The following is a 55,537-nucleotide window of genomic DNA, read 5'->3' as shown; positions in this document are numbered from 1 at the left end:
CCGTGGTCGAGCCGGACGAGCGGCTGGGCATCACCAGCGTCCTGGTGCGGGCGCTGTGGCGGGTCAACCCGGCCGCCGCCGTCGTGCACATGGAACCCCTGCACGAGGCGATGTGGGCCGGCCGGCTGCGCGGGCGCGACGCCATGACCGTCGTGCACCACGCGCTGTGGATCGGGGACGAGGCAACGGCCGTGCGCGCGCTCGCCGTGCTGAACCAGAACCCCGGCATGCTGGACGCGCAGAGCGCGGCCGAGCTGCGGATCGTCTGCCAGTGGTTCCACGGCCTCGACCCGGCGAGCGCCGTGGCCAGCGACGTGGTGGCCGACGCGGACCCGTGGGTGGCCGCGGCGCAGGCCATCGGCACCTTCTGGACCGCCGAGTTCCACCCCGACGCCATCGCCAGCGCCGAGCACATCCTGCGCAGCTGCCGGCTCGGCGACATGTCGCTGGAGGTCGTGCTCACCGCCCTGCTGATCCTGGTGCACAGCGGCCACCCCGACCGGGCAGAGCGGTGGTGCGACCGGCTCACCGCCGAGGCCGTCCGCGGCGGCGCGGTGACCTGGCAGGCGGTCCTGGAGGTCGTCCGGGCCGACATCGCCCTGCGGCGCGGGGAGGTGGCGGTGGCCGCCGCACGCGCCGAGACCGCACTCGCCCTGCTGCCGCACCAGGGCTGGGGCCTGTCCATCGGCTACCCGCTGGCCGTGCTGTTGGAGGCCAACACCGCGCTGGGCCGGCACCACGTGATCGCCGAGGTGATGCGGCAGCGCGTGCCCGACGCCATGTTCGCCACCGCCGCCGGCCTGCGCTACCTGCACGCCCGCGGCAACGGCAACCTCGCCGTCGGGCGGGTGCTCGCCGCCATCAGCGACTTCCAGAACTGCGGCACCCGGATGCTCGCGTGGGGCCTCGACCTGCCGGTGCTCGCGCCGTGGCGCTGTGGCCTCGCCCAGGCCAACCTCACCCTCGGCCGGCCGGAGGCGGCTCGCAAGCTGATCAGCGAGCAGATGCTGCTGCCGGCCGGCGACCGCCGCACCCGCGGTGCGGCGCTGCGGGTCCTCGCGGCCGCGGGCGAGCCCGCCGAGCGACCCGCGCTCCTGCGCGAGGCCGTGCGGCACCTGCGGCGGGCGGGTGACCGGGTCGAGCTGGCCCGTGCCCTGTCCGACCTGGGTGACGCGCTCGACGCCCTGGGCCAGCACGCCGAGGCGCGCGAGCTGTCCCAGATCGCGGTGGCCGAGACCGGGGCGTCGTGCCCCGGCGCCCTGCCCCTCCCGGCCGACTGGGAGGACGGCGACACCGGTGACGGGCGATCGGTCCTGAGCGACTCCGAGCTGCGGGTGGCCGAGCTCGCCGCGAAGGGCCACACGAACCGCGAGATCAGCGGAATCCTCTACATCACCGTCAGCACCGTCGAGCAACACCTCACCAGGGTCTACCGCAAGCTGGGCATGCGCAGCCGGGCGGACCTGCCGCGCCGCCTGTCCCAGCGGACCGGCGCCGGACCACGGGCCTTCGAAGCACGGGGGTGACCCGTGCCCCTCCCGAGTAGAAAGAACCCGCCAATGCCCAACCAGTCCACCTGCCGCGTCTGCGCAGGGACGGTCACCGAGTTCCTCGACCTCGGTCAGCAGCCGCTGTCCGACGCGTTCCGGCTGCCTGAGGACACCTCCGTCGAGTTCACCTACCGCCTCGCCGTGGGCGCGTGCGCGGACTGCGCGATGGTGCAGCTGATGGAGGAGGTGCCCAGGGAGAAGATGTTCCACCAGGACTACCCCTACCTGTCGCAGGGGTCCGCGGTGATGCGCGAGCACTTCCGCGCGCTGGCCGAGCGGTTCCTGAGCACCGAGCTGGCGGGCGAGGACCCGCTCGTGGTCGAGCTGGGCTGCAACGACGGCACCATGCTGCGCACCGTCGCGGCGGCGGGCGTGCGGCACCTGGGCGTGGAACCGTCCGGCGCGGTCGCCGACCTGGCCGCCGAGGCGGGTGTGCGGGTCCGCAAGGACTTCTTCGAGGAGTCCACCGCGCTGTCCATCCGCGACCAGGACGGTCCGGCCGACCTCGTGTACGCGGCGAACACGTTCTGCCACATCCCTTACGCGGACTCGATCCTGCGCGGTGTCGTGGCACTGCTCAAGCCCGGCGGGGCGTTCGTGTTCGAGGACCCCTACCTCGGCGACATCGTCGAGCAGACCTCGTTCGACCAGATCTACGACGAGCACTTCTTCCTGTTCAGCGCCACCTCCGTGGACGCCATGGCTCGCCGGCACGGCCTGGAGCTGGTCGACGTCGAACGCCTGCCGGTGCACGGCGGCGAGGTCCGCTACACCCTGGCCCTGCCCGGTGCGCGCACCCCGTCCGCGGCCGTCGCCGCCCTGCTCGCCGAGGAGCAAGCGCGCGGCCTGCACGACCGCGCCGTCCTCGACGGGTTCGGCGACCGGGTCCGGACGATCCGCACCGACCTCCTGGCGTTGCTGAACGAGCTGAAGGCGAAGGGCGAGCGGGTCGTCGGCTACGGCGCGACCGCCAAGAGCGCCACCGTCACGAACCTCTGCGGCATCGGACCGGACCTGGTCGAGTTCATCAGCGACACCACGCCCGCCAAGCAGCACCGGCTGGCACCCGGCTCGGGCATCCCGGTGCGCCCGCCGGCCGCCTTCGCCGACCCCTACCCCGGCTACGCGCTGCTGTTCGCCTGGAACCACGCCGAGGAGATCATGGCCAAGGAGGAGGCGTTCCGCGCGGCGGGCGGCAAGTGGATCCTGTACGTGCCCGACGTCCACGTGGTGTGAGCGTGCCGGGAGAACTGGGCGGCGCTCTCGTCGCGGTGCTCGGCGGGTCGGGGTTCGTGGGTTCCGCGGTGTCCGCACGGCTGGCGGCGCGGGGCGCGCGGGTGCGGGTGGTGGCACGTGCTCCCGGCGTGCCGCCGTTCCCGGCCGAGGTCGTCGCGGCCGACCTGACCGAGCCCGGCGCGGTCGCCGCCGCGGTCGCGGGCGCGGACGTGGTGCTGCCGCTGGTGCTGTTCACCGGCGGCGGCACCTGGCGGGTCGCCGCCGGTGGCGCGGCCGACGCCGCCAGGGTCAACGTCGGCATCGTCGCCGAGGCCGTGGGCGCGGCTCGCGGGACGGTCGTGTTCGCCGGCTCCACCTCGCAGGTCGGGCCGGGCGCGCCGGAGCGGATCGACGGCACCGAGACCGACCACCCCGAGTCGGAGTACGACCGGCAGAAGTGCGCCGCCGAACGGCTCGTGCTCGACGCGGGCGGCTGCTCCCTGCGGCTGCCCACCGTGTTCGGCCCCTCCCCCGGCTCTCCTGACCGGGGTGTGGTGACCGCGATGGCGCGGCGTGCGCTCGCGGGCGAGCCGCTAACCGTGTGGGGAGCCGGGGACGTGCGGCGCGACCTGGTGTTCGTGGAGGACGTCGCCGAGGCGTTCGCGGCGGCCGTGGCGCACGCCGACCGGCTGGCCGGACGGGCGTGGCTCGTCGGCTCGGGCACGGGCGTCCCGGTGCGGGCGCTGTTCGAGCTCGTCGCCGCCACCGTCGCGGAACACACCGGTCGCCCGGCCGTGCCGGTGCTGTCGGTGCCACCACCGCCGTACGCCACCGCGTCGGACTTCCACAGCCTCGTGGCCGACCCGGCCGGCCTCACCCTCGCCACCGGGTGGCGGGCCCGGGTTCCCCTCGCCGACGCGGTGTCGAGGACCGTCGCCCACCTGATTCAGTCCTCAGTGGACGGTCTGCGGCCGGACACCCCTAACCGCGGATAGGGGTTCCCCTAAGCTGGTTGACCACGCGGTTCGGGCCGCTGCACGCTGATCACCGTCCTGAGACGGAGGTCGTCGATGAAAGCCCGCGCACTCTCTGTCGGCGGGGCCTGGGAGTTCGAGCCCGAGGTGTTCCCGGACGACCGCGGCCTGTTCGTCTCCCCGTTCCAGCACGACGTGTTCGCCGAGGCGGTCGGCGCGCCGCTGTTCGCCGTGGCCCAGGCCAGCGCCAGCGTGTCACGCCGCGGGGTCGCCCGCGGCGTGCACTACGCCCGCACGGCACCGGGGTGCGCGAAGTACGTGACCTGTTCCCGCGGGCGGGTGCTGGACATCGTGGTGGACCTGCGGGTCGGCTCGCCGACGTTCGGCGAGTGGGACTCCGTCGAGCTGGCGGGCGACAGCTTCCGCGCCGTCTACCTCCCGCCAGGGCTCGGCCACGCGTTCATCGCCCTCGACGACCACTCCACCGTGCACTACCTGCTGTCCCGCGGCTACGAACCCGCGGACGAGCTGGCGGTGTCCATCGTGGACCCGGACCTGGCACTGCCCGTTCCGGCCGACGTCGTGCTGTCCGAACGCGACCGCGCCGCACCGGGCCTGGCCCTCGCGCGGGACACCGGACTGCTGCCGGTCCACGCCACCTGAGCAGAGGAGAGCACCCCAGGTGACCGCACCCACCCGCCGTCCTGCCCGGACGCGCCTGGCCGAGTCGATGCTCGCCGCGCGTGACGCCGACGCCGTGCACGCCTGGCTCGCCCGCACCGCGGAGCACAGCTGGATGAACGTCGAGCGCGTACCGCTGGACGACCTCGCCGGCTGGCTCACCGAACCGGGCACCGGCAACCTGCGCCACCACACCGGCCGGTTCTTCAGCGTCGAGTCGCTCGCCGTCGACCTGCCCGGCGCGCTCGTGCCGCACTGGTCGCAGCCGATCATCAACCAGCCGGAGATCGGCATCCTCGGCATCCTCGTGCGGGAGGTCGACGGCGTGCTGCACTGCCTGATGCAGGCCAAGCACGAACCGGGCAACGCCAACGGCCTGCAGCTGTCGCCGACCGTGCAGGCCACCCGCAGCAACTACACCCGCGTGCACCAGGGCAAGCCCATCCCCTACCTGGAGCACTTCCGCGACACCTCCGGCCACCACGTCCTGGTGGACATCCGGCAGTCCGAGCAGGGCGCGTGGTTCTACCGCAAGCGCAACCGCAACATGGTCGTCGAGGTCGACGGCGACGTCGAGGTGCGTGAGGGGTTCCGCTGGTTCACCCTCGGCGAGATCGCCGGCCTGATGACCGTGCCGGACCTGGTGAACATGGACGCCCGCACGGTGCTGGCCTGCCTGCCCGGCGGCGGCGCGGCACTGGCCGCGGCGGCCACCGACCCGTTCAGCGAAGCCCTGGTCCGGTCGGGAGACCCGGCCACGCCCGGCGTGCACACCACCGGAGAGGTGCTGAGCTGGATCACCGAGGTCCGCACCCGCACCGACCTGCGGGTCGCCCTCGGCCCGCTGGCCGGGTTGCCGGACTGGAGGCGTGAGAACGGCGTCATCGCGCACCGCAGCGGCGGGTTCTTCACCGTCGTGGGCGTGGACGTGCGGGCCGGCGGGCGTGAGGTCGGAGCGTGGTCCCAGCCGATGATCGAACCGGTCGGCACGGGGGTGATCGCGTTCCTGGTCAAGGAGATCGGCGGTGTGCTGCACGTGCTCACCCACGCGCGCACCGAACCCGGCTACGCCGACGTGACCGAGCTGGCGCCCACCGTGCAATGCGTGCCCGAGGCGCACGACCACCTGCCGGCGCGGCCCCGGTTCCTCGACGAGGTGCTCGGCTCGACCAAGATCCGCTTCGACGCCGTGCTGTCCGAGGAGGGCGGCCGGTTCCTCGGCGCCCGCAACCGGTACCTGGTCGTGGAGACCGACGCCGAGGTCGCGCGGGACGACCCCGAGTACCGGTGGCTGACCCTGCACCAGTACGAGGAGCTGCTGCGGCACAGCTTCTACGTCAACATCCAGGCCCGCAGCCTGCTGCTGTGCCTGCGCAGCCTCCTCCCGCGCGGGTGAGGCGGGCGGTGCCGCCCGCCACCGGCCCGGTCAGAGCGTCGCCAGCACCTGCTTGAGCGCGTCCACCACGTGCTCCTGCGTGTCCTGGGGCAGCGACGGGTACATCGGCAGCGAGAAGATCTCGCCGGCCACCCGCTCGGTCACCGGCAGGCTGCCCTCGGCGTAGCCCAGGTGTGCGAACCCGGTCATGGTGTGCACCGGCCACGGGTAGCTGATGTTCAGGTGGACGTCGTGCGCCTTCAGGCGTTCCAGGATGTCGTCGCGCCGCGGGTGGCGCACCACGTGGACGTAGTACGAGTGCGTGTTGCCCGGCGCGGTCGACGGCAGCACCAGGTCGGTGTCCGCCAACGCTTCCGCGTACCGCGCGGCCACCGCCTGCCGCGCCGCCACGTAGTCGTCCAGGCGGACGAGCTTGCGGCGCAGGATCTCCGCCTGCACCTCGTCGAGCCGGCAGTTGTGGCCGGGCGTCTCCACGACGTAGTAGGTCTTCTCCATGCCGTAGTACCGGTGGCGGCGCAGGTTCGCGTCCACCTCCGGGTTGTTCGTGATCGTCGCGCCGCCGTCGCCGTAGGCGCCGAGCACCTTGGTGGGGTAGAAGGAGAACGCGGCGGCGTCGCCCATCGACCCGGCCACCCGGCCGTGGTGGCGCGCGCCGTGCGCCTGGGCGCAGTCCTCCAGCACCAGCAGGCCGTGCTGCCGTGCGAGCTCCTGCAACGGTTCCATGTCCACGCACTGGCCGTACAGGTGCACCGGCAGCAGGACCTTGGTGCGCGGCGTGATCACCGAAGCCACCTGGGCGACGTCCATCAGGTAGGTGTCCGGGTCCACGTCGACGAACACCGGTGTGGCGCCGACGGCGTCGATCGCCAGCACGGTCGGCGCGGCGGTGTTGGACACCGTGACGACCTCGTCGCCGCGGCCGACGCCGAGCGCCTGGAGCGCCAGGCGGAGGGCGTTCGTGCCGTTGTCCACGCCGACGCAGTGGGCGACGCCGTGGTAGGCCGCGAACTCCGCCTCGAAGGACGACACGCTCGGCCCGAGGACGAGCCTGCCGGAGGAGAACACGGTCTCGACCGCGTCGAGTATGTCCTTGCGCTCCATTTCGTATTCGCGCGAGTAGTCCCAGACGAGCGTGGCCATCGGCAGCCCTTTCGCTGTGGTCGGCTTCCCGGCCAGCCTAGGTCTGGCCCCCGGCTAGGGGGTAACCCCTAATCTGCAGGTCAGGGTGGCTGGAACCGACCCCCTGGAGGCAACCGGCGACCCGTTCGTCCGTGGCAGGGGAACAGGAGTGATAGGGGTGTCCAGGCCGCTTCCGGTCGCTTTACGGTGACCACGCTCCCGGCAGGGTCGCCGGATTCCAGCACAACAATCGGGGCGAGGACGACAAATGTCGCGGCATTTCCTGTTCATGTGCCACCCGGACCACGGGCACGTCATCCCGAACCTCGCGGTCGTCACCGAACTGGCCGCGCGCGGGCACCGGGTCACCTACCTGACTGCACCGAGCATGGCGGAGATCGCCGCCGAGGCGGGCGCCACCGTCGTGACCTACCCGTCCCGGTACCGCGACGCCGACTTCGCCCTCGTGGCGAACGATCCCGGCTACCTGATGGGCGTGCTGCTCGACGAGAGCGAGGCCATGCTCGCCACCGCGACGGCCGAGCTCGACGGCGACCGGCCGGACTGCCTGGTCTACGACACCTCGGTGCTCCACGGGGCCCGTGTGCTGGCCCGGCACTGGGACGTCCCCGCCGTGCAGGTGATCCCGGTGTTCGCCTCCAACGAGCACTTCTCCTTCCTCAACGCCATGTACAACCCCGAGTCCGACGCCGCGGAGCAGCCGGCCCGGGAACGGCCGAGGGAGATGCCCGAGTGGGTCGCCACCACGATGGGGCGCATCGGCGCGCTGTGCGCCCGCTACGGGGTGGCCGCCGCGCCGCACGAGGTGTGGTTCGAGGTGCCGCCGCTGAGCCTGGTCACCGTGCCGCGGGAGTTCCAGTACGCGGGTGAGACCTTCGACGAGCGGTTCGCGTTCGTCGGGCCGTGCGTCGGCGACCGCGGCTTCCTCGGGACGTGGACGCCGCCCGCCGGCGACCTGCCCGTGGTGCTGGTGTCGCTCGGCGCGGTGTTCAACGAGGACGAGGGTTTCTTCCGCACGTGCGTCGAAGCGTTCCGCGGCCGGCCGTGGCACGCGGTGATGACCACCGGCGGCGGTGTGGACCGCGCCTCGCTCGGCGACCTGCCGCCCAACGTCGAGGTGCACGACTTCGTGCCGCACGTGGCGGTGCTGGAGCACGCGGCCCTGTGCGTCACCCACGCCGGCATGGGCACAGTGATGGAGGCACTGCGGTCCGGCACGCCGATGGTGTGCGTGCCCGGTTCCGCGCTCGACCGGCCCACCGGGTGGCGGGTCCGCGAACTGGGCCTCGGCACCGTGCTCGACCCCGCCGGCCTCACGCCCGAGGTGCTGGTCGACGCGGTCACGTCGGTGCTCGGTGACCAGGAGATCGCGGCCAGGTCGGACCTCATGCGCAAAGCCGTCGCGGAGGCGGGCGGTGCGGCGCGCGCCGCCGACGAGGTCGAGACGCACCTGGCGCGGTCGCGTTGACCCCCGCCCCTGTCGAGTTCGGCGTGCTGGGCCCGATCCGGTTCCTGCGCGCCGGCGTCGAAGTGCGGGTGGGCGGTCCCCGCGAGCGCGCGGTGCTGGCACGGCTGCTGTTCGACGCCAACCGCGTGGTCAGCGTGGACCGGCTCATCGAGGCGGTGTGGCACGGCGACCCGCCGGCCAGCGCACGCGGGCAGATCGCGATCTGCGTGTCCCGGCTGCGGCGGGCGCTCGGCGAGTCGGGCAGGGCCGTCGACACCGCGAGCCCCGGCTACGTGGCGCGGCTGGACGAGGACTCCGTGGACTGGTTGCGGTTCAACGGACTCGTCGGCAGGGCCCGGCCGCGCGCGGCGAGCGGTGACGTGGCGGGCGCCGCGGCGCTGTACCGCGAGGCGCTGGGGTTGTGGCGCGGTGTGCCGTTCGAGGACCTGCCCGGTCTGCGCGCGGAGGCGGTGTCGCTGCAGTCGGCGCGACTGGACGCGGTGGAGGCGTGCGCCGAGCTGGAGCTGCGGCTCGGGCTGCACCACCGGGTCGGCAAGGACCTGGCCGCGGTGGTGGCGGAACACCCGCTGCGCGAACGGGCGCGGGCGCAGCTGATGCTGGCCCAGTACCGGTCGGGCCGGCGGGCCGACGCGCTGCGCACCTACCAGGACGCCCGGCGGGTGCTGATCGAGCAGATCGGCCTGGAGCCCGGTCCGGAGCTGCGGGAGCTGCACGAGCAGGTGCTGCGCGACGCGCCGGCGCTGCTCGCGCCGGTCCGCGTCGAGGTGCCGGCGGTGGCACCGTCCCAGCTGCCGCGCCAGGTCCTGCCGTTCGCCGGCCGGTCGGCCGAGCTGGCCGGGCTGGACGCCGCCCTCGCGCCGGGCACCGACGTGCCGGGCGTGGTCGTGCTGTCGGGCCCCGGTGAGGTGGGCAAGACGGCGCTGGCGCTGCGCTGGGCGCACCACCGCCTCGACCGGTTCCCGGACGGGCAGCTGCACTCCGAGCTGGTGGACGACTTCGGCCGCCCGGTGCCGCCGGCCGTGGTGCTCGACCGGTTCCTGCGGGCGCTCGGCGTGCCCGCGGCGTCCATTCCGGACGATCCGGGTGAGAAGGTCGCGCTGTACCGCAGCACGGTGTCGCACAAGCGGGTGCTGGTGGTGCTGGACGGTGCGGTGGACCACGCCCAGGTGCGGCCGTTGCTGCCCAGCGGCGCGCACACCAGGGCCATCGTCACCAGCAGGCACCCGATGGACGAACTGGTCGCCCGTCAGGGCGCGCACCGGGCGTTCCTGGAGCCGCTGACGGCGGACGAGTCGTGGCAGCTGCTGACCATGCTGCTCGGGAACGACTGGGTGGCGGAGGAACGCGGTGAGGCGAGCAGGATCGTCGGCTCGGCGGACGGCTTCCCGCTGCCGCTGCGCCGCGCGGCGGCGGGCGTCCGGCCGGCACCGCACCGCCAGGACCGCCGCTGGCTGACCGGCGTGCCCGCGTGACCGGTGCGGCCCGTCGAATCGCGCGACGTGCCCGCTTGACTGGTGCCACCCGCCAACCTCGCGACGTGCCCGCCTGACCGGTACCGCCCGCCAACCGCGCGGCATGCTCGCTTGAACGGCGCGGCGCGCCAAACCGCGCGACGTGCCCGCCTGACCGGTGCTGCCCGCCACACCGCGCGGCGGGCAGCACCACTCCGGCCAGTGGGCCGGTCAACCACGTGCGAGAACGGCGTCCACCGCCACTGACAGCGCGTCCGTCGACGCGGTGTCCGTGCTGCGCCAGGCCACGTGCCCGTCCGGCCGCACCAGCACCGCACCTGCCGCCCCCACGCCGTAGACCGTGGCCCAGTCCGGTGACACCACCGCGGTCGAACCGTCGGCCGACACCTCGACCGCGCTGATCGCCACGCCGGTCCGGGAGCCGGCCTCCTTCGCCGCCTGCGCCCAGCCGCTGCCCGCCGGGGTGAGCAGGACGAACCCCGCGCCGAACAGGTCCAATGTGGACAACACCTCCGCACCCCTGGTCAGCGGCACGTGCGGCGCGCGGTGGCCCGGTCGCGCGGTCGGGACGTAGGTCCGGTAGGGGTCCTCGACCACCGGTGCGCCGGTGCCGTCCGGTACGACGGCGGCGGAGTCGTAGTGGAAGCCGAGTACCAGGCCCTCGCAGCTGCGCCGGCCCGCCTGCTGCGCGATGGCCTCCTTCATGGACAGCTTGCCCTCCATCATCTGGAACGTGATGAAGGCGTTCGCCAGGCTCTCGCCGACGGTGCGCTCGCCGATCGGGTGGCGCTCGGCGTCGTAGGTGTCGAGCAGGGCCTCGCCGGCCGTGCCCGCCACCACCGCCGCCAGCTTCCACACCAGGTTGTGCGCGTCCTGGATGCCGCAGTTCATCCCGAACCCGCCCTGCGGCGTCGACACGTGCGCCGAGTCGCCCGCCAGGAACACCCGGCCCGAGCGGAAGCGCGTCGCGGTCACCGCCTGTTGCAGCCACGGCATCACGCCGACCAGCTCGACGTCCAGGTCCGGCACGCCGACGGCCTCGCGCACCACCTGCACGCAGAACTCGGGCGTGAAGTCGGCCTCGCTGCCACCCTCCGCCGGGTCGTAACCGGTCTGGATGATCCAGCGCCGCTGGTTGTCCACCGCCTCCACCGCGCACGGGATCGCGCTGCGGATGAAGTACAGCGCGCACATCCTGCCGGTCAGCAACGGCACCAGGTCGGCGTCGAACATGATGCTGATCATGTGTCCGAGCGGTGGCGGGCCTTCGACGCCGATGCCGAGCCGTTCGCGCACGGTGCTGCGCCCGCCGTCCGCGGCGATGGCGTAGCGGGCGCGCACGGTGGCGCGGCCGGAGGCGGACTCGACCACGGCGTCCACACCGGACTCGTCCTGCTCCAGTGACGTGAGGGTGGTGGCGAACCGGACGTCCGCACCGGGCGAGCGCTCGGCCAGGCCGCGCAGCACCACCTCGAACCTGTCCTGCGCGCAGATGTAGGTGTACGTGGGGCTGTGCGGCGCGTCCTCGGCGAGCGGGGCGACCTCGCGGTGGAAGTCGTCCGCGGTCAGCGAGGAGCCGACGCCGACGGCCAGGCTGTCCTCGCGCGGCAGTCCGGCGCGCTCGACCTCCTCCCCCACTCCCCACGCCCGCACCAGCTCCATCGTGCGGGTGGACACCAGGCGCGCCTTGGGGAAGATCGACGTCCCCTGGTGCCGCTCCACCAGCAGTGACGTCAACCCGTTGCGGGAGCACTCGATCGACGCGGCGAGGCCGACCGGGCCACCACCCACGATCAGGACGTCGACCTCGAAGTCAGCCATGAGCAGGAGCCTGCGACACCGCCGCGGGGACGTCAAGGAGGCGGATATCGAAGTGATAGAGCACTGAAGTCGCAGGTCAGTAGCGTTGCGCCGAACGACGGCGTGCACAGCGGGCAAGCCTTGGACAACGTGAGGGGGCACCATGTTCGCCGAAGGATCGGTCGCCGTGGTCACCGGCGGCTCGCGCGGGATCGGGCGGGCCGTCGTGGTCGACCTGGCGGCCCACGGCGTGCACGTCGTGGTCAACTACTCCCGCTCGGAGGAGCAGGCCGAGGAACTTGTCGCGCAGGTCGAGCAGAACGGCGGCAGCGCGAGCGCGGTGCGGGCCGACGTGACCGACGAGGACGCGGTGCGCGAGCTGTTCCGCTCCGTGCGCTCCGAGCACGGCCGGCTCGACGTGCTGGTCACCAGCGCGGGCGTGACGCGGGACCGGCATCTGGTCGCGATGAGCAGCGCCACGTTCCGCGAGACGATGGACATCAACGTGCACGGCACGTTCCTGGCCTGCCGCGAGGCGATGCGCATCATGCAGCACCAGCGGCGCGGGGCGATCGTGACGCTGAGCTCCGCGAGCGGCCTGGACGGCGGCTTCCCCGGCCAGACGAACTACGTCGCGTCCAAGGGCGCGATCATCGCGTTCACCAAGGCGCTGTCCTACGAGGCCGCTCCGCACGGCGTGCGCGTCAACGTGGTGGCGCCGGGGTTCGTCGAGACCGACATGACCAAGGTCATCCCCGCGAAGCTGCGCGACGACTACTCCTCGCGCATCCGGCTCGGCCGCATGGGCCGCCCGGAGGAGATCGCGAACCTGGTCACGTTCCTGGCTTCCGACAAGGCGTCCTACATCACCAGCGAGACGTTCGTCGCCAACGGCGGCGGGCTCGGCTGATCCCCCGGGCCGGAACACCCCCGAGCCGGACAACCCAGCGGACGGAAGGACAAGCGTGACCCTCGACGAACTGCGCGCCACGGCGGCCGCCCGGCACGACACGTGCGCCCAGATCAAGAAGATGATCGTCTCTCGGCTCGACCTGCCGATCGAGCCCGCGTGGATCACCGACGACCAGCCGCTGTTCGGCCGCGGACTGGAGCTCGACAGCCTCGACGTGCTGGAGCTGTACGTGGCGATCGAGGCCGAGTTCGGCGTCGCCCTCTACGACAGCGACATGTCGGTGTTCGGTTCGGTGTCGCGCCTGGCCGACCACGTGAACCCGGCACTGGCCGAGCAGGCCTCGACCGGTTCGGCATGACCACGACCCGGGAGCCCGTGCGTGCGGGGACGTCGCTGACCAACGACCAGCTCCGGGAGGTCCTGCCGCACCGGTGGCCCTTCCTGCTGATCGACCGGGTCGAGAAGGTCGAGCCCGGCGTCGGCGCGGTCGGGATCAAGAACGTCGCGGCCACGGAGATGTGGTTCCAGGGGCACTTCCCGAGCGCGGCCGTGCTTCCGGGCGTGATCGTCGTCGAGGCGATGGCCCAGCTCGCCGGCGTGGTGTTCGCCCTCGCCGGCGCGGGGCCGATCGGCTACCTCGCGGGCGTGCGGTCGATGCGGTTCCGCCGCCCCGTCGTGCCGGGTGACCAGCTCGTCATCACCGCCGACCGCACGGCGGGAGCCCGCGGCTTCAGCGAGTTCAAGGTGAGCGCCAGGGTCGACGGCCAGATCGCCGCCGAGGGCACCATCACCATCGCCGACCCGGCAGCCACCAGCCCTACCGGAAAGGTTTGACACGCCAATGGAATCCCTGACGTCGCCGGTGAAGGCCGCGCACCCCGAGGGCACCGCGCACGGCACCGTCCTGGACGCCGAGGTCGCGCTCCGGTTCAGCACGCTCGACGCCGAGTACGAGGCGATCCGGGAGCGGGCCGCCCTGCTGGACCTGTCCGGCGAGCGGATCATCGAGCTCTCCGGCGGCGCCGCCGTCGACTTCGCGCAGAAGGTGCTGGCGCGCGACGTGGAGTACCTGACCGCCGAGCGCTGCATGACGAGCCTGGTGCTCGCCGAGGACGGCACCGTCGTGGACCAGGTCGTGGTGTGGGGCCGGGAGGACGGCCTGCTGCTGGAGTCCTCCACCGGCGCGGGCACGCGGCTGCTGGAGCACCTGCGCGCACACGCCGAGCCCGGCGTGGAGATCACCGACCGCACGGACGAGTACGCGCTCTTCGGCCTGGAGGGCCCGTACGCGTGGGGCGTGGTCGGCCGGCTGATCGACGGCGAGCTGGCCGCGCTGCCGTTCGAGTCCGTTGTGGACAGCCAGTGGGACGGCGTGGACATCCTCTTCGCCCGCACCGGTGTGACGGGCGAGTACGGGTACAAGGTGCTGGTGCCGCGCGAGTCGGCAGAGCGGCTGTGGACCAAGGCGCTGGAGCACGCCGTGCCCGCCGGTCAGGACGCCGTGGAGCTGGCGATGCTGGAGGTGCGGCAGCCGGTCGTGCGCCACGAGGCGGGCGACGGCGTCGACGTGCTGGAGATGGGCGCGGGCTGGCTGGTGGACATCACCAAGGACGAGTTCGTCGGACGTGCCGCCGTCGTGGCCGCCTTCGAGGGCACGGCCGAGCGCCGCACCGTCGGCTTCTCCGGCGGCACCGAGGTGCCCGCGCCGGGCACGCCGGTCACCGTGGGCGGGGAGAAGATCGGCGAGGTCGTCCACGCCGTGCACAGCATCGGGCTGAAGTCCTCCCTCGGCCTGCTGCGGCTGCCGCCGGACCTGGCCGCAGCCGGGCTCACGGTCACCGTCGGCGACACCGAGGTCGTCACGCTGACCAGCCCGTACGTCACGCCCAAGAGCTGGAGCACCCCGATCATCTGATCTGGTCCCCCGAGCGGTCGCCCGGGGTTTGCGAGGAGGAGCGAGCATGGCGCTGCGGCCAGTGGTCATCACCGGAGTCGGGGTGATCTGCGCGGCGGGCAGGGACCCGGAGGAGTTCTGGGCCCGGCTCACCGCCGGCGCGGGCGGCATCACCGCCGTGGACGACGAACGGTTCGCCGCGTTCGAGGCCAGGTTCGCGGGCCAGGTGCCCGACGAGTGGATCGACGCGCAGCTGCCGGCCGAGGACACCGGGCTGGACCGCACGGCCCGGCTCGCCCTCGTCGCCGCCCGGCAGGCGGTCAGCAGGGCGGGGCTGGGCGCGGCCACGCCCGCGGAGCTGCCCGGCGAGCGGTTCGGGTTGGTCCTCGGCAAGTGCCAGGCCACCCCGACCGCGGCGGGCGGCTACCAGCCCATGCACGCCACCGGTGACGTCATCGCGGGCAAGCTGGGCATGACCGGCCCGCGCGTCCTGGTCTCGACCGCGTGCGCGGCGGGCGGCAACGCGGTCGGCCTGGCCAAGGACAAGATCCTCACCGGTGAGGCGGACGTGGTGCTCGCCGGTGGCGTCGACCCGCTGCTGTTCGGCACCTACGCGGGGTTCGCGGGCCTGCAGGCCCTCAGCGCCCGCCCGTGCGGCCCCTACAGCCGCTCGGACGGCCTGAACCTGGGTGAGGGCGCGGCTTTCCTGGTCGTGGAGGCGCTGGACCACGCGCTGGCCAGGGGTGCGGAGCCGCTGGCGGAGGTCGCGGGCTACGGCCTGTCCGCCGACGCCTACCACGCCACCGCACCGGACCCGACCGGCCGCGGCGGCATCACGGCCATGCGCAGGGCTCTCGCCGACGCCGGTCTCGACACCGACGCGGTGGACTACGTCAACGGGCACGGCACCGGCACGCCCGCCAACGACGCCATGGAGAAGAAGGTCATGCGCGCCGTGTTCGGCGAGCGGGCGCCTCAGGTGCCGACCAGCAGCATCAAGAGCTTCATCGGGCACACGCTGGGCGCGGCGGGTGCGGTCGAGGCGGTGGCCAGCGTGCTGGCCCTGCGCACCGCGACCGCGCCGCCCACCATCGGGTTCACCGACGAGGCGATTGCTGAGTCCACTTTGGACTTCGTGCCGAACACCGCGCGTCCGCTGCACATGGACGTCGTGGTGTCCAACAACTACGCGTTCGGCGGCAACAACGCCTCGCTCGTGCTGCGCCGCCCCGGCGGCCCGCGCGAGTACGACGAGCTGCCGGCCACCGAGGTCGTCCTCACCGGCCTCGGACCGGTCACCGGTCTGGGCACCGGCATCGCCGAGGTCGCCGAGGCGGTCGCCAACGGCCGCACCGCGGTCGGCGCGGAGCCGTCGCTGGAGGGCCGCACGTTCGCGCCGCGCTCGCTGTGGCGGCACATGAACCACCTGTCCCGCATGGCGATCGCCGCCTCCCGGCTGGCCTGGGAGGACGCCGGGCTGAAGCTGCCCCGCGCCGCCCTGGACAACGTGGGCGTCGTCTTCGCCACCGCGGCGGGCTCGGTGGAGAGCACCGGCGGGTTCGACGAGAGCGTGCTGGCCAACCCGAACAAGCCCGCCGTGCTCAGCTTCTCCAACGTGGTGCTCAACGCCACCGGCGGCGCGGTGTGCCAGACCCTGGGCCTGCGCGGCCCGACCACGACGATCTGCAACGGCGGCGCGTCGGCGTCCATCGCGCTGGACTGCGCGGTGGAGATCATCCGGTCCGGCAAGGCGGACGTGGTGGTCGTGGTCGCCGCCGACGAGTCACCGCAGCCCGGCGACGGCGCGCAGGTCGATCCCTACGACCGCAACTCGGGCGAGGCGTCCGCGTCGGCGTCGGTGGCCCTGGTCGTCGAGTCGGCCGCGCACGCCGCCGCCAGGGGCGCGACCCCGTACGCGCGGGTGCTGAGCAGCGCCCACGCGAGCGCCGGAGCGGACGACGAGCAGGCCCTGGTGGAACGCGCCATCGCCGCGCTGCCCACCGACGGCGTGGACCTGGTGGTCGGTGCGGCCACCGGCAGCGCGACCGACGAGGCGGAGGCGGGCGCGGTGCTCGGCGCCGTCCCGTCCGCCCGGCTCACCGCCACCGCGGGACTGACCGGTGACGCGGGAGCGGCCACCGGCGCGCTGAACCTGGCGCTGGCCGCGCTCGCGCTGCGCGACGGCGTCGCACCGGCCATCGCGGGGCTGACCAGCCCCCGCGCCGGCACGGTCGAGTCCTACGTCACCAAGCCCGAGCTGCCGGCCAGGCCGGCCAAGGCACTCGTGCTCAGCGCCGCGCCCGGTTCGGTGCGCGGAGGAACCCTGCTGGGTGCGGTGTGACCGGCCTGCCCTTCGACGTGCTGGAGACCGACCGGCTGCTCACCACCACCCGGTCGGTGCGCCGCCGGCTCGACCTCGACCGGCCGGTGCCGCGCGCGGTGATCGAGGAGGCGCTGGAGATCGCCGTCCAGGCCCCGACCGCGAACGACCAGCAGAACTGGCGCTGGGTGGTGATCACCGAGCAGGCGGTGAAGGACCAGCTGGCGGAGCTGTTCGACATCTCCTGGCAGTTCCACCAGAAAGAGGTGTGGACGCGCTCCGGGCGCCGCCGCAACAACCCGCAGATGAGGAAGAACAACGCCTCGGCGGCCGCACTGGCCGAGACCATCGCCAGGGTGCCGGCGCTGGTGATCCCGTGCGTGCTCGGCCGTCCGCCGGACATCGGCGCGATCGACGCCGAGTGGCTCGGCTCCACCGGTACCCGCAACCTCGGCACCTGGCAGGAGGGTGTGCGGATCGGGGCCATGCGGGCCAGCAACTTCTACGGCTCGATCTTCCCCGCGGTCTGGTCGTTCCAGCTGGCCCTGCGCAGCCGCGGGCTCGGCAGCACGATCACGTGCATGCACCTGCCGTTCGAGCGGCAGGTGGGCGAGCTGCTCGGGATTCCCGCCGGTGTCACCCAGGTCTGCCTGGTACCGGTCGCCTACACGATCGGCACGGACTTCCGCCCCGCCAAGCGGGTTCCGGCCAAGGAACGCACGTCCTGGGAGAGGTGGCAGGCATGACCGTCGAGCACACCGGAGTCGACGTCGTCGTGGTGGGCGGCGGTATCGCGGGCGCGTCCGCCGCGGCCAACCTCGTGCAGAACGGCCTGTCCGTGGTGCTGCTGGAGAAGCAGGAGACCTACCGGGACATCGTGCGCGGTGAGTGGATCGCGCCGTGGGGCCTGCGTGAGGCGCAGACGCTGGGCGTCGAGGAGGCGTTCGGCCTCGGCGGCGCGTGGGAGATCCGCGAGTGGACGCAGTGGGACGAGACGGTCGACCCGGCCGAGGCGGAGACCGTGGACATGACGCGGTTCGTGCCCGGTGTCGGCGGCCCCATGTCGTTCCCGCACCACGAGGTCTGCGCGCTGATGGCCGAGCAGGCGGAGGACGGCGGCGCGGAGGTGGTCATGGGCGCGCAGCGGGTCCAGGTCACCGCCGGAACCAGCCCGGAGGTCCGCTGGACCCACGCGGGGCAGGAACACCTGGCCAAGCCGCGCATCGTCATCGGCGCCACCGGCCGCGGCTGCACGGTCGGCCGCCAGGTCGGCGTGTCCATGGCGACCTCGGTGCACCACTGGGGCGGCGGGCTGCGGGTCACCGGCCTGGACGACTGGCCGATGGACGTGCAGGCGATGGGCACCGAGGACGAGAAGATGTTCATGGTGTTCCCGCAGGGCGACGGCAACGCGCGGCTCTACATCAACTTCCCCACCGCCAACCGGAAGCTCTACCAGGGCCCGGAGGGTGAGAAGCGGTTCATCGCGGACTTCGAGCTGGCGTCGCTGCCCGACCGCGGCAAGGCCGTCTACACCGCCGCGACACCGATCGGGCCGCTCAAGCTGTGGCCGTCGGTCGCGATGTTCCCCGAGCAGCCGATCGTCATGGACGGCGTGGTGCTCGTCGGGGATGAGGCGGGCAACGCCGACACCGTGCTCGGCACCGGCCTGTCGTGCAGCCTGCGCGACACCCGTGCCGTGTGCGAGGTGCTGACCGGTGGCGACGACTGGTCCCCCGCGGCCTTCGAGGGGTACCTGGCCGAGCGGAAGTTCCGGATGGACCGGCTGCACTTCGGCGCGGACATCATCGCCAAGCTGCACTGCGAGTTCGGTCCCGTCGCGGCCGAGCGCCGGCGCCGGGCGCGCGAGCTGATGGCGGACAACTTCGCCGCGTCGGTGACCGGCCTGCTCAACATGGTCCCGCCAGAGGACGTGCCGGAGTTCGGGTTCAGCGAGTTCTTCGCCGAGAGGCTGTTCAGGGAGAGGGCATGAGCGTCAAGGACACCCTGCTGACCGGGTCGGCACACGTCAACGGCATCGACATCGCCTACGTGGACAAGGGAGAGGGCGACCCGGTCGTGCTGCTGCACGGCTTCCCCGACTCGCACTACCTGTGGCGGCACCAGATCGACCCGCTGGTCGAGGCGGGCTTCCGGGTCATCGCACCCGACCTGCGCGGCTTCGGCGAGTCGGGCAAGCCGCAGGAGGTCGAGGCGTACGACATGCGCACGATCGTCAACGACGTCGTGGCGCTGACGCAGCACCTCGGCATCCCCAAGGCGCACATCGTCGGACACGACTGGGGCGCCGCCATCGCGTGGATGTACGCGTTCCTGATGCCGCGCCGCGTCGACCACCTCGCCGTGCTGTCGGTCGGGCACCCCGGTGTGTTCAGCACGCCGTCGATCGAGCAGCGCAAGGCCAGCTGGTACATGCTCTTCTACCAGTTCCCCGGCGTGAGCGAGCAGTTGTTGCGGCGCAACGGGTGGCGGCTGTTCAAGGAGATCATGGGCGGCGAGGGCGACCACCAGCGCTACCCGCGCGAGCTGGCCAAGCCGGGTGCGCTCACCGCGGCGCTGAACTGGTACCGCGCCAACCGCTCCCCCGAGTCCGAACTGCGCGTGGAGGGCAACTTCCCGCCCGTGCTCGCGCCCACCCTCGGCATCTGGTCCACGGGGGACAAGGCGCTGCTCGAAGAGGGCATGACGGGCTCGGTGAAGTTCGTCAAGGGCTCGTGGCGCTATGAGCGCGTCGAGGACGCCAGCCACTGGATCCCGCTGGACCAGCCGGAGATCGTCACCAAGCTGCTGCTGGGTTTCCTGGGCACCGAGAAGGCCGCGGCGGTGCCGTCCCGGCGGCGCCGGCTCTGACCGGCACCCGGCTCGTCGGCAAGGGCAGCGCAGAGGACTGGAGGTGCGCAGGTGATCGGCTTCGTGTTCCCCGGCCAGGGAACGGTCCGGATCGGCATGGGCGGCTGGCTGCGCCGCGACCCGGTGGGCGCGGCGGTGGTCGCGCGCGCCGACGAGCTGCTGCCCGAACCGGTGTCGGAGCTGTGCGCCCGCGGGCCGCTGGACAGGCTCGTCGACACCCTGCACGCGCAGCCCGCCGTGACCGCGTGCAACCTCGCCGCGCTCGCGGTCCTGCGGGACCGCGGCGTGGAGCCGGACGTCGTCGCCGGGCACAGCGTCGGTGAGATCAGCGCGCTGTGCGCGGCGGGCGTGCTCGACGCCGACACCGCGCTGCGCCTGGTCGCCGTCCGCGCCCGGCTCATGGCCGACCTGCCGGACACCGGTGGCATGACGGCCGTGCTGGGGCTGACACCGCACCGGGTGGAGGAGCTGGCCGCCGAGGCCGCAGGGCCGGACGAGCCGCTGGTCGTCGGTCTGGAGAACGCGCCGGACCACACCGTCGTCTCCGGCGCGACCGCCGCCGTCGAGCGGCTCGTCGCGCTGGCCACGGCGGCCGGCGCCCGCAAGGTGGTGGCGCTCAAGGTGAGCAACGCGTTCCACTCGCCGCTGATGGCGGGCGCGCTGGACGGCTGGGCCGAGGCGGTGCGCGCGACACCGATGCGCTCGCCGCGCGTCCCGGTGGTCCCGAACACGACCGCCGAACCCACCACGGACCTGCCGACCATTGTGGACGCCCTGATCGCTCAGTTCACGGAACGGGTGCGGTGGACGGAGACCATGCGCGTGCTCGCCGACGCTGAGACGCTGGTCGAGGTCGGCGACAGCAAGGTGCTCACCGGACTGCTCCGCGGCGTCGGCACCGGCTGCGTCAGCATGGCCGACCCGGCCGCCGTGCGCAGGCTGCGCCGCCCGGAGCCCGCGGCATGACCGGGTGGGGCAGCGCCGCGGTCGCCTTCGGCGAGCTGACCGCGCCGTGGCAGCTGGTCGAGCCGATGCCGCTGGAGGTCGTGTTCACCCGCCCGGAACGGCTGCGGTCCGGCGCCGGCCGCACCCTGCAGCACTGGGCGGGCCGGCTCGCGGCCAAGTACGCCGTGCTGCGCCTGCTGGACGAGCCCGTGACCGCGGAGAACCTGGGTGCGGTGGAGGTGCTGCCGCTGCCCGCTCCCCTCTGCAGCCGCACGGCGGCCTGCCTGCACGGTCACCCGCCGGGTGTGCGCCTGATCGGCCCGCTGGACGGCAGGGAGGCGCCGGGCACCCGCGTCCGGGTCTCCGTGAGCCACACCGCCGACCTGGCGTTCGCGGTGGCGCTGACCTCCGCCCGGCTGGCCGAGGACCACGACCTGGAAGCGGTGACCGCATGGACCTGATCGAGACCGCCGTGCGGTGGGCAGCGGCCTGGCGCGAGCGCGACGCCGCCGCCATCGCCGGCGCGGTGGCGGAGTTTGCCGACCCGGACACCCCGGAGCCGGTGGCGGGCGCGGACCTCGTCGCGCACGTCGAGGCCGTGCTGACCCGGTTCCCGGACCTGGTGCTCGACTTCGCACCGGCCGCCGACGCGGGCGGCACCGCCGTGCTCACCTGGACCCTGACCGGCACGCACCGCGCCCCCTACCTCGGGATACCGGGCACGGGCGGTGCGGCGCGGGTGGACGGCGTGGACGTGCTGACCGTCGTGGACGGCGCGGTGCGCGTGCGGCGTCACTTCGACCGGGTCGCCCTGGCCTCGTCGCTCGGCCACACGGCGCGCTTCCTGCTCAGCCACGACGAGGTGCAGGAGTACGGCATCAGCGCACGCACCACAGTGGACAGAACCGACTACCCGCGGGTGCTGACGTTCACCTACCTGGACGTCCGCGACGACGTCGAGGGCGCGGAGGTCGACCTGCTCAGCACCGAGGTGGTCAAGTCGATGCGCGCCTCCAAGGGCTTCCTCGGCATGAGCACGTTCGAGATCGGCGCCCGCAAGTACACGATCAGCGCCTTCGACCGCCCGGAGTCGGTCCGCGCCGTGCACGCCCGGCCGCACCAGCGGTCCCTGCGGAAGTTCTTCCGCGGCGGCCTGTGCACCGGCGCGTACACCAGCGTGTGGGTGCTGGAGCGGGAGAGCTTCCACCTGCGCTGCCCCGACTGCGAGGAGATGGTCGACGCGGGCGCGGGCAGGACCTGCGCGTGCGGCACCACCCCGACCCCCGACCCCCTGTTCTGACTTCTCCGTTCCGACGCTCTGTTCTGACGATGCCAGGAGCTGCCCGATGACGGTCTTCACCGCCGACCACCGGCCCGCGGCGGGCGGGCGACCGCTGGTGGCCTTCATGTCCGCCCTGTTCGCGGGTGGCTGGATCTGGGACCACCCGTTCACCGCCCTCGCCGACGCCGGGTGGCCGGTGCTGCGCACCGAAGAGCCCATCTGCGGCGTGGACGCGAAGATCGCGGGTTCCATCGAACGCCTCGGGGACGCCCTGATGGAGTCCGTGGACGCGGCCGGCGCGGAGGAGGTCGTGGTCTGCGCGAACTCCCTGGGAGGTCTGGTCGCCATCGACCTCGCCGGCCGTTTTCCTGACCGGGTGAAGGCCATCGCGGTCAGCGGTGCGCCCGGCCTGAGCGCCGACCCCGACGTGGGCCTGAACATGGACCGGCGCGGCGACGTGCGGTTGCAGGGCGAGCAGTTCCGCGACCGCATGCTGGCCGCCCTCTTCCACGGTGAGCCGCTGTTCACCGACGAGCAGGTGGAGTCGACCGCGCAGCTGCTGCGCCAGGGTTCCGCGATGGTCGCGATGGCCCGCAGCATCCGCGCCACCAGGACCTACCGGGTCGACCCGGCGATGGACAAGGTCACCTGCCCGTCGCTGTACGTCTGGGGCCGCCACGACCGCATGACGCCGATCGAGCCGTGGCTCGAACTGGTGCCACGGCACGCGAACACCGAGTTCGTCACCGTCGAGGACTGCGGGCACATCCCGATGATCGAGCGCGGCGACGTCTACACCGCCGAGCTGCTGCGGTTCCTCGGCGAGGTCACCGGGTGACCGCGCCGCCGATGCTGTTCGGGGTGGACGTGGTCGACGTCGCCAGGGTCACCCGCGCCATGTCCTACAGCGGGCCCGCCTACACCCGGCACGTCGCCTCCCCCGGTGAGCGGGACCTGCACGCCGACCCCGGCCTCGCCACCGCGGCCGCGGTGGCGGTGAAGGAGTGCCTCGTGAAGGCGGTCGGCGGCCGGCCGCGCGGGTTCTCGTGGCACGACTTCGAGGCGTGCGGCGAGGCGCCGCCGCCCGGTGCGGAGTGGGCGGACGCGCTGCTGGCCGCCGCCGTGCCCGAGGTCGAGGCGGCCACCAGGGTCTCGATGACCGAGCGGTGCGCCTACACCGTGTTCGGCGCCAGCGGTTCGGCCGCACTGGCGCGGCTCACCGAGCGGTCCGCGGAGCCCGGCGACGGCGCGGCCGTCGCGGGCATGGCCCGGTGGGGTTTCCGCGGTGACCTGATCGTCGCCCTTGCCATACTGATCGCCACGCCGAGAGGAGCGCTGCGATGTCCGTGACCGAGGTCACGACCGAAGTCCGCATTCACCCGGGGGACTCCGTCCAGGAAGCGCTCGACGGCTGCGCACCGGGCGCGGTGCTGCGCCTGGCGGAGGGGACCTACGAGGGCAGCCTGGTGATCAGCCGCCCGGACGTGGCGCTCATCGGCGCGGGCGCCGGCCGCACGGTGATCGTGCCCGGCGCCGTCGCGCCCAGTGCCGTGCCGGCACTGCACGACGCGCCCGCCGACGTGGTCAGCGGCATCACCGTGCACGACGTGTCCGGTGTGACCGTCGAGGGCCTGACCGTGCGGGGCTTCTCCGGGGCGGGCGTCTACGCGCACACCGCCACCGGCTTGCGGCTCGTCGACGTCGAGTCGGCCGGCAACGCGGTGTGGGGCCTGTACGTGCGCGAGTCGGCCGCGGTGGAGGTGTTGCGCTGCCGTGCGGAGGGCAGCCAGTACGGCGGTATCGCGCTGGCGTTCTGCCCGGCCGCCGACGCGGTGATCGCCGACAGCGAGAGCACCGCCAACGCGTTCGGCGTGTTCGTCGACAACTCCAGTCGCGCGCGGGTGCTGCGCAACCGCTGCCACGGCAACGCGGCGGGCGTCCTGCTGCTGCACCAGACCTACGAGGGTGAGCTGCCCGGCGGCGTCGCCGACGTGCTCGTCGCGGACAACGACATCACCGGCAACACCCTGGCCTCCGGTGGCGACGAGCCCGGCGTGCTCGGTTTCGCCGGACCGCCGATCTCCGGCGTCGGCATCGCCGCCATCGGCGTCCAGCGCGTCGCGGTCGTCGGCAACCGGTTGCACGGCAACGAACCCACCGGTCCGTCGGTCATGGGCGCCGCGCTGGTGCTGGCCTCGTCCGCGGACTGGGGCGGCTCCGACTCGACCGACAACTCCTTCGAGTGGAACACCATCACCGGCAACAGCCCGTTCGACCTGCAGATCGGCACCGACCCCGGCAACCAGCGCTTCCGCAACAACGTGGTGGGCGCCTCCCAGCCGGAGCGGATCGACGGGTGCGGATCTTGATCGAGAGGACGACATGACGCCTGCGCTGGTGTGCGAGCGCCTGGTCAAGCGCTACGGCGACAAGACGGTGGTCGACCGGGTCGGCTTCCACATCGACGAGGGGGAGGCGTACGGGTTGCTCGGTCCCAACGGGGCCGGCAAGACCACGACCATCTCCATGCTCGTCGGGTTGCTGCGCCCGGACGAGGGTTCGGTGCGGGTCGGCGGCATCGACGTCGACGAGGACCCGATAGCCGCCAAGCGGCTCATCGGGTACGTGCCGCAGGAGATCGCGCTGTACCCGGAGCTGACCGCCAAGGAGAACCTGCGCTACTTCGGCAGGCTCCACGGCCTGCCGCGGCGTGAGCTGACCTCGCGCATCGGCGAGGTGCTCGACCTGGTCGGCCTGACCGGTCGTGGTGACGACAAGGTGGACACCTACTCCGGCGGCATGAAGCGGCGCACCAACATCGCCGTCGCCCTGCTGCACCGGCCGCGCCTGCTCATCCTCGACGAGCCGACGGTCGGCGTGGACCCGCAGAGCCGTGTCGCGATCCTGGACCGCGTCGAGGCGCTGGTCGGCGAGGGCATGAGCCTGCTCTACACCTCCCACTACATGGAGGAGGTGGAGCGGGTGTGCACGCGGGTCGGGATCATCGACCAGGGCCGCGTGGTCGCCGACGGGACCAAGCGCGAGCTCGTCGCCGAACTGGGCGGCACGGACCGGGTGGAGCTGACGCTGGACGGTGACGTCACCGCGGCGTCTGAGAAGCTGCGTGCCGTGGAAGGCGTGTCCGAGGCGGTGGTCACCGGGTCGTCGTCGATCCGGTTGCTCGTCGCCGACGGGCGGCACCTGCTGCCCGCGCTGCTGGCCGCCGTCGGTGACGCGGGAGCGGTGACCGGTGTCGAGGTCGTCGAACCCGACCTCGAAGCGGCGTTCTTGCACCTCACCGGCAGCACCCTGCGGGACTGACGCGGACCGGGCTAGGGATGGGCGAAAACCTTGGGTAAGAGCACTTTGCGTGCCCTGCTGGTCGTGGGCGGCCATGAGCTGCGGTCGCGGCTGCGGGACGGCACGGCGCCGTTGATCGCGCTCGTCGCGCCGATCCTGCTCGCGACGATGTTCGGGTTGGCGCTGGGCGGTGACGACGACCCGCCGCTCAAGGCGACCATCGGCGTGGTCGACCTCGACGGCGGTGAGTTCCCGGCGAGCGTGCAGCGCGAGGCGCTGAACACCGACGAGCTCAAGGGCGTGCTGACCTTCCGCCAGTACCCGGACGAGGCCGCGGCGCGCCGTGCGGTCGACGGCGGCGAGTCGGGTGCGGCCCTCGTGTTCCCCGCCGGGTTCAGCGAGGGCGTCGGCGCGGGCCGCGGCGGGCAGGTGGCCGTGCTGGAGTCACCCGAGTCGCCGCTGGCGGGTGTGGTGGCGCGCAGCATGGTCGACCGGATCTCGGCCCTGGTCGAGGCCAGGACGCTGGCCGTGCGCGCCTCGCTGGAGGCGGGCGTGCCCGCTGACCGGGTGCAGCTGTTCGTCGAGGAGAACGGCAAGGCCGGGCCGGCGCTGTCATTGGTCGGCGACCCGGTCGCGGGCGGGCGGGTCGACCTGGCTGTGCACTACGGCGCGGGCATGGCGGTGATGTTCGCGTTCTTCGTCGTCGGCACCACCGCCCGCAGCCTGCTCAGCGAGCGGCAGAACGGCACGCTCGACCGGATGCGCGCCGCCCCGGTGCCCCTGTGGACGGCGCTGGTGGGCAAGAGCGCGGTCGGGTTCGGGCTGGCGCTGGTCAGCATGTGCGCGACCTGGCTGTCGTCCGTGCTGATCTTCGGCGCGAGCTGGGGCAACCCACTCGGGGTGTTCGGGTTGCTGCTGGCGCACGTGTTCGCGGCGACAGCGATCGTGATGCTGGTGGCCAGCCGCGCGAAGACCGATGCGCAGGCCGACGGCTACACGCTCGGCGTGGCGTTCGTGTTCGCGTTCCTGGGCGGCAGCATCGTGCCCGTCTACAACCTGCCCGAGTGGCTGCGCGGCATCTCGCTGATCACGCCCAACGGGTGGGTGTCGGCGGGCCTGTCGGAACTGGCGGGCACCGGCGCGGGACCGTCCGCCGTGCTCGTGCCGATCGCCGTGGTCACCGGCATCGGCGTCGTCGCGGGCACGGTGGCGTTGCTCGGCTTCCGCAAGGGCAGGTTCGCATGAGTCCCCGTCCCGTCACCGCGCTGGTGCTGGCCAACCTGAAGCGCCAGCTGCGCGACAAGGTCGGCATGTTCTTCATCGTCGTCATGCCGTTCGTGACGATCGTGTTCGTCGGTCTGGCCCTGGGTGGCGACGCGGCGGACGCGAAGCTGCCGGTGGCCGTGGTCGCCGACACCTCCGACCCGGTGTCGGCGGCCGTGGTCGCCGAGCTGGAGTCCGACCAGGCGCTGGAGGTGCGGCGAGCGGAGTCCGCGCAGGAGGTCCGCGACGACGTCCGCCGCGGCGAGCTGGCCGCGGGGCTGGTCGTGACACCGGGCGACACCGAGCTCGAACTGGTCATGACCCAGACCAGCGGCAGCGGCATGGCCGCGCGCAGCGAGATCGACGTGGCGGTCGGCAAGGTGGCGGCGGTGCTGGAGGCGACCCGTGCGGCACGGGCGGCGGGCGCGTCATCGGAGCAGGCCGAGCAGTACGTGCGCAAGGCGAAGGAGGAGTCGGTGGCCGTCACCGTCGCCTCGACAGGAGGCGACGAGCCCGCCAAACCGACCGGCTTCGCCTACACCGCACCCGCGAACCTGCTGCTGTTCACGTTCGTCAACTCGATGGCCGTCGCCGCCGCACTGGTCGAGAGCCGCCGCATCGGCATGGTCCGCCGCTCCCTGGCCGCACCGGTGCGGCGGAGCCAGGTGCTGCTGGGCGAGGCGCTGAGCCGGTTCGCGGTGGCGCTCGCGCAGTCCCTGCTGATCATCGTGGTGAGCCGGTTCCTGTTCGACGTGCGGTGGGGCGACCCGCTGGGCGTGGGCGTGGTCGTCGCACTGTTCTGCCTCATCGCCACGGGCGCCGCGATGCTGGTCGGCGCCTTGGTGCGCTCACCGCAGCAGGCACCGGCCATCGGTCCCCCGGTCGGCATCGTGCTGGGCATGCTGGGCGGCTGCCTGTGGCCGCGCGAGGTGGCCGGCGAGGTGCTGGGCACGATCGGCTACCTGTTCCCGCACTCGTGGGCGATGGACGCGCTGCTCACCCTGTCCCGTCCGTCGGCGGGGCTGGGGTCGGTCCTGGTCGAGGCCGGGGTCCTGGCGGGCATGGCGGTGGTGGTGCTCGGCGTCGCGCTGGTGGTGTTCCAGCGACGGGCGCTGGCGTCGGTGTAGGCGGGTGGGGTGTCGCCCCGGGCACCGGGACGCTCCCGGCGAACGGGTGGCCCGGATCTTGGCCGGCCTGCGCCGGTTCGGCCCTGTCGACCAGGTGCCGCGGGCACGGCGTGAGGCCGGCCCCCGCGAGGGGTGCCGGCCTCACGCCGTCAGTTCGCCGCCAGGTCCCAGCCGGTCCAGCCGTGCCCGATCTGCGTGCCGACGCCGAACCCGCCGGTCCCGGTGCCGATCCACTGCCAGAGCGTGTTGTCCGACGTGCGGATGGCCACGAGGTCGGCTTTGCCGTCGCCGTTGACGTCCATCGACGTCATCTGCCGGAACGCGTTCCAGCCCTGCCCGACCTGCACCGCGGTGGCGAAGTCGGCGCCGCTGCGCTTCCAGAAGAACAGCTCACCGGCGGTGTCGGTCGCCCAGATGTCGCCGTCACCGTCCCCGTCGGCGTCCGCGGCGGTGTGCCGGAACAGCGAAGCCCAGCCCGCACCCACGAGGTCGCGCTCGGCGAACCTGCCGTTGCCGCGGCCGACGTAGAGGTACATCTTGCCGCCGTCGCGGGCCAGGATGTCGGTTCGGTTGTCGCCGTTCACGTCGCCGAACGCGACGTTCTCCATGGACGCCCAGCCGGTGCCGACGGTCGCCGCCGCGGCGAAGGTGCCGTCGCCGCGGTTGTTCCAGTAGTAGAGCGTGCCGTTGCTGATGGCCCACAGGTCCGCCCAGCCGTCGGCGTTCGAGTCGCCGATGCCGATCCGGGTGAACTTCCCCCAGCCCACGCCGAGTTGCACGCCGGCCGCGAACCCGCCGCCGGCACGGCCCTTGTAGATCCACGCGTTGCCGTTCGGGTCCACCCCCAGCGCGTCGTCGTACTTGTCGCCGTTCACGCTCTTGGACGCAAGCACTGGCGCCGGTGGAGAGCCGATGGCCGCGCGGGCGTCGTCCACGAACTCCTTGTAGCGGCCGGACTTGTAGGTCGACCACGGCGTCCAGTCCGTGCCCTGGTCGGAGATCCGGTACGCCTCCCGCGCGTTGCACGCGGCGTTGTAGGCGCAGGAGTCGCTGACCTCGGGGTGCCAGTAGTCGTTGATCTGCCAGAGGCCGCGGTCGACCGAGCTGTGGCTGTCGCTGTTCACGTACCGGGCGAGCGGGTCGCACCGGGACTCCGCCATGCCGACCGCCACCGCGACGACCAGCTTCTCACCGGTGAACCCGGCGGTGCGGCCGTTGGACACGCACAGGTCGATGTCACCGGCGGCCTGAGCGGGCAGGGCGAAACAGGTCAGAGCGGCGGCCGTGGCCAGGAGTCCGGGCAGGATGCGCACGTCAGTTCACCGCCAGGTCGAAGCCGGACCAGCCGTGGCCGATCTGCGTCGCCCTGCCGAACCTGCCCGCGCCGCCGCCCAGCCACTGCCAGAGCGTGTTGTCCGACGTGCGGATGGCCACGAGGTCGGCCTTCGCGTCGCCGTTGACGTCCATCGACACGACCTGGCGGAAGCCGTTCCAGCCGCTGCCGACCTGCTCGCCCGTCGCGTAGCCGCCGGAGTCCTTGCGCCAGAAGAAGAGCTCGCCCGAACCGTTGGTCGCCCAGATGTCGCCGTCGCCGTCCGCGTCGGCGTCACCGCCCGTGTGCCGGGCGTAGCCCGACCAGCCCTCGCCGAGCAGCGACCGCGCGGAGAACGCGCCACTGCCCTGTCCGGTGTAGACGTACATCTTGCCGCCGTCGCGGGCGAGGACGTCGGTCTTGTTGTCCCCGTTGATGTCCACGAAGGACACGTACTCGTAGGCGTTCCAGCCGGGGCCGATCACGCGGGCCACGGCGAACGTGCCGTCGCCCCGGTTGTTCCAGTAGTGCAGCGAGCCGTCGCGGATTGCGAACAGGTCGGCCCAGCCGTCGGCGTTGGAGTCGTTCACGGCGATGCGCGAGAAGTCGTTCCAGCCGGTACCGATCTGGACAGCGGCGTCGAAGCCCCCGCCCGCCCTGCCCTTGTAGAGCCACGCGTTGCCGGAGGGGTCGATGCCGACCGCGTCGTCGTACCTGTCGCCGTTGACGCTCTTGGCCGCGCGGTTGACCGTGCCGCAGTTCTGGCTGACGTACGTCTCGGTGCCGCCGGCGTAGTCGAACGGGTCGCCGTGGAACGAGGCCGGCCGGATGTAGTCGGGATAGCTCTGGCCGCTTCCCCGGTTGCGGAACTCGAAGTGCAGGTGGGCGGACAGGCCCGAGGTGTTGCCGTCGGTGTTGCCGACCGTGCCGATCACCTGGCCCTGCCGCACGGTGTCGCCGTCGTGCACCGACTTCTTGTCGAGGTGCGCGTACAGCGTCGAATAGCCGCCGCCGTGGTCGATCTCCAGGTAGTTGCCGTAGGCGGAGGTCTCGCCACCCTCCGCGCTCACGGTGCCCGCCGCCGCGGCGAGCACGGGCTCACCGAGGTCCTCGTTGCCCGAGGTGCCGGACATGTTCCAGTCGATCTCGTTGTTGCGGTGCGCGCTGCTGGCACCGGAGTTGCCCACCCACGAGGTGCCGCAGATGAACGGCAGCTCGAGTGCGGGAGCGGCGGCCTGGGCGGTGGTGGGCACGAGCACCAGCGCGGCGACGGTGGCGGTGACGCCGGCGACCGCGCTGCTGATTCTGAGTAACATCGCGCAATTTCCGTTTCTTCCGGGAGATGAATCCCTGGATTACACGGAAATGACCTACACGGACCCTACACGCGGCAGATGGCGGACTTCAGCCGGTCCACGGGCGACCACGCGTGTCGATCACGGTGACGTCCCGCAGAACGCCGAAGGCGACGAGCAAGGCCTTCGACCTCGAGACCTGCAAACAGCGTCAGGCTCTGACCTACCTCTACGCAGGCCCTAGTCCCCCTGGTCGCCCCGCCGCTGACCACGGCGGTGGGCTGCGCGGGCGATCGCGTGGCTGGACACGGGCGAGGTCAGCGCGATGAACACGATCGCGAGCACGGCGAAGGTGATCGTCGCGGCGTCCTCGGTCGCGACCGAGGACGCGAGGATCGCGATCACACCGGGACCGGTGGCCAACCCCTGGGCGTGCAGCTGGCCGTAGGTGCCGGGCAGCCGCAGGACGCCGACGAGGCTGATCGTGAGCAGCACCAGACCGAGCAGCAACAGCACACCGCCGACCACGTCGAGCACGACCGAGATCATCCGAACGGCCCTCCCCTGTCGAGGTACCGAGCCGTGGCCACGGTGGCGACGAAGGACATCAGGGCGAGCGCCACCGCGGCGTCGAGGTAGTACGGCTGGTCCCTCACGAAGCTCAGCAGGGCCAGCAACGCGATGACGACCACCGCCAGGAGGTCGAGTGCGACGATCCGCTGGAGCACGTCACGGGCGCGGGCCAGCACCAGGCCGCCGGCGACCAGCAGCAGTGTCACCCAGATGAGGGCGGGGACGATGACGAAGGCAGGCATGGGCGGTCAGGGGAACACGCGGCGCTGGCGCCGCTCGTAGGAGTCGGTCTGCGCGGCGATCACGGCATCGGGATCACGCGCGTCGAGCACGTGCAACAACATCGTCCCCTTCCGCTCGTCGATCTCGACGACGACGGTGTCCGGCACGAACCCGACCCTGATCCCCCAGGCCGCCGCGGCGGCCGGCCCGCTGGGCGGTATCGGCACCTCGACGAGGCCACCGTGCGGCAGACCTCGCCCGACGAGGCACCGCACGGTGTCCCACGTGCCCTTCGCCAGGTCCACGACCGTCCCTCCGATCAGCGCCGGCACACCGGCCAGCCTGCGCGGCAACGACGAGCTCGGCGCCGACTGCGACGAGCTCACCCTGGCGGCTGCCACCACCACCAGGGTCGAGAGCACCAGGCCGGTGGCGACGTCCCCCGGATGCAGGCTCGTCAGCACCAGCAGGTAGATCGTGGTGAGCACGACGACACGGACCAGCAGTGCGAGCATCCCTACCTCCCTCGTCATCCCGGGGCACCGGCCAGCAGAGCGTCGACCGCCTGACCGCTGAGCGCGAGCAGCGGTTCCGGCCACAGGCCGGTGGCCAGCACGAGCAGGGCCAGCACGGCGGTGATCAGCCGCTGCGGCAACGGGCTGCGCGCACCGGCCGGCGGCGGACCTTCGCGCCAGAAGCGGCGTTGGTAGACCTGGAACAGGTACACCAGCGAGAGCACGCTGCCGGCCACGAGGAGCACGACGAGCGCGACGCTGCCGGCCACGACCCCGGTGCGGAACAGTTCGAGCTTGCCGACGAACCCCGCTGTGGGCGGCACCCCCGCCACGCTGAGGGCCCCGATCGCGAACGCGGCGGCGACCAGCGGCCCGCGCGTCCCGGAGGCCAAGAACAGCAACGCCTTGTTCAGCGAGTTGACCACGCTGTAGAGCACCGCGGCGGTCAGCCCGACCGGTCCGCCCACCCCCAGGGCGACGAGCACGTACCCCACCTGTCCGATCGCGGAGTAGGCCAGCATCTCGGCGGTGTCGCCGCGACCGATGGCCAGCACCCCGCCGTAGACGATCGACACGGCACCCAGGACGGCGAGCGCCACTCCCGTCAGCCGCAGCTGTTCCGGGAAGATCCCGGCGCCGAAGCGCAGGAGGCCGTAGGCGCCGATGTTCGCCACCGCACCGCTGAGGATGGCCGCGACGGCCGGCCGGGAGCCGGCGTAGACGGTCGGCAGCCAGAAGTGGAACGGGAACAGGCCCAGCTTCACGCTGAACGCGATGAAGAACCCGGCCGCGATGAGGATCGCGGCGTTGGGGTTCACAGTCAGCATGCGCTGGGCGACCTGGTCCATCGCGAGGGTTCCGGTCACCCGGTACGCACCGGCCACGGACAGCAGGAAGATGAACGAGCCCAGGAGGTTCACCGCGGTGAACACCAGCGCGGCCCGCAGCTGGCGCCGTTTGCCCCCGTAGGCGCTGAGCGCGTACGACGCGGTCATGGCCAGTTCGAAGAAGACGTAGAAGGTGAACACGTCGGCCGTGACGAACAGACCGGTCAGCCCGGCGGCGAGCAGCACGACCAGACCGGGGAAGGTCCGTGACCGCACCCGGCCGATCGCCTCGTGCGCGGCGCCGGCCAGCAGCACGAGCACCGAGAGCCACGCGAAGGCAACGCCCAGTGCGTCCGCGCGCAGCACGATGCCGACGCCGGGCGCCCAGCCACCGGTGACGACCTCGCTGCCGCCCCCGGTGAACACCTCGACGGCGAGGACGCCCAGCACGGCGAGCGTCACCAGGAGCGACACGACGGCAAGCCAGGTCACCACGCGCCGGCGCCCGTCGAACGCGACGAGCAGGACACCCGACACCCACGGCACGAGGAGCGCGACCGACATCAGCATCAGCGGACCCGCCCGTCCTCTGTGTGCGGCTCCCACTCCTCGTCGGGTCCGTTCTCGACCTCCTCGCGTTCGGCCCGCCGTTCCGCTTCCAGCCCGGCGTCGTGCTCGGACTCGGTCGCGGCCAGTTCGTCCTGCTCGGTGGTCCGGAAGACCACGATGGCCCGGTGCACCAGGGCGAGCAGCATCGCCACCGTTGCCAGGCCGATGACCAGGGCGGTCAGCGCGAGCGCCTGGGGCAGCGGATCGCTCACCAGGTCACCGGGCCGCACCGCGATCGCCGCCTGACCTCGGCTCAGGCTCGACGCGAGCAGCGTGACGACGGCGCACTGCGAGATCAGCATGATGCCCGCCACCATGCGGATGAGGTCCCGTTTGAGCAGCAGGTAGGCGCCGGAACCGAACAGGACGGCGGCGGTGAGGGCGAAGGCGAGGATCACCGCGTGCGCTCCCCTCTCGGCCGGGCCAGGTGGTGCACCAGGATCGTCAGCACACCGACGACCAGCAGGAACACCCCGATGTCGAACAGCAGCGGGGTGAACAGCTCCAGTGCGCCGATCTTGACGACGTGTTCTCCTGGGCCGGGGCGGTGCGACACCGGCGGCCGGCCGAGCGCGAGGGGGAAGAACCCGCTGGCGAGAGCGAGGAGCAGACCACCCACGGCGAGCTTCGGCGCGTGGCGCAGCAACGGCAGCGCGGACTCCGCCGCCTCGGCCCCGAGGGCCACGTAGACCAGGGAGATCGCGAGCGCCACGATCACCCCGGCGGCGAAGCCGTCACCCACCTCGGCGTAGCCCTTGACGATCAGCGCGGCCGCGACCACGACGCTGGGACCGGGCAGCCGCCGGGCGACCACCCGGACCACGGAGTCCGGGGTGTCGTCGTCGTCACCGGGGCTCACCACAGCCGCCCGCGCCGGATCAGGGTGGCCACGCCGACCACCGCCGCGAGCAGGACCGTGATCTCCACCAGGGTGTCCAAGCCGCGGAAGTCGGCCACGATCACCGTGACGACGTCGCCGCCGTGCGCGTCCGGTGTGAGCCGGATGTGCTCCGCGGACACGCTGTCCGGTGCCGGCTGGGACAGGAAGCCCCACACCGACACGAAGACGGCGAGCCCTGCGACGGCACCCGCGAGTGCGTCGCGCCGGCGTCGCCTGCGCAGCGGGACGGCCGGGTCCCGCACCGGGTGGGCGTCGGGCATCCTGGCCAGTGCCGCGACGAAGACCAGGGTCAGCATGGTCTCGACCACGACGGCGACCAGTGCGACGTCCGGGGCGCCGAGCAACGCGTACTGCGCCGCCAGTGCGAAGCCGACCACGGACAGGGCCAGCGCCACGGCGATCCGGGAACGGGACCTGGCGATGACCGCGGTCGTGACGACGACCAGCCCGAGCAGCGGCAAGATCACCCAGTCGACCCCCGCGACCGGGCCGACGACGTACGCGCCCGCGGTGGGGGTGGCCGCGAACGCCAGTCCGATCAGCACACCGGCCGGAACGAGCACCGCGGCGATGCTGGTGCGCAGGTCCCGCACCTCGCGGTCGTGCAGCACGGACGACAGCCGGTCCAGCCCGTGCAGCGCCGCCTCGTAGGCCCGTCTCGGTCCCCACCGCTCCCCCGCCGCGGCCACGGCCAGCGACACCCGGCCCGTGACCCGGGGCAGGGCCAGCAGCAGCCCGCCCAACCCCCACGCGGCGAGCGCCATCAGGTTCTCCGGGCGCGCGTCGAGGTGGTAGGCCGGGAACAGGGCGACCTGTTCTCCGGCAGAGACCCCTGCCGCGTCCTCCGCCAGCCGCGCGAAAGGTTCCACCACCACACCACCGATCACCGCGACCACGGCCAAGATCGCGACGGGGGTGACGAGCAGCCCGGAGGAGGTGACCACCTCGCCGCGCCGGGGCCCGAGGAACAGCGCCGTCCAGAACCGGCCGATGTAGGCGAACGTCAGCACCGCGGCGAGAACGGCCAGTGCAGCGGTCATCGGTCCGTGCTCCAACGCCGCGGTGAAGAACAGCTCGTCCTTGAAGAACCCGACTGTCAGCGGCAACGCGGCCAGCGTTGCCGACGCGGCTCCGGCCGCGACGGCGAGCACGGGCATGCGGCGGCCGAGGCCGCCCAGCCTGGACAGCCGGTCCTCGCCGGTGGCCGTGGTGACCGCGCCCGCGGTCATGAACAGAGCGCTCTTGGCCACGCCGTGCGCCAGCACGTAGAACGCCGCGGCGCCGTTGCCCGCGGCTCCCCCGATGCCGTACATCATGACCACGTAGCCGTACTGCGAGATCGTGGAGTACGCGAGCACCTGCTTGAGCCGGTCACGCCGCAGTGCCAGCACCCCTCCCACGACCACCGACGTCGCCCCGACGACCAGCAGGCCGGTCAGCACGGCCTCGGTGCGGGCCAGCAGCGGGTGCACCCGGCCGATCACCAGCACACCGGCCGCGACCATCGCCGCCGAGTGCAGGTAGGCCGACACCGGGGTGGGCGCCGCCATCGCCCTGGGCAGCCAGAAGTGCAGCGGGACCTGGGCGCTCTTGGCCAGCGCTGCCACCGCCAGCAACGCGCCCGCGACGGCGGTGGTCGTCGAGGAGTCGTTGTGCGCCAGCAACTCCGGGATGGAGAACGTGCCGTGCCGCGCGTAGAGCAGCACCGCGGCCACGAGCATCGCCACGGCCGCGATCACGGTGACGAGCAACGCCATCAACGCCGAGGTCCGCGCTTCGCGATCAGCCCGGTCGAACCCGATGAGGAAGTACGAGCACACCGCCGTCAGGTCGAAGAACACGAACACCAGCACGAGGTCCTGAGCGGTCGCCAGGCCCACCATGGACACGGCGAACAGCAGCATCCACGGCCAGAACCGCCACCGCTCCACCACCGATCGGCGCTGGTGCTCCAGGTGCAAGGTCAGGTAGCGCGTGCCGTAAGCGAAGACGAGGGCGCCGACACCGGTGGCCAGCAACCCGTACAGGGCGCTGAGACCGTCGAAGGTGAAGCTCAGCCGCAGATTCAGGCTCGGGGCCCAGGGGGCGGAGAACCCGCCGCCTCCGGCCAGCCAGCCGAGCAGGCACAGCACGAACCCCGCGGCCGCGGCGGCGCAGGCCGTCCACCCCTGCCAGTCGGCAGCCGGCTCGGCACGGGTCTCGCCGTCGTCAGGTGGTGCCGCGCCTCCGCTTCGCACGGTCACGGCAACTCCTTCCGCAGGCGGCGGACGCTCCCGACCGTACTGGGTCTCAGACGGGTGCGCATCCGCTGTGAGCGCGTGTTGCCCGGTACCAGAGCCTGTGCCAATGTCGAGTCATGGACGTCCCGGTGCGCAGGCGTGACTTGCCAGGGCTGGGCAAGCTGTTCGAGATCGGCTGCACGAGCGGTGGCCGAGTCGCTGTCGTCGTGCAGAACAACGGCACGCGTCACCTCTACACGTTCGAAGAGGACGCGGAGGCGGCCAGCAGTGCCGTGCAGCTCGACGAGCTCCAGGCGCGGACGCTCGGTGCCGTGCTCGCCGGTGTCTACTTCGAACCGGCCGGTGGCAACCACGACGCACCCGCCGTGTTCGGCGCGGTGGCGATCGACTGGCTGACCGTGGAGCCGGAGGCCCGGTCCCTGTCGGTCAGCGAGCTGGGGCTGGACGGCCACGCCTCGGCGACGCTGGTCGCCATCGTGCGGGGCGAGCAGACCGTCATGAAACCGGAGGGCCACGAGCTGACGCGCTCCGGCGACCAGCTCCTGATCGTCGGGCACCGCGCCGACATCGCGGAGGTCCGCGCCAGGCTGCTCGGCGCCGCACAGGGCTGAGTCCGCGGCCCTACCAGTTCGCCGGTGGGTCGCTGGCCGGGAACGAGTCGCGGCCCCACACCTCGACGAGGTCGACCACCGGCGGGTCGGCGCCGATCACCGCGACCGGGCAGCGAGCGCCGTCGACGACCTGCTGGCTGACCGAACCGAGCAGCATCCCGCGCCACGCGCCGCGACCACGGGTACCGATGACGACCAGCCGTGCCGCCGCAGAAGCGGTCACCAGCACGCGCTCGGCGGGACCGTCTTCGACGGCGGTGACGACGTCGAGGTGCGGATGTGCCCGGCCGACCGCTTCGCGCCCCTCCTCCGCGATGTTCCGCGCGGCGAGGAGCCGCCGGTCGGAACCGTCGCCCGCGGACACGTCCCCGCCCGTGGCGGTGACGATCAGCAGCCCGCTCGACGTCGCGGCGGCGTGGTCCGCGGCGAAGCGCAGTGCCACGGCGGCTTCCGGCGAACCGTCGAACCCGGCCACCACCTCGGGTGTCGCACCGGCGGGCCGGGGGCGGCCGTCGGACCTGACCACGACGACGGGGCAGCGGGCGCGGGCCGCGACCGAGAAGGCCACCGACCCGAGGAGCACCGACAGGGCCCGGCCGAACCCGCGGCTGCCGACGACCAGCAGCCCGGCGCTCGCGGCGGCGTCGGCCAACGCGTCGGCCGGCGCGGTCGCCAGGGTCACGCCCGACACGTGCAGGCGGGGCTGGAGGGCCCGCGCCTCGGCCACACCCGCGGCGGTCACCTCCTCGTCGGCTTCCAGCCCGCGGGGTGACGGGTCGAGAAGACCGGGAGCAGGCCCGAGCGTCATCCCCGGGTAGTTCGCGGCGTTCATCACCACCAGCGGCACCCGCCGCCGGGCGGCTTCCTCGGCCGCCCACGCCAGCGCCACGCGGGCGTGCCGTTTGCCGTTGTAGCCGACCACGACGGGCCGCTGCCGGAGGTGACCGAGGTGCTGTCCCAAGTGGTCGGAGTTCATCGCTCACTCCCTTCTGGTGCAACAGGAGCCGGTTCGGCGGAGGTCATCCGGTCACCTGGTTCCGCTGGACGTCAGGCAGACCGATGAGTTCGGCCGGGTGGTGCCACGAGCCCAGGAGGAACGTGCTCGGTGCCGCCTGACCGGCCGACCACGACGGGACTGCTCGCCCGTGTCGTCGTGCCGGCAGGCCGGGCAGAGCCGCAGCTGCGGAATCGCCTCCAGCAGACGGAACGGGATGTCCGCGTGGCAGGTCTGGCAGCGGCCGTAGGAACCGATGTCGATGCGCAGGAGGGCGATCTCGATGTCGGTGAGCGCGATCCTGGCAGCGGCGGTGATCTGTTCGGTCACCTCGCGCAGGGCGTGGTCGCCGGGCAGGGGGGCCGGTGCGTCGAGCTCCGCGAGCTGCTCGCGCCGGAACGCCCTTTCCCGCTCCAGCCGGTCCTTCAACGCGGGCAGGTGGCCGGTGAGCCGGTTGTGTTGCGCGGTCTGCACGATCGACACGCTGTGCATGGCACGACGCACGTCAACCTCCTTCGTCGAGGACTTCGGCCGGTTGACATCAACTCTGCCCCGCGCACCCCGGGTTCGGCAGCGCGTCCGGCCGGTCAACTCGTCCGTGATCAGGTTGCCGACCGTCGGCAACCTGATCAGGCCCCGTCGATGGTGTCGTCGCCCGGCCAGCCGAGCAGCCTCGCGCCCAGCACGCTGGTGTGCAGGGTGAACCGGTGGCCGGGGTCGGTGGGGTCGTAGCCGGTCAGCGCCTTGATCCGGCCGAGCCGGTAGGTGACCGCGCGCACGGACAGGTGCAGCTGCCGAGCGGTCTCGGTCGCCACGTCCCCGGTGGCGAAGTAGGTCTCCAGGGTGGCCAGCAAGGGCTCCGCACCGCCACGGGCCTTCCGGAGCGGACCCAGGACGGCGTTCACCAGGTCGACGATCGCCGGCTGGTCACGCACCAGCACGCGGTAGACGAGCAGCTGCTCGGCCCGGATCACCGGGGTGTCCAGGTGCAGCCGCGCCGCCATCGTCAGCGCTTCGCGCGCCTCCTCGTAGGAACGCGCGATGCCGTAGGACCCCGGATACGCCCGGCCCACGGCCACCCGCCACGGCCTGCCCCGCGGCAACCGGTCGAGTTCGGCGAGCATCAGCGAGCCCAGGTCCAGCGCTTCGGACTCCCCCGGTGCGAGCACGACCACCAGTCCGTCCTTCGCCGCGACGAGGACGTCGCGGTCGCCGAGGAGGTCCAGCACGAGGCGTTCCAGCGAGCTCGTCGCCGCGTCGGCGTCCGGCAGCCGCCGCCGCGGTGCGGCCAGCGCGACCTGGTGCGGCCGGGTCAGGTCCAGGCCGAAGGGTTCCGCGCGCTCCACGACGCCACCGACGTCGGCATCACCGCGCAGCAGGTCGTCGACCAGCTCCCGCCGCAACGCCTCCTCGCGCCTGACCATCTGGCGCCGCGCGGAGTTGTACCCGTCCGCGAGGATCGCCACCGCGTCGGCGACCGCGTGCATCACCGCCTCGGCGGCGGCACGCACGACCTCGCTGTCGGTGGAACGGGCCACCACCGGGAGTTCCCGCCACAGCCGCCAGGACGCCGACAGGTACAGCTGCACCGCGGTACCGGCCGACACCCCCAGCTCCGCGGCACGGCGCCCGAGCGCCTCGACCGCCTCCAGCTCCGAACGCCGGGGCCGGCGCCCGTTCGCGGCGGCGTCGGCGAGCAACGGCAGGAAGTCGCCCAGCAGCTCGACCGGCACATCACCCGCCGCGGCACTCACGTCCCTGGCGACCGCGGCCAGCCAGGCGTCACCGAGCTCGTCCGGGTCCGCCTTCCGGCTCCTGCGCCGGCCCTTGGGGGTCATCGAGGCACCTCGCCACACTCCCGGCGGATGCTGATCGCTTGCCGCGTCATCGGAACCCCCGACCCGTCTCGAACCCGGCCCCGCCCGTCACGCGGCCCGCGCGACGAGGTCCTGACCTCGCGCCGTGCCGACCGGCTCGACAACGCTGTTGTGGCGCAGCTGAAGCCGATCGGCGAGCTCGCGCACATCAGGACCCCGATGTTCGTCGGCCTCCAGCGCGACCATATGGGCGTTGCCGGGCGTCGGCAAACTGATCTCGCCCCACTCGACCGGCGGGCGCTCCTGCTTTTCCCCGCCCCCGCACGCATGGTGGAAGCAGATGAGCACGCACATCTCGATCACACCATCGGAGGAAGAACTCACCACAATGGACACGAAGACGTCGTCGCCCGACTGCAGGGCACCGCTCGATCACGGCAACCCGTGGAACTCGGAACGGATCATCGCGCTCAGCCTGACGCCCGGAGCACCGATCAAGCACCTGGCCGTGTTCCTGGCGTCGGGCCTCGCATTCCTCGTCGTCGGACTGCTCTCGGGCACGGTGTACTGGGTCCTCGGTGTCGTCATGTTCGCCATCGGGATCATCGCGCACCACATGTCACCTGTGCCGGCAGGACGCTCGCGCAAGGGCGCGGCTCCGGCACCCAGGAGGTCATCAGCGGGCAGAGCACCGGGGTCCCGACCGGCTTCCCCGCGCCGCACGGCGTCTCCGCCGTCGTGCTCGCCGGGATCAGGGCACCAGGCTCGCCGCGGCGTCGGCGAAGGTGTCGACGAGGGGTGACCGGCGGGTCGCGAGCCACGCCAGGCACACCTGGTTCGGCGCGATGTCCTCGACCGGGATGCCGATGACGTCCTGGCGGGTGTAGAACACCGCCGTCGACCGGGGGATGACGCAGATCCCCGCTCCGGCGGCGACCAGTTCCAGCTTCTCCTCGACGCTGTCCACGCGCGGCACCTCCGGACGGTCCCGCTTGCGCAGTTCCAGGGCGATGTCCCGCCACTCCGGGACGGCGGCGGGGTCCTGCAGCAGGTGCTCGTCGGCGAGTTCGGTGACCGACACGGACTCCTTCCCTGCCAGCCGGTGACCGGCGGGCACCATCACGACGCGGGGTTCGGTGAACAGCGGCCGCACGGTGAGCCCGCGCTGGTCGACCGGCAACCGGACGATGCTGACGTCCACGCGGCCGTCGTGGACGACCTCCACCTGGTCGTGCCAGCTCGTGCGCAGCAGCCGGACGCTGACCTCCGGCCGGTGGCGGGCCAGCGCCCGCACCGCCGGGGTGACCACGATGCCCGGCATGAAACCGACGGTGAGCACCGGCTTCGCTCCGGCCGCTGCCGTGACGCGGCGGTGCGCGGCTTCGGCCGCTGCCAGCAGGTCGCGGGCGTCGGCGAGGAGCTGTTCGCCCGCCGCGGTGAGGACCGTGCTCCGGCGGTCGCGGACGAACAGCGCCGTCCTCAGCTCGTCCTCGAGGGCGCGGATCTGACGCGACAGCGCGGGCTGGGCGATGTGCAGCCGCGCGGCGGCCCGCCCGAAGTGCAGCTCTTCTGCCACGGCGACGAAATACCGCAACCTGCGCAGGTCGAAGTCCACGTCGCTCACCACCTCCGGTCCGATCGCCCCATCATCGCAGGCCGGTGATGCCGACGCGGCATCACAGCGCGCGGAACGGGTCTTGGACGCATCCCGGGTGCCGGGGCCACCGTGGAGGAGCAGCAGAACGCGGAGGAAGGAACAGTCATGAGGGTCTTCGTCACCGGTGGGTCGGGTTACATCGGCCGCGCGACGATCGGCGAGCTGGTGCGCGCCGGGCACGTCGTCGAGGCGCTCGCCCGCAGCGACCGCGCCGAGGCGACCGTGGCCGCGGCCGGTGCGAGCGCGGTCCGAGGAGCCCTGACCGACCTCGGCGTGCTCACCCGCGCCGCGGCGCGGGCGGAAGCCGTGGTCCACCTCGCCCAGGCCACCAGCGGAGAGGAGGACCTGGCGGCCGCCACCGCGATGCAGGACGGCGTCGGCGGCGGCACCTACGTGCACACCGGCGGCAGCTGGGTCCACGGCGACACCCACGGCGTGCAGGACGAGAGCGCGCCGTGGAACCCCCCGTCGATCGTGGCCTGGCGCAAGGCCGTCGAAGACGCGGTGCTGGCCAGGGCCGCCGACGGCGGACGGCCGGTCGTCGTGCGCCCCGGCCTGCTCCACGGCGGCGACAACCGCCTGATCGACATCTTCTTCGTCCAGCCGGGCAAGGAGAACGGCGCGATCCCGTACATCGGCGACGGCGGCAACCACTGGGCCCTCATCCACGTCGAGGACCTCGCCCGGCTCTACGTGGCGGCGCTGTCGGCTCCGGCGGGCTCGGCGTACCTCGGCGTGAGCGGAACCAACCCGACCGCCAAGGAGGTCGCCGAGGCCTGCGCCCGCGGCGCCGGGATCGAGGGGAAGACCGCCTCCCTCGGCATCGAGCAGGCCCGCGAGCAGATGGGCCCGATCGCCGACGCGTTCGCGCTCGACCAGGAGCTCACCCCGGCCAAGGCGCGGCGCGAGCTGGGGTGGACGCCGGTGCACACCGACCCGCTGACCGAGCTCGCCGCCGGATGAACCGGGCGGCGGTCACACGAGGTCGGCGTAGGCGATGACGTTGTCCCCGTAGTCGCCGGTGGCCGAGTCGAAGGCGCCACCGCAGGTGATCAGGCGCAGCTGCGGGGTGGTGGTCTCGCCGTAGACGGTGTCGGTGGGGAAGCGGTCCTTGGGGACGCGGTCGACCCGGCTGATGGCGAAGGTCGCGGTGCTGGTGTCGTGGCGGACGACCTCGACGCGATCACCGGACTTCAGCTTGGCGAGGTCGTGGAAGATGCCGGGCTGACCGCGGCCGTCGACGTGGCCGAGCAGAACGGCGGGGCCGGTGTCGCCGGGTGCGGGGCCGTGTTTGTACCAACCTGCCTGGAGGGGTTGGTCCAGCGGTGGGACCTCGGCGGTGCCGTCGGGGTTGAGCCCCAGCGGGATCAGGGTGGAGCGGGCGCCGAGGGCGGGGATGCGCACCTCGACCGGTGCCGCGGCGGACGTCGTCGGTGGTTGCGCCGCAGCCGGTTGCGCGGCTGGTTGCGCGGCCGGACCGTCGTCGCCGGAGGGCAGGAGCAGACCGGCGGCGAGCAGGCCGGCGATCAGGAGTGCGGCCGCAGTGGCGGCGATGAGCGCGCGCTTGCGGGCGGTCACGGTGCCGCCGTGCCGTCGCCCGTGTCCACGCCCCCGCGCGGGATGACGCTGACCTGCCGGTTGCCGGGCAGTGCCGCCGTCGGCGGCGGGCTGCCGGGACTGGTCGGGGTGGCGCTGGTGGTCGGGACCGCCGTGGTGGTGCCGGGCGCGGGTTCGCGGATGATCACGTTGGTGCAGTCGGTGACCTTCCCCCGTCCCGCGTGGTCGGTGCCGTGGGCGGTGACGCACAACGGGTGGTTGCCCACGTCCAGCGGCGGGGTCTCGACGGTGTAGCGGACCTGGCGCGGACCGGGTTGGGGCAGCGCCGGGGTGATGTCGGTGATCGGCAGCTCCGGCCCGCCGTCCACGGTCAGCGTCAGGCGCTGCAGCTCGGAGGGGAACAACGTCCCCAGCACGGCCGGCAGGTCCCCCACCTCGGAAGCTTTGACGCACGTGCCACCGGTGGCGTCCGCCATCCGTTTGAGGCTGCGCGGGCCGTTGCCGCACTCGGCGTCCGGACCGAACGCCACGGTGTGGATGTCCACCCGCTCCGGCACCTGGGACAGCGCGCCCTCGAAGTTCTCCAGGGCGTGGTTGTCGCGGCCGTCGGACAGGAAGATCATGAGAGATCGGGGCTCCGTCGTCGCCTTCGCGGCCTCGGTGCCCGCCCTCAGACCGGCGGTGAAGTTGGTGCTGCCGTCCTGCCACTGCAGGGCCGCCAGCGCGTTCTGGAACTGCGGACCGGCGGCCTGCCCGGTCCAGAAGACCCGGCCGGTGGTGGAGAACGCGGCGAGGCCGACGGTGCCGACGCCCAGGTACGGCTGCTGCGCCACCTCCCGGTGGAACTGCGCGACGGCCTGCTTCTCCGCGTCCCACCCGGCCTGGCTGAGGCTGCCGGAGCTGTCCAGCACGTAGACCAGTGACGTCCTCGGCGTCGCGGTCCTGGTGCCGATCGACGCCGTGCCGACCACCGTGGTGGTGCCCTTGGGGATCACCGTGTCGGGCAGCGGCGTCTCGATGTCCACCGCGATGCCGATCCCACCGGGCAGCGTGCCGTCCACCGCACTCGCCGGCACACCGCCGGCCACCACCAGCACAGCGGCGGCCACCCCGGCTCCAAGCCTTCTCATCCGTCATGTCCTCACGTCGCGGAATTCGCCCTCCTTCAACGAGCCCGCGACGTATGCGGATATCCGCCGAACGGGTGTATTTCACGCAACACGCAAAAGGGCACCACCGCTCACGCCTGCAGCGAGGAGAGCCAGCGGTTTTTCGCTCATTTGGCGCCCTATTGCGGGATTACAGTGTGATCGGGCCAGGTCCCGGACGTGAGGAGGACTCCGATGGAAACAGCAGGTCTGTTGTCAATGGTGCGGCGGTCACTGACGGGCGCCGTGGTCGCGGTCGTGATGGCAGCCGGACTCGTCGCCACAGCGTCCACGGCCCAGGCAGCGACCGAGCTGCTGTCCTGCACGGGCAGCGGCGCCAACACGTACCAGCCGGGGGTCACCGCGCAACCCGGGGTCGTCGCCATCAACTCCAGCGCCGACTACGGTTCCTGCGTCTCCACCGGGTCCCCCACCATCACCTCCGGCGGGTACGCGATCGTGGCCAACGGCCTGGTGTCCTGCTTCGGCGGCGGTGTTTCCATCACCGTGACCATCACCTGGAACACCGGCGAGACCACCACCGTGGCCGCAGTCGGGCTCGTGGTGCTGCGTCCCGCGAACGAGGTCGTCGTGGTCTACCAGGGCACGGTGACCGCGGGCAGGTTCACCGGGGCCACCGTCGTGATGACCGCGGCGCTGCTCAACACCACACCGGCCCAGTGCTTCACCCCCGAAGGCGTCACCGGCACCAGCGGCCCCGCGAACATCACCATCACCCAGCTCGCCTGACCTGTCCGCGGACAGCGTTCCAGCACAAGCCGTTCAGCCGATTGAGAGCGGATGAGCGAATCGCAAAACTGGATTCGCTCATCACCATTTTCGGAGAACGGGAATCCTCATGCGTCTGCGTTCATCGATCGTCGCCGTGGTCGGCGGGCTGCTCGGCGCCGCAGGGCTGTTCCACGTACCCGCTTCGGCGTCCGCGGTGGACGTCAACTGCGCACTGGGCACCCAGGTCGGCACCTACTCCCCCGGCATGACGCTGCTGCCCAGGCACATCGACTTCACCGCCACCGGCACGCTGGGCGGCTGCGTGTCCCCCAGCCATCCCGAGATCACCGGAGCGACCTTCACCTCACTGGTCAGCGGCACGTTCAGCTGCCTGGCCGGCTCCACCACCCACACCTCGGCCTACCACTGGAACACCGGGCAGAGCAGCACCGTCCGAGGTGGCTTCGAGGTCAACCTCAAGCCCGGCGGCACCACGGTGCTCGTCCTGACCGGCACCGTGGTCGACGGACTGTTCGCAGGCGCGACCGTCGTCCAGACCAAGGTCCTGCCCGCCACCGACCTCACCGCCTGCCTCACCCCTGAGGGCTTGACCAGCGTCAGCGGCACGGTCACCTTCACCGCAGTCCTCTGAGCTGCCGAACGCCTGGTACCTCCTCTGCCACACGCATGGCCCGTACTCCGGCGAAGTGGCGCTCGCCGGAGCACGGGCCAGGTGGTGCAACGGATCACGCCCGGCGCATCACCGCGTGCAGAGCCCGTTGCAGACGTACAGCCAGAACGCGCAGCAGTCCGTGATGAATGCGCAGTTGTGCAGCTGGTACTCGCAGTGGTCACTACCGGGGCACTCGTCGTGGCACTGGTCCGAGCAGGAGCAGGTGACGTCCAGGTCGTCGTCCTCCTCCACCGGGGAGGAGACCGGGTCTTGCACGGGACCGAGCGTGATGAGCATGGCGTTCGCCTCGTCGCGGCCGAACTGCCGGATGGCCTTCTGCCGCAGTTCCCGCAGGGTTCGGTCGAACTTCGAGCCCGGTTCGGGAACGGAGGTGAAGGTGCACTCGTCGCGCACGATGGCCGTCGCCCGGTCCAGCACTGCGGTTCCGGCCGGGGTCAGTCCTGCGGCGTTCGCACGGTACTGGCTGAGGTGGTCCAGCCAGAGCTGCCGCTTCGTCTCGGGCGGGAGGTGCGGGTAGATCTGCCTGCGGTAGGTCATCGGGTAGGTGGAGAAGTCCGCGTACTGGCGCGGCAGCCGGTGCATGTTCGCCTCGACCCACGCCCGCGACTTGGACCGGCCGCTGCGGGCGAACGCGGGTACCTGCCCGGTGACGGCCAGGCCGGCCACCACGGCGGCACCGACGCCGAGTTGCAGGAACTGCTTGCGCCCCATCACGTCGCCGGCGCCTTCGGCCGGAGGTGCTGCGGAGACGCGGAGCTGTCCGAAGGCCCGGACCACCCGGACCGTCGAACGCAACCCCAGCCGTCGCACCAACGGCACGGCCATGGCCCGGCCCACCCATGCGCGGACCTCGTTCCCTTCGACCCGGAGGAGCGTCGGTGCCCACGGTGCCTCCGCACCCAGGGCCTGTTCCCGCCAGCGCAGAACGTCCGGGTTGCCCAGGGGGCGGACTTCGAGCTTTCCCTCGCAGGCCCGCTCGACCAACCGGGAGATCTGCCGGCACTGCCCGCAGGACCCGTCGAAGGCCAAGATCAAACGTGTTCGTGGTTCGTTCATCGTGCTAACCCCATCGTCGGCATGTCGCCTCGGCGCAGGGAACGTTCAGCGCCCCCTTTCACAGGCAGGGGTGGGCACAACCGCTGATTCCCCGGAGCAGCAACCGTTTGCCGGACTGACGTCGGTAGGTTGATGATCACCGCAACGGACCGACGTTCCACCGAGACCGGGTTCATGGTTACTTCGCCGATCTTGGTTTGTCCACGAACAGTCTTTGTTCACGACGCGGCGGCGTTCTTCACGTTCGACGACGGGATTTGAACAAGCCTCAGTTCAGCACGAACGTCCTGATGCTGCGGGCCGGCAACTGGGCGTTGAAAGTCCCGTTGGACACGGTGAAGTCGTTGTAGTGCGCGAGGGTCGCGGTCGCGCTCGTCAGCCAGGTCGAGACCGTCGCCGAACCGGTGTCGCGCAGGGTGAACACGTGGTCCACCGTTGACGTGTTCTTGTTGATGGCGACGATCACGATCCGTGTCCGGCTCTTGAACGCCGAGATGTAGACGTTCGACTGCGGGTTCGCGGTCGCGGTGATCCGGGAGTAGCCGGGGCGCACCCACTTCGAGAAGTGCGCCATGTTGGCGCCGCGCTTGCTGATCTGGCCGTCCTCGCGCATCGGGCCGTACGAGCGGCGGATGTACCACCACACATAGGTTTGGAAGCGGCCGTCCACCAGCGCGCGGTGGATGTTCTCCCCCACGTCGAGCGCCTGCGGCCACAGGTCGGCGGAGTCGGTGCTGTTCGGGTGGTAGACCTCGGTCATCCACAGCTCCTTGCCGCCGCCCTTCTGCTGGAACAGCGGGTAGGGGAGGTCCGCGGGGCGGGTGCCGTAGAGGTGCGCGCCGATGATGTCCACGTTCGCCAGCGCGGCGGGGTCGTTGAGGATGGGGTCGGTGAGGTTCTTGCGGTATTGGAACGACTCGGGGGCGATGACCCTGGCGTTGATCGAGCCCGCGTTCTCGCGGAGGAACCTGACGATCTCGGCAGGGGTCCACGCCGTCCATTCCTGGGCGTAGTCCGGTTCGTTCTGGACCGAGATGCCGTAGAGGTTCACCCCGTTGTTCGCCATGAATGCGACGAAGTCGTTCAGGTGCTGCGCATAGGCGCCGTAGGAGGAATACCGCAGACGTTTACCGCCGGAGAAGGTCTCGGTCATCGACGCAGGCGGGTTCCACGGCGACGCGATGACCTTGGCGCCGAGCTCGACCGCGCGCCGGGCCGTGGCGACCTCGCGGCTCCAGTTGGCGCGGTCCTCGTGGACGGGGATGCGCAGCACGGTGAACCCGAGCTGGCCCGCGCCGTTGCCGAACGCCGTCTCACGCTGGGCGGCAGTCAGATCACTGGTCCAGACGGTGTGGTTCATCCCGCCGAAGCCCAGGATCGTCTGCTGCACGTTCGACGGTTCGACGACCACCGAGGTGGCCGCCGCGGCCGGCGTCGCCCCCGCCGCCAGCACCGGCAGCGCGGCGCCCGCCACCAGCAGGGTCCGTCGCCGCACGGGCTGCGAACCCGCGGTGTCCGAGTGGTTTCGACGCTCTGCCATGACATCTCCAGGAAGTCGGCCTCAGGTGATTGGGAGCGCTCCCAGAATCAGTCCTAACAGTGGCGTAACACACAGTCAAGTCGAATGTCGTTCGATTGTGTCGAATTGCGGAGAAATTCAGCGCGGTGATTAGTCGATTTACGATTCGGCGATGGCCGAGTCCTGGCCGAGGTCGCGGGCGGCCGACACGACCGGTCCCGATCGTGCCGGCCGTGCGGAGGACCTAGGAGCAGCCGACCCGCGACGCCGCCATCACGACGTCGTCGAACCACAGCGTGTCGTCACCGCTGCCGTAGCTCTCCCAGCCGAGCCGCAGATCGGTCAGTGCGGGCTTCCACCCGCTGCGGCGCAACCACTGCGCGTCGACGTCCGGAGTGGACACACCGTCCACGCGCAGACCCGGCACCTCGGTGCCGTTGACCCAGGTCCGCAGTTCCGAGCCGGTGATCCCGAACTCCACGCAGGTCCACCGGTCCACCGCCAGCGGGGTGCTCTGGGCGACCCCGTTGGGGCTCTGCTCCGGCAACGTGGCGTCGTCGGACTCGCGGTTCCACTGCAGGGCGCGGTTCTGGCCGCCCATGCGCAGGTCCTTGCCGCCGTCGGCGGTGTCCTTCATCGCCGCGAACGTCACGTGCGCCTCCGGCAGCGCGGTGGTGTGCCGCACGTAGAACCGGGTGTACAGGCTGGATCCGGTCGTCTTCCTGGGCGTCGCGAGGAACACGTGGTTGCAGTAGCCGGCGCGGCCGTTGACCCGGATCGACTTGCTGCCGCTGCGCGCGGTCGAGCTGTCGACGGTCGCGGTGCCGGTTCCCTGGCAGTTCGGGAACGTCAGCGACCAGTCACCGGCCGGCGTCGTCCCCGTCTGGTTCTCGAAGCCGTCGCAGAACGCGCCGCTCGGGCAACCAGGGGGCGGTTCCTGCGAGGTGGTCGTCATTGTCGTGGTCGTAGTTGTCGTTGTCGTCGTCGGTGGGTTGGTGTCGTTGCACCGCACGCCGTTCAGGGTGAAGTCCACCGGTGTCTCGTTGACGCCCTGGAAGGTCCCCTGGAATCCGAACTGGACGGACGCCCCGGTCGCGATGCCGCGGTTGAACGCCTGGTTCCGCGCGGTCACGACCTTGCCGGACTGCGTGACGTCGGCGCTCCACCCGGAGGTGACGCGCTGGTCGCCGGCGAAGGTCCAGGTCAGCGTCCAACCGTCGATCGGGGCGCTGTTGTTGGTCACCTTGACCTGGGCGACGAAGCCGTTGCTCCACTGGTCGACCTGGTACCCGACCGCGCACGCCGGCGCGTCGACCGCCTGGACTGACACGGGGTTCGTGATGATCACGGCCGTCATGGCGGCTGCCACCGCCGCCGCCATGATCGCGAGACCGCTCTTTCTCCGGCGCATGTGCTGCTCTCCTGTCGTGGTCGACCGATGGCGGCGGTGAAGGCGTGCATCGCGGCAGCTCTCGCTGTTGGGTGCTGCTGGCGGAGAAAGCGAGCGCGGACACAGGGTTCGCCCTTCTTGAGCGATAAAGCAAGGCCCATCCGGGTTACCGGGACGCCGGAGTCGGCCGTATCGCCCTGCCGCACCGGCCAGTTGCCGCATCCCGTGCCCGCTGACTGGCCTTTCGCGCGTCCGGACGTCGTCCGGAAGATGTCCGGGACAGCGCGCGGACGACCGAGCCTCGACCGGTGCCGGTGCCGGGGGTGATTTTGGGTGGGCCGCCTCGAAGCGGCTCAGCTCGATCATCCGAAAGGTCAACCATGAGAATCGTGCATCGACAGTTCGCCGCGCTTCGCCGCCGCGCGGTCGCGCTGGTGGTTGTGGTCGCAGCCCTGGGACTCGTGTTCACCACGGGAACCGCATCCGCTGCCGCCGACCCCAACCCGCAAACCAGCGGATGCGCCGCGAGCATGTCCCGCCAGGTCTCTGCGGACATCTACGACGGCAGCCAGCGAGTGGCAACGGCGCACCTGCGGTACAGCAGGTCCTGCGGCAGCCAGTGGGTGAGCGTGTACTTCCTCCCCGGTTACTCGGCCGCACCGTCGGTGTGGCTGCAGAACCAGTCCGGCACCGACCTGTACACCGCCTACTCGGACAGCACGTCGGCCTACACCTACCAGCACTTCAACATGGCCAACCGGGTCGGCTGCGGTGGCACCCACCTGTACCGCAACGGCACGCACCTGGGGTGGACGTACCTGGGCTGCTTCTGATCGCCGAGGGTCGTGCCGGGAGCGGGCTTTCTCCGCTCCCGGCACGATCTCGAACGCAGGACAGCTGAATTCTCACTATTCCAGGCTGGCTCGACAACATCCGCAAGGCGCTGGTGTCCGAAGTAGTCAGGCTGTTCTCGCACACCCCCGTCAGCCATCCTGTCGTGGTGGGCTCGACATCTGCTCATCAGGCAGGCGACGAAGATTCGACCGGTGCGTACTGCCGCGACTTCGACGACGTGTTCAAACGAAGAGGAATCTCACTTCGAGAGGCCGCCCGCCTTTCCGGCTGGGGGAAATCGACGATCGACAGTGCCCGCAAGGGTCCGGGACTGCCGAACAAGGCCCTCGTGGGAGATGTGCTGCAAGCGCTGGGACTCGACGCTGACGAAGTGGGCTCGTGGCTCGCCCGCCACGATCGGCTCACCGCAGGACGAACCGCAGCACGAAGCGTTGACGTGGCAGCGGAACAGACGCCTCCCGCCACGCGTCGGCACGTCAACCGGCTCGCCGTTGCGGCAGTCGCGATCGGCCTCGCGGTCGGCTCTGGTTTCGCGCTGACGACAGCATTCGACTCGGACGGGTTCACCAAGGCAGTCGACGGGCGCGCGACCGACCCGCCACCCGGCAGCAAAGAAGTCTTGGTGCAGAACAAGGTCGCGATCGGCCCGACCACTCTCAGGGAAGATGACAGCCCATCCTACCTGTCGAGCCGAACCGTGTCGCGCTGCACCCAGAACGACTGCAAACTCGCCGGAACTGACGTCTACTCGGGCGCTCGGCTCACCGCGTACTGCAGAACCGACGGCGAGTGGCTGACGAATGCCGACATCAGCTCGGAGGGGATCAAGCAGAACCCGGGGTTGGTGGCTTCTCAGATCTGGTACGGCATCTACTGGGTCGACGGTCGGCGGGGTTTCATCTCCGAGGTGTACCTCGAGGAGGGCTACCGCGGAGGACTGGACCTGCCACCGTGCTAGGTGCAGCGACCTGTGGACCGCTCGGCCCTGGCGACCCTTGCCACTGCCGGCCGCAGTCACCACCGGCCTTCAGAACAGGCGCCCGTCCTGCTCCGGTGGAGGTTCTTCGAGGTCGAGCAGGTAGCGCTTGCGGCTCAGCCCGCCCGCGTAGCCGGTGAGGCTGCCGCGGGCGCCGACCACGCGGTGACAGGGCACGATGATGCTGATCGGGTTCCACCCGTTGGCGTTGCCCACCGCCTGAGCGGCGCCCGGATCGCCGAGCTCTGCGGCCAACTGGCCGTAGGTCCGGGTCTGGCCGTACGGGATCGACGTCAGCAGCGCCCACACGCTCCGTTCGAACGCCGAGCCCCGGGGCGCCAGTTCGAGGTCGAAGCTCCGCCGCTGCCCGGCGAAGTACTGGTCGAGCTGCCGGCGGGGCTCGTCGAACGCCGAGGGGTCGGCGTCGCCGAGGTCGCCGAGGCGCGGAGGTCGCAGGTGGCCGTCGAAGTAGAGGCCGATCAGGGCCGAGCCCTCGCCGACCAGGGTCAGCGGCCCGACCGGTGAGTCGACGACGGTGTGGTGAACGTGCACGGTGAATCTTGGCCTGGTGCACCATGTCCTGCCAAACACGCTGCTCGCCGGACTGCGCCTCCACGAACTCGTCAGGTCACTTCTTCGGCGGAATCAGTCCCGCGCGGAACATCGCGATCACGGCGACGACGACGACCACGACCATCGGCAGGTAACGCAGCCAGAACTGGCCGGTCGCCTCTTCCAGAAAAGAGCCCGCCACACCTGCCAGCGCCCCAGCCAGCAGCAAGCCGAGCACGGCGAACACGCGGTTCCGTCGACTGGACACCTTCATGTCGGGATGATCTCCATTCGTCATCGAGTCCGTTTGCTGATCAGGTTGTAGCGCCCCATCGGCGCGGGTGGCCTCACTCCGGTCGGGTTTCCAGTCTGGTCGTAGCCGAACCCGGTCGGCTGACCGTTCGCGTTGGAAACTGCGTCCAGCAGCGCCTTCTGACCGGTGCGGGTGCCGGCGATCGTCGGGCGGGTCCGTCCGCGCTCAGCGGCCGTTCTCCAGCACCGACTCGACCAGCTCCAGCACGTGGTCGACGTCGTCGGCGAGGTACATCAGGTCCACCAGCACGTGCCGGACCTCGGTCTCCGCCTCCACCCGCCTGATCAACGCGGCCACGTCGGCCACCGCGGTGGCGGAGCGGACCGACGGGTAGATCCGCAGGATCACGTCCAGCTCGGCCGGGTCGCGGCCCGCCTCGGCCGCCATGCCGCGGATCGCCGCCAGCGGGCGGTTCACCGCCGCCTCGACGTCGGTGGTGCGGGGAGGCACCAGCGCGGGCAGCCACCCGTCACCGCGCAGGGCCACCCGGCGCATCGAGGCGGGCGCGAACGCCGCCAGGTAGATCGGCGGGCGGCGCACCGGTTTCAGCGCGGCACGGGTCGCGGGCAGCGTCCAGTGCCTCCCCCGGTACTCGGCCGGGTCGGCGGTCCACAGCTGCTCCAGCACGTCGAGGGTCTCGTCGAGGCGGGTGCCGCGTTCGGACATCGGGACGTTCACCGCCTCGAACTCCTCCGGCGACCAGCCGATCCCCAGGCCGGGCACGAGCCGGCCGCCGCTGAGCACGTCGAGCGAGGTCAGCACGCGGCCGAGCAGCGCGGGCGGGTACCACGGGGCGTTGAGGACGTTGCTGCCGATGAGCACGCGTTCCGTGGCCGTGGCGGCAACGCTCAGCAGCACGAACGGGTCCAGGACGGCACGGAACTCGTCCGGGAAGCTCTCGGCCCCGTTGTGACCGGTCGTGGGGTTGACCGGCGACAGCAACCGGTCGATGACCCAGAGGCTGTCCGCTCCCAGCCCCTCGGCCGTGCGGGCGAACTCGGCCACCCGCGGCGCCTGCCAGGCCACCCCGCCCGCCTGCGGCAACGTGAAACCGATCTTCACAACGCCCCCGAGCTCGACAGCGACGCGGCCATCAGCGGTTCACCGAGTCGCGCACGTAGTCGCGCAGCGTGCGCGGGGCACGGCCGAGCAGCTTGGTCATGATCTCGACCTCGGCGGGGTCGGTCCCGATCGGCGCCGCGCTGAGCAGCTCGAAGCTGCGGATCCAGTCCACGAGCTTCTGGCCGGAGAGCCTGCGCTCGAACGCCTTGCGCCACTCGGGGTCGGCACCGGTGTAGACGACCTCGCGGCCGAGTGCCTCCGCCCAGATCCGCGCGCTCTGCTCGCCGTTCAGCGACTCCGGCCCCAGCAACTGGTAGGCGCCTGCCTCGAAACCGGGGTCGGTGAGCGCGTTCGTCATCACCTCGGCGGCGTCGCGCAGGTCGATCCGGTTGACCCCGCCGGGGTGCAGCGGCGTCGGGAACACGCCCGCCTCGATGTCCGCGCGGAAGACCTCGTCGTTCTGGTCGAAGTTGGTGAGGCTGAACATGGCGGGCTGGGTGTCGGTGCTCGCCAGGAACGCCGCGAGCGCCAGCTTCGGCCCGTAGGCCGGGATGGCACGGCTCGCCGCCGCACGCGCCTCGTCGTCCTCGACGTGGAAGCCGCCGAACGCCAGGCGGGCACCCGCGCGCTGGGCCTCCTCACCGAAGATCGTGGCGATCTCGACCTCGTTGGTCTCGTGCGGCGACACGTAGAACGCCGAGTCGACGCCCTTCAGCGCCGCCGCGACGGACTCCCGGTCGGCCAGGTCGCCCTGCACGACCTCCACGGTGCCGGGCAGGTTCGCCCGTTCCTTGTTGCGCACCAACGCACGCACGTCCACGTTGCGGCGCACGGCCTCTTCCAGGACGAGGCCGCCCACGGTGCCGGTCGCTCCGATGATCAAGGTCTTCGCCATGACACACTCCGTTGATTGAAAGTCAGTGACTTGTAATCAATGAATACCGTCTCACTGACTTCGAGTCAACGAGCTGTTAGCGTGGAGCCCATGACCCGCGCCGCCTCCGCCGCCGCCACCAGGGAGAAGGTCCTGGCCGCCGCACGTGAGCTGTTCATGACCTCGGGCTACGACGACGTCAAGGCCGCCGACATCGCACGGGCGGCCGGCGTCGCGCACGGGTTGGTGTTCCACCACTTCGGCAGCAAGCAGGGCCTCTACGGCGAGGTGCTGTGCGCCATCGGGGCCGAGGTGCTCAACCTGCACGTCAGCGACCCGGCCGTGCCGCTGGGCAGGCGGATCCGCCAGTCCCACAAGGCGCACCTGACATACCTGGCCGCCCACCGCGACCTGGCGCTGAACCTCTTGCTGCAGCCGTGGGGCGTCGAGGAGTCGTTCGACCGCGTGCGCGACGACGGCAACCGGAAGCTGTGCGAGAACCTGGGACTGGACTTCGCACGACCGGCGGTCAGGGCCGTGATGCGGATGTACACGACGGCGGCCGACCAGCTTGCACGCGACCACCTGCTGAGCGAGCACGCGTTCGACGTCGACCAGGTCACGGAGATGCTCATGACCGTGCTCGCGGGCGCGCTGCGGGCGGCGCGGATCGCCGACCCGTCGCTGGAGGTCGAGAAGGCGCTGGAGGAACTGGCGCAGCCCTAGCCCGACCGCCGCGGGCAGTGGCCCAGCACAGCTCGACCGGTAGTGGACCTGCCGCCCCGCACGACCTCACCCGAGGCTGGAACGCACTTCCACGACCCGGTGAGGACGAGCGATGAGCGATGACGAACGGCCGGCGCACGACGAGGACAGGACCGTCAGCCGCCGCCGGTTCCTGTACCTGACGGGTGCGGGCGGTCTGGTGCTGGCGGTCGCGAGGGCCGGCAGAACAGGACCCGGCGAGACGACGGCGGACGTCGCACTCACCGCCACCGCCACCCGCACGCTGCACCTGAGGCGCCGCGAGGACGCCCTCAACCTCAGGATCGACCTGTTCAACGCCGACCTGGCGGCGAACGGGACGGAGCTGCGCAAGGTCGCCGCGGGCAGTGCGTTCATGGTGGTGCACTTCCCGCCGCAGGCCGTGCTGGAGAAGCAGCTCGCCGCTCCGCTGACCAGTGGTGACCTGCCGCTCGCCACGAGGGTCGCCGGACCGAGCCGGCTGGCCTTCGACATCACCTCCGCCCTGCCGATGGCCACGACGGTGGACGCCCTGCTGGCGTGGGCCGCGTTCACGCCGCGGCTGACCGCGACCGCCACCGCCACGCAGACCGCGTCCGCGCTCGTGGCGCCGATCGACACCGAGACGGCGCTGGAGCTGCCGTGGCGGGTGCTGCTGTCCCCCGACGAGAACCAGGGGTGGCGGCACTCCGCGGGACCGGTGACGCGCAACGGGTGGACCGAGCTGTGGCACACCCGGCTCGCGGCCAAGACCGGTCAGGAGAACGCCGAGGCCCGTGCGCTGCGGGCGATCTGGCTCGCGGACCCGCAGATGGCGTCGTGGGTGCGCACTCCGTCGTCAGTGCCCGAAGCCGACGACGTCCTGCACGTGCTCGGGCCGA

Annotated in this window: 58 protein-coding genes (2 of these 58 running past the window's edge); 33 read left to right on the top strand and 25 right to left on the bottom strand. The window is 71.8% G+C overall.

The annotated features are described in order from the left end of the window. The 5 genes from AB0A63_RS20610 to AB0A63_RS20590 form a co-directional block, all read left to right on the top strand. On the top strand, positions 1–1,526 hold the 3' portion of the coding sequence (locus AB0A63_RS20610; RefSeq protein WP_360393536.1) for an AAA family ATPase. 1,198 nt of this gene lie to the left of the window's left edge; only the last 1,526 of its 2,724 coding nucleotides appear in the window; its start codon lies off the left edge, out of view; its stop codon occupies positions 1,524–1,526. Between the two features lie 33 nt (positions 1,527–1,559). Next, positions 1,560–2,786, top strand: a complete 1,227-nt coding sequence (locus AB0A63_RS20605; RefSeq protein WP_360393533.1) for a class I SAM-dependent methyltransferase — start codon at positions 1,560–1,562, stop codon at positions 2,784–2,786. A gap of 2 nt (positions 2,787–2,788) precedes the next feature. Further along, on the top strand, positions 2,789–3,760 hold the full coding sequence (locus AB0A63_RS20600; protein WP_360393530.1) for an NAD-dependent epimerase/dehydratase: 972 nt from the start codon (positions 2,789–2,791) through the stop codon (positions 3,758–3,760). Between the two features lie 75 nt (positions 3,761–3,835). After that, positions 3,836–4,402: a dTDP-4-dehydrorhamnose 3,5-epimerase gene (rfbC, locus tag AB0A63_RS20595; protein WP_360393528.1), complete on the top strand. Its 567-nt coding sequence runs from the start codon at positions 3,836–3,838 to the stop codon at positions 4,400–4,402. Between the two features lie 19 nt (positions 4,403–4,421). After that, complete coding sequence (locus tag AB0A63_RS20590) at positions 4,422–5,816, top strand: NDP-hexose 2,3-dehydratase family protein (RefSeq protein WP_360393526.1); 1,395 nt, start codon at positions 4,422–4,424, stop codon at positions 5,814–5,816. Positions 5,817–5,846: 30 nt separating this feature from the next. On the opposite strand, the gene AB0A63_RS20585 is transcribed toward AB0A63_RS20590, so the two are convergent. Further along, positions 5,847–6,956 (bottom strand): DegT/DnrJ/EryC1/StrS family aminotransferase, encoded by a 1,110-nt coding sequence (locus AB0A63_RS20585; RefSeq protein WP_360393524.1) that lies wholly within the window; start codon positions 6,954–6,956, stop codon positions 5,847–5,849. A gap of 247 nt (positions 6,957–7,203) precedes the next feature. Here AB0A63_RS20585 and AB0A63_RS20580 point away from each other — a divergent pair, with 247 nt between their 5' ends. Together AB0A63_RS20580 and AB0A63_RS20575 are read left to right on the top strand one after the other, a co-directional pair. Then, positions 7,204–8,424 carry a macrolide family glycosyltransferase gene (locus AB0A63_RS20580; RefSeq protein WP_360393521.1) on the top strand — a complete coding sequence of 407 codons (1,221 nt, stop codon included), beginning with the start codon at positions 7,204–7,206 and terminating at the stop codon, positions 8,422–8,424. Next, positions 8,421–9,896 carry an AfsR/SARP family transcriptional regulator gene (locus tag AB0A63_RS20575; RefSeq protein ID WP_360393518.1) on the top strand — a complete coding sequence of 492 codons (1,476 nt, stop codon included), beginning with the start codon at positions 8,421–8,423 and terminating at the stop codon, positions 9,894–9,896. Before AB0A63_RS20580 ends, AB0A63_RS20575 begins: the two co-directional genes overlap by 4 nt. A 210-nt stretch (positions 9,897–10,106) precedes the next feature. Here AB0A63_RS20575 and AB0A63_RS20570 read toward each other — a convergent pair whose 3' ends face one another. Then, positions 10,107–11,717 carry an FAD-dependent monooxygenase gene (locus tag AB0A63_RS20570; protein ID WP_360393515.1) on the bottom strand — a complete coding sequence of 537 codons (1,611 nt, stop codon included), beginning with the start codon at positions 11,715–11,717 and terminating at the stop codon, positions 10,107–10,109. A gap of 142 nt (positions 11,718–11,859) precedes the next feature. Between AB0A63_RS20570 and AB0A63_RS20565 the strand changes: the two genes are divergently transcribed. The 17 genes from AB0A63_RS20565 to AB0A63_RS20485 are packed head-to-tail and all read left to right on the top strand — an operon-like array spanning position 11,860 to position 27,611. Next, a complete protein-coding gene (locus tag AB0A63_RS20565) occupies positions 11,860–12,606 on the top strand; it encodes a 3-oxoacyl-ACP reductase family protein (RefSeq protein ID WP_360393512.1) in 747 nt (248 codons plus the stop codon). A gap of 55 nt (positions 12,607–12,661) precedes the next feature. Next, entirely contained in the window at positions 12,662–12,967 is a 306-nt protein-coding gene (locus AB0A63_RS20560) for a phosphopantetheine-binding protein (protein ID WP_360393509.1), read from the top strand. After that, positions 12,964–13,443, top strand: a complete 480-nt coding sequence (fabZ, locus tag AB0A63_RS20555) for a 3-hydroxyacyl-ACP dehydratase FabZ (RefSeq protein WP_360393506.1) — start codon at positions 12,964–12,966, stop codon at positions 13,441–13,443. Before AB0A63_RS20560 ends, fabZ begins: the two co-directional genes overlap by 4 nt. A gap of 7 nt (positions 13,444–13,450) precedes the next feature. Then, positions 13,451–14,524 carry an aminomethyl transferase family protein gene (locus AB0A63_RS20550; protein ID WP_360393503.1) on the top strand — a complete coding sequence of 358 codons (1,074 nt, stop codon included), beginning with the start codon at positions 13,451–13,453 and terminating at the stop codon, positions 14,522–14,524. Between the two features lie 46 nt (positions 14,525–14,570). Then, positions 14,571–16,844, top strand: a complete 2,274-nt coding sequence (locus AB0A63_RS20545; protein WP_360393500.1) for a beta-ketoacyl-[acyl-carrier-protein] synthase family protein — start codon at positions 14,571–14,573, stop codon at positions 16,842–16,844. Then, complete coding sequence (locus AB0A63_RS20540; protein ID WP_360393498.1) at positions 16,841–17,569, top strand: nitroreductase family protein; 729 nt, start codon at positions 16,841–16,843, stop codon at positions 17,567–17,569. The genes AB0A63_RS20545 and AB0A63_RS20540 overlap by 4 nt, the downstream gene beginning before the upstream one ends. After that, entirely contained in the window at positions 17,566–18,816 is a 1,251-nt protein-coding gene (locus AB0A63_RS20535; RefSeq protein WP_360393495.1) for an FAD-dependent oxidoreductase, read from the top strand. Before AB0A63_RS20540 ends, AB0A63_RS20535 begins: the two co-directional genes overlap by 4 nt. After that, positions 18,813–19,694, top strand: a complete 882-nt coding sequence (locus AB0A63_RS20530; protein WP_360393493.1) for an alpha/beta hydrolase — start codon at positions 18,813–18,815, stop codon at positions 19,692–19,694. The genes AB0A63_RS20535 and AB0A63_RS20530 overlap by 4 nt, the downstream gene beginning before the upstream one ends. Positions 19,695–19,745: 51 nt before the next feature. Next, positions 19,746–20,660 carry an ACP S-malonyltransferase gene (locus tag AB0A63_RS20525; RefSeq protein ID WP_360393490.1) on the top strand — a complete coding sequence of 305 codons (915 nt, stop codon included), beginning with the start codon at positions 19,746–19,748 and terminating at the stop codon, positions 20,658–20,660. Then, positions 20,657–21,100, top strand: a complete 444-nt coding sequence (locus tag AB0A63_RS20520) for a phosphopantetheinyl transferase (RefSeq protein WP_360393487.1) — start codon at positions 20,657–20,659, stop codon at positions 21,098–21,100. Before AB0A63_RS20525 ends, AB0A63_RS20520 begins: the two co-directional genes overlap by 4 nt. Beyond that, the gene (locus tag AB0A63_RS20515) at positions 21,091–21,939 is read left to right on the top strand and encodes an ester cyclase (protein ID WP_360393484.1); all 849 of its coding nucleotides are present in this window, start codon (positions 21,091–21,093) and stop codon (positions 21,937–21,939) included. Before AB0A63_RS20520 ends, AB0A63_RS20515 begins: the two co-directional genes overlap by 10 nt. 46 nt (positions 21,940–21,985) lie before the next feature. Then, on the top strand, positions 21,986–22,759 hold the full coding sequence (locus tag AB0A63_RS20510) for an alpha/beta hydrolase (protein WP_360393482.1): 774 nt from the start codon (positions 21,986–21,988) through the stop codon (positions 22,757–22,759). Then, positions 22,756–23,271 carry a phosphopantetheinyl transferase gene (locus AB0A63_RS20505; protein ID WP_360393479.1) on the top strand — a complete coding sequence of 172 codons (516 nt, stop codon included), beginning with the start codon at positions 22,756–22,758 and terminating at the stop codon, positions 23,269–23,271. Before AB0A63_RS20510 ends, AB0A63_RS20505 begins: the two co-directional genes overlap by 4 nt. Then, entirely contained in the window at positions 23,262–24,290 is a 1,029-nt protein-coding gene (locus AB0A63_RS20500; protein WP_360393476.1) for a right-handed parallel beta-helix repeat-containing protein, read from the top strand. The genes AB0A63_RS20505 and AB0A63_RS20500 overlap by 10 nt, the downstream gene beginning before the upstream one ends. 13 nt (positions 24,291–24,303) lie before the next feature. Further along, complete coding sequence (locus tag AB0A63_RS20495; RefSeq protein ID WP_360393474.1) at positions 24,304–25,242, top strand: ABC transporter ATP-binding protein; 939 nt, start codon at positions 24,304–24,306, stop codon at positions 25,240–25,242. A 30-nt stretch (positions 25,243–25,272) separates the two neighbouring features. Continuing rightward, positions 25,273–26,466: an ABC transporter permease gene (locus AB0A63_RS20490; RefSeq protein WP_360393471.1), complete on the top strand. Its 1,194-nt coding sequence runs from the start codon at positions 25,273–25,275 to the stop codon at positions 26,464–26,466. Beyond that, entirely contained in the window at positions 26,463–27,611 is a 1,149-nt protein-coding gene (locus AB0A63_RS20485; RefSeq protein ID WP_360393469.1) for an ABC transporter permease, read from the top strand. The genes AB0A63_RS20490 and AB0A63_RS20485 overlap by 4 nt, the downstream gene beginning before the upstream one ends. Positions 27,612–27,760: 149 nt before the next feature. Here the strand turns inward: AB0A63_RS20485 and AB0A63_RS20480 are convergent, their stop codons facing one another. From AB0A63_RS20480 to mbhE, 9 genes are all read right to left on the bottom strand, one after another. Further along, complete coding sequence (locus AB0A63_RS20480) at positions 27,761–28,924, bottom strand: FG-GAP-like repeat-containing protein (RefSeq protein WP_360393466.1); 1,164 nt, start codon at positions 28,922–28,924, stop codon at positions 27,761–27,763. 1 nt (position 28,925) lies between these two features. Next, positions 28,926–30,239: a VCBS repeat domain-containing M23 family metallopeptidase gene (locus tag AB0A63_RS20475; protein WP_360393464.1), complete on the bottom strand. Its 1,314-nt coding sequence runs from the start codon at positions 30,237–30,239 to the stop codon at positions 28,926–28,928. Between the two features lie 219 nt (positions 30,240–30,458). Next, on the bottom strand, positions 30,459–30,767 hold the full coding sequence (gene mnhG, locus AB0A63_RS20470; protein ID WP_360393461.1) for a monovalent cation/H(+) antiporter subunit G: 309 nt from the start codon (positions 30,765–30,767) through the stop codon (positions 30,459–30,461). Further along, a complete protein-coding gene (locus AB0A63_RS20465) occupies positions 30,764–31,033 on the bottom strand; it encodes a monovalent cation/H+ antiporter complex subunit F (protein WP_360393459.1) in 270 nt (89 codons plus the stop codon). Before AB0A63_RS20465 ends, mnhG begins: the two co-directional genes overlap by 4 nt. Positions 31,034–31,039: 6 nt before the next feature. Continuing rightward, positions 31,040–31,528: a Na+/H+ antiporter subunit E gene (locus AB0A63_RS20460; protein WP_360393456.1), complete on the bottom strand. Its 489-nt coding sequence runs from the start codon at positions 31,526–31,528 to the stop codon at positions 31,040–31,042. A gap of 14 nt (positions 31,529–31,542) precedes the next feature. Then, a complete protein-coding gene (locus tag AB0A63_RS20455) occupies positions 31,543–32,919 on the bottom strand; it encodes a proton-conducting transporter membrane subunit (RefSeq protein ID WP_360393453.1) in 1,377 nt (458 codons plus the stop codon). A gap of 5 nt (positions 32,920–32,924) precedes the next feature. Next, positions 32,925–33,362, bottom strand: a complete 438-nt coding sequence (locus AB0A63_RS20450; protein ID WP_360393451.1) for a sodium:proton antiporter — start codon at positions 33,360–33,362, stop codon at positions 32,925–32,927. Beyond that, positions 33,359–33,823, bottom strand: a complete 465-nt coding sequence (locus tag AB0A63_RS20445; RefSeq protein ID WP_360393448.1) for an MnhB domain-containing protein — start codon at positions 33,821–33,823, stop codon at positions 33,359–33,361. The genes AB0A63_RS20450 and AB0A63_RS20445 overlap by 4 nt, the downstream gene beginning before the upstream one ends. Beyond that, the gene (mbhE, locus tag AB0A63_RS20440; protein ID WP_360393445.1) at positions 33,820–36,108 is read right to left on the bottom strand and encodes a hydrogen gas-evolving membrane-bound hydrogenase subunit E; all 2,289 of its coding nucleotides are present in this window, start codon (positions 36,106–36,108) and stop codon (positions 33,820–33,822) included. The genes AB0A63_RS20445 and mbhE overlap by 4 nt, the downstream gene beginning before the upstream one ends. A gap of 113 nt (positions 36,109–36,221) precedes the next feature. On the opposite strand from mbhE, the gene AB0A63_RS20435 reads away from it, so the two are divergent. Next, positions 36,222–36,716, top strand: coding sequence for a TrkA C-terminal domain-containing protein (locus tag AB0A63_RS20435; protein WP_360393443.1), 495 nt, complete (start codon positions 36,222–36,224; stop codon positions 36,714–36,716). 10 nt (positions 36,717–36,726) lie between these two features. Here AB0A63_RS20435 and AB0A63_RS20430 read toward each other — a convergent pair whose 3' ends face one another. The 4 genes from AB0A63_RS20430 to AB0A63_RS20415 form a co-directional block, all read right to left on the bottom strand. Next, positions 36,727–37,692, bottom strand: coding sequence for a universal stress protein (locus AB0A63_RS20430; RefSeq protein WP_360393441.1), 966 nt, complete (start codon positions 37,690–37,692; stop codon positions 36,727–36,729). A gap of 51 nt (positions 37,693–37,743) precedes the next feature. Next, a complete protein-coding gene (locus tag AB0A63_RS20425; RefSeq protein WP_360393439.1) occupies positions 37,744–38,214 on the bottom strand; it encodes a TraR/DksA C4-type zinc finger protein in 471 nt (156 codons plus the stop codon). 125 nt (positions 38,215–38,339) lie between these two features. Then, positions 38,340–39,548 carry a helix-turn-helix domain-containing protein gene (locus tag AB0A63_RS20420; protein ID WP_360393437.1) on the bottom strand — a complete coding sequence of 403 codons (1,209 nt, stop codon included), beginning with the start codon at positions 39,546–39,548 and terminating at the stop codon, positions 38,340–38,342. Positions 39,549–39,635: 87 nt separating this feature from the next. Continuing rightward, the gene (locus AB0A63_RS20415) at positions 39,636–39,923 is read right to left on the bottom strand and encodes a hypothetical protein (protein WP_360393435.1); all 288 of its coding nucleotides are present in this window, start codon (positions 39,921–39,923) and stop codon (positions 39,636–39,638) included. Between AB0A63_RS20415 and AB0A63_RS20410 the strand changes: the two genes are divergently transcribed. After that, positions 39,916–40,329, top strand: coding sequence for a hypothetical protein (locus AB0A63_RS20410; RefSeq protein WP_360393432.1), 414 nt, complete (start codon positions 39,916–39,918; stop codon positions 40,327–40,329). The genes AB0A63_RS20415 and AB0A63_RS20410 overlap by 8 nt on opposite strands. Here AB0A63_RS20410 and AB0A63_RS20405 read toward each other — a convergent pair. After that, positions 40,279–41,151, bottom strand: coding sequence for a LysR substrate-binding domain-containing protein (locus AB0A63_RS20405; protein WP_360393429.1), 873 nt, complete (start codon positions 41,149–41,151; stop codon positions 40,279–40,281). The genes AB0A63_RS20410 and AB0A63_RS20405 overlap by 51 nt on opposite strands. Before the next feature lie 138 nt (positions 41,152–41,289). On the opposite strand from AB0A63_RS20405, the gene AB0A63_RS20400 reads away from it, so the two are divergent. Continuing rightward, on the top strand, positions 41,290–42,147 hold the full coding sequence (locus tag AB0A63_RS20400) for an NAD-dependent epimerase/dehydratase family protein (RefSeq protein WP_360393426.1): 858 nt from the start codon (positions 41,290–41,292) through the stop codon (positions 42,145–42,147). 12 nt (positions 42,148–42,159) lie between these two features. Here AB0A63_RS20400 and AB0A63_RS20395 read toward each other — a convergent pair whose 3' ends face one another. Then, positions 42,160–42,762, bottom strand: coding sequence for a class F sortase (locus AB0A63_RS20395; protein WP_360393424.1), 603 nt, complete (start codon positions 42,760–42,762; stop codon positions 42,160–42,162). Then, the gene (locus tag AB0A63_RS20390; RefSeq protein ID WP_360393421.1) at positions 42,759–43,871 is read right to left on the bottom strand and encodes a vWA domain-containing protein; all 1,113 of its coding nucleotides are present in this window, start codon (positions 43,869–43,871) and stop codon (positions 42,759–42,761) included. Before AB0A63_RS20390 ends, AB0A63_RS20395 begins: the two co-directional genes overlap by 4 nt. 213 nt (positions 43,872–44,084) lie before the next feature. Between AB0A63_RS20390 and AB0A63_RS20385 the strand changes: the two genes are divergently transcribed. After that, positions 44,085–44,639, top strand: a complete 555-nt coding sequence (locus AB0A63_RS20385) for a hypothetical protein (protein WP_360393418.1) — start codon at positions 44,085–44,087, stop codon at positions 44,637–44,639. Positions 44,640–44,748: 109 nt separating this feature from the next. Then, positions 44,749–45,273: a hypothetical protein gene (locus AB0A63_RS20380; RefSeq protein ID WP_360393415.1), complete on the top strand. Its 525-nt coding sequence runs from the start codon at positions 44,749–44,751 to the stop codon at positions 45,271–45,273. A gap of 108 nt (positions 45,274–45,381) precedes the next feature. Here the strand turns inward: AB0A63_RS20380 and AB0A63_RS20375 are convergent, their stop codons facing one another. The 3 genes from AB0A63_RS20375 to AB0A63_RS20365 all read right to left on the bottom strand — a co-directional run bounded on the left by AB0A63_RS20375 (position 45,382) and on the right by AB0A63_RS20365 (position 49,301). Then, positions 45,382–46,344 carry a bacteriocin fulvocin C-related protein gene (locus tag AB0A63_RS20375; protein WP_360393412.1) on the bottom strand — a complete coding sequence of 321 codons (963 nt, stop codon included), beginning with the start codon at positions 46,342–46,344 and terminating at the stop codon, positions 45,382–45,384. A gap of 295 nt (positions 46,345–46,639) precedes the next feature. Beyond that, entirely contained in the window at positions 46,640–47,911 is a 1,272-nt protein-coding gene (locus AB0A63_RS20370) for a glucuronoxylanase (protein WP_360393410.1), read from the bottom strand. A 223-nt stretch (positions 47,912–48,134) separates the two neighbouring features. Further along, positions 48,135–49,301: a cellulose-binding domain-containing protein gene (locus tag AB0A63_RS20365; protein WP_360393407.1), complete on the bottom strand. Its 1,167-nt coding sequence runs from the start codon at positions 49,299–49,301 to the stop codon at positions 48,135–48,137. A gap of 368 nt (positions 49,302–49,669) precedes the next feature. Here AB0A63_RS20365 and AB0A63_RS20360 point away from each other — a divergent pair, with 368 nt between their 5' ends. Continuing rightward, a complete protein-coding gene (locus tag AB0A63_RS20360) occupies positions 49,670–50,113 on the top strand; it encodes a DUF2690 domain-containing protein (RefSeq protein WP_360393405.1) in 444 nt (147 codons plus the stop codon). A gap of 113 nt (positions 50,114–50,226) precedes the next feature. After that, entirely contained in the window at positions 50,227–51,093 is an 867-nt protein-coding gene (locus AB0A63_RS20355; protein ID WP_360393403.1) for a helix-turn-helix transcriptional regulator, read from the top strand. Positions 51,094–51,162: 69 nt separating this feature from the next. On the opposite strand, the gene AB0A63_RS20350 is transcribed toward AB0A63_RS20355, so the two are convergent. The 4 genes from AB0A63_RS20350 to AB0A63_RS20335 all read right to left on the bottom strand — a co-directional run bounded on the left by AB0A63_RS20350 (position 51,163) and on the right by AB0A63_RS20335 (position 53,933). Further along, entirely contained in the window at positions 51,163–51,663 is a 501-nt protein-coding gene (locus tag AB0A63_RS20350; protein WP_360393400.1) for a methylated-DNA--[protein]-cysteine S-methyltransferase, read from the bottom strand. A 76-nt stretch (positions 51,664–51,739) separates the two neighbouring features. Beyond that, the gene (locus tag AB0A63_RS20345) at positions 51,740–51,937 is read right to left on the bottom strand and encodes a hypothetical protein (RefSeq protein WP_360393397.1); all 198 of its coding nucleotides are present in this window, start codon (positions 51,935–51,937) and stop codon (positions 51,740–51,742) included. Positions 51,938–52,141: 204 nt separating this feature from the next. Beyond that, positions 52,142–53,038 carry a TIGR03619 family F420-dependent LLM class oxidoreductase gene (locus tag AB0A63_RS20340; RefSeq protein WP_360393395.1) on the bottom strand — a complete coding sequence of 299 codons (897 nt, stop codon included), beginning with the start codon at positions 53,036–53,038 and terminating at the stop codon, positions 52,142–52,144. A gap of 31 nt (positions 53,039–53,069) precedes the next feature. Next, positions 53,070–53,933 carry an NmrA family NAD(P)-binding protein gene (locus AB0A63_RS20335; protein WP_360393392.1) on the bottom strand — a complete coding sequence of 288 codons (864 nt, stop codon included), beginning with the start codon at positions 53,931–53,933 and terminating at the stop codon, positions 53,070–53,072. Positions 53,934–54,023: 90 nt separating this feature from the next. On the opposite strand from AB0A63_RS20335, the gene AB0A63_RS20330 reads away from it, so the two are divergent. Next, positions 54,024–54,638: a helix-turn-helix domain-containing protein gene (locus AB0A63_RS20330; RefSeq protein ID WP_360393390.1), complete on the top strand. Its 615-nt coding sequence runs from the start codon at positions 54,024–54,026 to the stop codon at positions 54,636–54,638. Between the two features lie 112 nt (positions 54,639–54,750). Further along, positions 54,751–55,537, top strand: the start of a protein-coding gene (locus AB0A63_RS20325) for a hypothetical protein (RefSeq protein ID WP_360393387.1). It continues 2,390 nt past the right edge of the window; 787 of the gene's 3,177 nt are visible here — the first part of the coding sequence; it begins with the start codon at positions 54,751–54,753; its stop codon lies beyond the right edge, outside the window.

The sequence above is a fragment of the Lentzea sp. NPDC042327 genome (assembly GCF_040647275.1).
Taxonomy (GTDB): Bacteria; Actinomycetota; Actinomycetes; order Mycobacteriales; family Pseudonocardiaceae; genus Lentzea.
The sequence above is the reverse complement of the archived record's forward strand: the minus strand, read 5'-3'. Positions and strand labels throughout refer to the sequence as shown.

What these genes read in the sequence shown, in the direction of transcription:
- AB0A63_RS20605 (WP_360393533.1), top strand. Translation starts at nt 1,560, where the DNA reads ATGCCCAACCAGTCCACCTGCCGCGTCTGCGCAGGGACGGTCACCGAG.
- rfbC (WP_360393528.1), top strand. Translation starts at nt 3,836, where the DNA reads ATGAAAGCCCGCGCACTCTCTGTCGGCGGGGCCTGGGAGTTCGAGCCC.
- AB0A63_RS20585 (WP_360393524.1), bottom strand. Translation starts at nt 6,956, where the DNA reads ATGGCCACGCTCGTCTGGGACTACTCGCGCGAATACGAAATGGAGCGC.
- AB0A63_RS20580 (WP_360393521.1), top strand. Translation starts at nt 7,204, where the DNA reads ATGTCGCGGCATTTCCTGTTCATGTGCCACCCGGACCACGGGCACGTC.
- AB0A63_RS20570 (WP_360393515.1), bottom strand. Translation starts at nt 11,717, where the DNA reads ATGGCTGACTTCGAGGTCGACGTCCTGATCGTGGGTGGTGGCCCGGTC.
- AB0A63_RS20565 (WP_360393512.1), top strand. Translation starts at nt 11,860, where the DNA reads ATGTTCGCCGAAGGATCGGTCGCCGTGGTCACCGGCGGCTCGCGCGGG.
- fabZ (WP_360393506.1), top strand. Translation starts at nt 12,964, where the DNA reads ATGACCACGACCCGGGAGCCCGTGCGTGCGGGGACGTCGCTGACCAAC.
- AB0A63_RS20550 (WP_360393503.1), top strand. Translation starts at nt 13,451, where the DNA reads ATGGAATCCCTGACGTCGCCGGTGAAGGCCGCGCACCCCGAGGGCACC.
- AB0A63_RS20545 (WP_360393500.1), top strand. Translation starts at nt 14,571, where the DNA reads ATGGCGCTGCGGCCAGTGGTCATCACCGGAGTCGGGGTGATCTGCGCG.
- AB0A63_RS20535 (WP_360393495.1), top strand. Translation starts at nt 17,566, where the DNA reads ATGACCGTCGAGCACACCGGAGTCGACGTCGTCGTGGTGGGCGGCGGT.
- AB0A63_RS20530 (WP_360393493.1), top strand. Translation starts at nt 18,813, where the DNA reads ATGAGCGTCAAGGACACCCTGCTGACCGGGTCGGCACACGTCAACGGC.
- AB0A63_RS20520 (WP_360393487.1), top strand. Translation starts at nt 20,657, where the DNA reads ATGACCGGGTGGGGCAGCGCCGCGGTCGCCTTCGGCGAGCTGACCGCG.
- AB0A63_RS20515 (WP_360393484.1), top strand. Translation starts at nt 21,091, where the DNA reads ATGGACCTGATCGAGACCGCCGTGCGGTGGGCAGCGGCCTGGCGCGAG.
- AB0A63_RS20510 (WP_360393482.1), top strand. Translation starts at nt 21,986, where the DNA reads ATGACGGTCTTCACCGCCGACCACCGGCCCGCGGCGGGCGGGCGACCG.
- AB0A63_RS20500 (WP_360393476.1), top strand. Translation starts at nt 23,262, where the DNA reads ATGTCCGTGACCGAGGTCACGACCGAAGTCCGCATTCACCCGGGGGAC.
- AB0A63_RS20495 (WP_360393474.1), top strand. Translation starts at nt 24,304, where the DNA reads ATGACGCCTGCGCTGGTGTGCGAGCGCCTGGTCAAGCGCTACGGCGAC.
- AB0A63_RS20485 (WP_360393469.1), top strand. Translation starts at nt 26,463, where the DNA reads ATGAGTCCCCGTCCCGTCACCGCGCTGGTGCTGGCCAACCTGAAGCGC.
- AB0A63_RS20475 (WP_360393464.1), bottom strand. Translation starts at nt 30,239, where the DNA reads ATGTTACTCAGAATCAGCAGCGCGGTCGCCGGCGTCACCGCCACCGTC.
- mnhG (WP_360393461.1), bottom strand. Translation starts at nt 30,767, where the DNA reads ATGATCTCGGTCGTGCTCGACGTGGTCGGCGGTGTGCTGTTGCTGCTC.
- AB0A63_RS20465 (WP_360393459.1), bottom strand. Translation starts at nt 31,033, where the DNA reads ATGCCTGCCTTCGTCATCGTCCCCGCCCTCATCTGGGTGACACTGCTG.
- AB0A63_RS20460 (WP_360393456.1), bottom strand. Translation starts at nt 31,528, where the DNA reads ATGCTCGCACTGCTGGTCCGTGTCGTCGTGCTCACCACGATCTACCTG.
- AB0A63_RS20455 (WP_360393453.1), bottom strand. Translation starts at nt 32,919, where the DNA reads ATGTCGGTCGCGCTCCTCGTGCCGTGGGTGTCGGGTGTCCTGCTCGTC.
- AB0A63_RS20435 (WP_360393443.1), top strand. Translation starts at nt 36,222, where the DNA reads ATGGACGTCCCGGTGCGCAGGCGTGACTTGCCAGGGCTGGGCAAGCTG.
- AB0A63_RS20430 (WP_360393441.1), bottom strand. Translation starts at nt 37,692, where the DNA reads ATGAACTCCGACCACTTGGGACAGCACCTCGGTCACCTCCGGCAGCGG.
- AB0A63_RS20420 (WP_360393437.1), bottom strand. Translation starts at nt 39,548, where the DNA reads ATGACCCCCAAGGGCCGGCGCAGGAGCCGGAAGGCGGACCCGGACGAG.
- AB0A63_RS20410 (WP_360393432.1), top strand. Translation starts at nt 39,916, where the DNA reads ATGGACACGAAGACGTCGTCGCCCGACTGCAGGGCACCGCTCGATCAC.
- AB0A63_RS20400 (WP_360393426.1), top strand. Translation starts at nt 41,290, where the DNA reads ATGAGGGTCTTCGTCACCGGTGGGTCGGGTTACATCGGCCGCGCGACG.
- AB0A63_RS20390 (WP_360393421.1), bottom strand. Translation starts at nt 43,871, where the DNA reads ATGAGAAGGCTTGGAGCCGGGGTGGCCGCCGCTGTGCTGGTGGTGGCC.
- AB0A63_RS20385 (WP_360393418.1), top strand. Translation starts at nt 44,085, where the DNA reads ATGGAAACAGCAGGTCTGTTGTCAATGGTGCGGCGGTCACTGACGGGC.
- AB0A63_RS20380 (WP_360393415.1), top strand. Translation starts at nt 44,749, where the DNA reads ATGCGTCTGCGTTCATCGATCGTCGCCGTGGTCGGCGGGCTGCTCGGC.
- AB0A63_RS20370 (WP_360393410.1), bottom strand. Translation starts at nt 47,911, where the DNA reads ATGGCAGAGCGTCGAAACCACTCGGACACCGCGGGTTCGCAGCCCGTG.
- AB0A63_RS20365 (WP_360393407.1), bottom strand. Translation starts at nt 49,301, where the DNA reads ATGCGCCGGAGAAAGAGCGGTCTCGCGATCATGGCGGCGGCGGTGGCA.
- AB0A63_RS20345 (WP_360393397.1), bottom strand. Translation starts at nt 51,937, where the DNA reads ATGAAGGTGTCCAGTCGACGGAACCGCGTGTTCGCCGTGCTCGGCTTG.
- AB0A63_RS20335 (WP_360393392.1), bottom strand. Translation starts at nt 53,933, where the DNA reads ATGGCGAAGACCTTGATCATCGGAGCGACCGGCACCGTGGGCGGCCTC.
- AB0A63_RS20330 (WP_360393390.1), top strand. Translation starts at nt 54,024, where the DNA reads ATGACCCGCGCCGCCTCCGCCGCCGCCACCAGGGAGAAGGTCCTGGCC.